Below are 56460 nucleotides of genomic sequence, written 5' to 3' on the forward strand. Positions count from 1 at the left end.
CGGCGAGCCGATGAAGCCGGCGACGAAGCGGGTAGCGGGGCGCTTGAACACCTCGTCCGGTGTGCCGACCTGCTCGATATAGCCGTCGCGCATGATGACGATGCGATCGGCAAGCGTCATTGCTTCCACCTGATCATGGGTGACGTAGATCACCGTCGACTGCACCTTGGCATGCAGTTTCTTGATCTCGGTACGCATCTGCGTACGGAGCTTGGCGTCGAGATTCGACAGCGGCTCGTCGAAGAGAAAGACCTCCGGCTGGCGGACGATGGCGCGGCCCATGGCGACACGCTGGCGCTGGCCGCCGGAAAGCTGCGCCGGGCGGCGATCCATCAGCGCATCGAGGCCGAGGATGGCGGCCGCTTCATTGACGCGCTGATCGATCTCGGTCTGCGGCTGCTTGGCGATCTTCAGCGAGAACCCCATGTTCTCGCGCACGGTCATATGCGGATAGAGCGCATAGGACTGGAACACCATGGAAATATTGCGGTCGCGCGGCGGCAGGTCGTTGACGACGGTATCGCCGATCTCGATCGTGCCGTCGGAGATATTCTCGAGGCCGGCGATCATCCGCAGCGTCGTCGACTTGCCGCAGCCGGACGGTCCGACGAGAGCGATGAATTCCTTGTCCTTGATATCGAGATCGATCCCGTGGACGATTTCCAGGGCACCGTAGCGCTTGACGAGTTTTTTGAGCGAGACCTGAGCCATGGGATCAACCTTTGACCGCACCGAATGTCAGACCTGACACAAGATGCTTCTGAATGATGAATGTGAGTGCGAGCGCCGGAACGATCATCACCACGGCGAGCGCGCACATGCCGCGCCAGTCGATGGTGAATTCGGCCGTGTAGTCGAGCAAGCCGACCGGCAGCGTCTTGGAATTGACCGAGCGCGTCAGCTGCGAGGCCAGCGCATATTCGTTCCAGCAGGTGAGGAAGGCGAAGATGCCGGCGGACGCGATGCCGGGGCCGGCAAGCGGAAACTCCACCTGCCAGAAGGCCTGCCAGCGCGTGCAGCCGTCGATCTGCGCGGCCTCGGCCAGATCCTTCGGCACCTGCCGGAAGAAGCCATCGATCAGCCAGATGGTGAAGGGCACGTTCAGCGCGACATAGGTAAGGATCAGGCCGAAATGCGTGTCGATGATCCCGAGCCGCGCATAGACCATGAACAGCGGCAACGACAGGGCGACACCCGGCACGGAGCGCGTCAGCATCAGGCCGAGGAACACCGTCGATTTGCCGGTGAAGCGGAAGCGCGCGAAGGCATAGCCACCGGACATACCGATGACGAGCGCGATGGCGGTGGAGGTGATGGAGATCACCAGCGAATTGCGGAAATAATCCCAGACGGGAATGCCGCCCTGCCCCGCACCGCTGAACATGGCGCGATAGGCTTCCAGCGAAAGCTCGTGGGGGATCCAGACCGGCGGCTTCGCCATGATCTCGACCGTTGGGCGCAGCGAGCTCAGGATGATCCAGAAGCCCGGCAGGCAGATGATAAGCATCGCGATGAAAAGGCCGCTGAGATAGGCGACTTTTCCGATGCGGCGGCGCAGGCGTTGTTCGGCGTTGCGATCCATGATTACCACTCCGCTCCGATCTGGGTGCGGGCAAGCGCCAGCTTACGGAAGAAATACACTGTGAAGGCGATCGACAGGATGATCGAGACATAGGCCATGGCGTTGGCGAGACCCATTTGCGCGTCGGCATAGGCGGTGCGCCCGACCAGCGTCCAGATCAGCTCCGTGCGTCGCGCCGGGCCGCCATCGGTCATGATCTTGACGATGTCATAGGCGCGGGCGACGTCGAGCGAGCGGATCGTCATGGCGATGAAGGCGAACGGCATCAGGAACGGCCAGGTGACGTAGCGGAAGGTCTGCCAGCCCGTACAGCCATCGACTTTCGCCGCCTCCACAGGCTCCTGCGGCATGGCGAAGAGGCCAGCGAGGATGAGGATGGCGAAGACGGAGGTCGACGACCAGACTTCCGCAACGATGATCGAAAACAGCGCCAGATTGCCGTCGATCAGCCACGGAATGGCATCATTGGTGATACCTAGGGATTGCAGCGCATTGTTGATGATACCGACATTGTCGTTGAACATGAACTTGAACTGGAAGCCGACGAGCACCGGCGAAAACATCATCGGGAACATCATCAACGTGCGCAGGATACGCTTGCCATGGGTCGCCTTGTTGACCAGAAGCGCCAGGCCGAGGCCAAGCAGCATTTCCAGATTGAGCGCGATCGTCAGCAGCACGACGGTACGCACGAACGCCGCCAGGAACACCGGATCGGTCAGAATGCGGGTGTAATTGCGCAAGCCGATGAAGGTGAAGAGCGTCGATGGCCGTGTCAGGCGAAACGGCGTGAAGCTGGAATAGAAGGACAGAAGCAGCGGAAACAGAACCACCGCCACAAGCACGATGATCGCTGGAAGCAGCAGCAGGACCGGTGGGGATATTTTCTTGAACATGGTTGCACCTGTCGGCATTCCTCAGCAGCGTGGCCCGGACTGCGTGGAATGCGATTGCATGGGGCCGAGAGGCCGGAGGCACACCGGCCGGACAGACCGGCCCCTAAAGGCACTGGTCATAGGTATTTTCAAAGACGTCCCGCACCCGTTTCCGGGCGCGGGACCTGATTGCATCGATCAGAGCGAACCGGCATCCTTCAGGACGTCGGTGGCCTTCTGTGCGGCCGTGTCGAGCGCTTCCTTGGAAGTCTTGTCGCCGAGGATGGCGGCCTGAAGCTCAGGATAGACGACGTTGGAAATCTCGATCCATTGCGGCGTGCGCGGAACCGGGAAGGCGTATTTCATCGATTCCTGGAAAGTGCTCAGCACTTCCTTCTTGTAGGGATCGGAGGCAGCCTGCTGGATATCCCACTCCCAGACCGCCTTGCGGGTCGGCAGCGTGCCATTGGCGGCCTCGAGCTTCTGCGAATCGTCATTGGTTAGGAACCAGACGAGCGAGGCGGCGGCATCCTTGTTCTTGCAGGCTTCCGTGACCGAGAAGCCGTGATGGCCAGACCAGCCGGTATGCTTGCCGGAGGAACCGACGGGCTGCACGACGACGCCGACATTGCCGGCAACCTTCGAGGACTTCGGATCGTTGAAATAGGTCGCCCAGCCCGGCCAGTCGAGGTCGAGCGCGACGGTGCCGGACGCAAAGCCGGCGCCGAGATCATCCCAGAGATAGTTGGTCGTGCCGGCCGGAACCGCCTTCGCCTTGTACATGTTCACGAACCAGTCGAGCGCGCGCACGCCAGCTTCGGAATTGAAGGCCGGCTTGCCGTCCTTGTCGAGATATTCGCCGCCTTCCGCGACCAGCATTTCAAAGAAGCGGCCGTTGATCGCCTCTTCCTTGCCGGGGAACTGCGTGCCGAAGAAATTCGGCGGATTGGCGAAGAACACCGCCTGATCCGACACTTCCTTCCAGGTCTTCGGCGGAGCCAGGTCATAGCCGTACTTGGCCTTGAACGCGGTCTTCTTGGCCTCATCGTTGTAGAGGCTCTTCTGGTAGTAGAGCGCCGAGACGTCGAACTGCGCGCGCGGCAGCATGATCAGCCTCCCGTCGATGGTGGATGCCCCGATCGTCGAATCGACGAACTGGGCGATCTCTTCCTTCGGCAGCAGCTTGCCGAGATCGGTGTAAAGGTCGGGATATTGCGGCGCGAAGGACGAGTGGTTCGAGCCGACGCACCAGGAGATATCGCCCGACGCCATGTCCGACTTGATTTCCTTGTCGAGCTCGAAATGGTTCTTCTTGGAGAGGATGTTGACCTTGGCGCCGGTCTCCTTCTCCCACTCGGAAATGCGCGCATAAAGCGGCTCATATTGCTGGCCGCCGATCAGCTTGGCATCGATCGTCACGCCCGGAAACTTGCCGGGCAGGTCGGCGGCAAAAGCCGCGGAGCTCGCGAGCAATGCCATCACGCCGGCGGCAAAGCCGGCCTTCAAATTCCTCATTGTCATTCCTCCCTAAAGAACCGGACTCCCCGTCCGATCGCCCTTGCGACCCAAATATGGATCATTGATTTATAAGTAAACATCTTATTCATTGGCCGTCAAGCCAGGATCAGCGGTGCTTGCAAATGGCGCTCATTCACATATGAATGATGAATCATGTTTCATTGATGAGAGACCAGCCGTGACCATTGAAGACGACAGCGATCGATATCGCGCCCCGGCGCTGGACAAGGGCCTCGATATCCTGGAGCTGCTGGCGCGCATCGATGGCGGGCTGACGCAGGCGGAAATCGCCAAGGCTCTCGGCAAGAGCCCGAACGAATTCTACCGCATGCTCGACCGGCTGGTGCGGCGCGGCTATGTGCAGCGGCAGGATGGCGACCGCTTCTATCTGACGCTGAAGCTCTTCGGCCTGGCACATTACCACGCACCCGTGCGCCGGCTCGTTTCCTTCGCCACGCCGCTGATGCGTGAATTCTCCAACCGCGCCGAGCAGGCCTGCCATCTGGCGATCTTCGATCGTGGCTCGGTCGTGGTCATCGCCCAGCAGGATTCGCCGACCTATTGGGGCATCTCGATCCGGGTGGGCGCGCAGATCAACCTCTTCAACACCGGCTCAGGCCATATCCTCCTCGCCTTTCGCGACGAGAAGCAGCGCCAGATGATGATCAACGAGCAGCGCCGCCAACAAGACCAGGAGGACGACCGACCGCCGGCCGATCTCGACGAAAGACTACGGGCGATCCGCGACAAGGGTTTTGAGACCATGGACAGCCTGCAGACCAACGGCGTACGCAATATCTCCGCGCCGATCCTGGCCATGGACGGCAATGCGCTGGCGGCACTCACCTGCCCCTATATCCAGCCGGTCAATCCCAACGCGCCGACCTATGATCAGGTCATCGACCATGTGCGGGACGCGGCGAAGCAGATCTCCGAAACCGTGGTTGGGACGGTGGATAGCGCCGAGCTATAATTTCTATTTGAATAAACTATTCTTCTGTGAGTATATGTTGATCAGCATGATGGGAGGATCGCCATGCTTTTCGATAGCCACCTGCACATCGTCGATCGCGAGAAACTTGCATATCCCTGGCTGGAAGGGGCCGGCGCGCTCAACCGCGACAGCCTCTACGAGGACTATGCCCGCGAGGCGCATCGCTGCGGGATTACCGACACACTGCATATGGAAGTCGATGTCGCCGAGAGCGATATCGAGCCGGAAACGGACTATGTCAAAGGCTTGAGCAGAAAGCCCGGCAGCCTGATCCGCGGCGCCATCGCCGCCTGCCGTCCAGAAGATGCCGGCTTTCCCGCCTATCTGGAACGGGTGCTTGCCGACCCCTTCGTCAAGGGGTTTCGTCGCGTGCTGCATGTCGTGCCGGATGATGTCTCCGAAGGCGCCCTCTTCCGCGAAAACCTGAAGCGGATTGCCGGCACCCGCCTTACCTTCGATCTCTGCGTGCTGCCGCATCAGATTTCCAAGGCAATCGCGCTCGTCGATCTCAATCCCGATGTCCAGTTCATTCTCGACCATTGCGGCGTACCCGCCATCAAGAAGCAGCTCGGCCAGGTCTGGTCCTCGGGAATAACCGAGATTGCCAGGCGTCCGAATGTCGTTGTCAAGATTTCCGGTATCGTCGCCTATGCCGATCCCGATAGCTGGACCGTCGACAGGCTACAGCCCTTCGTCGAGCATTCGATCGCAAGCTTCGGCTGGGATCGCGTCATCTGGGGCAGCGACTGGCCGGTCTGCACGCTGGGCGGCGGTCTCTCCACCTGGGTCGCCGCCACGCATGCGCTGATGCAAGAAACAAGCGCCGACGAACGCGCCCGGCTCTATCAGCTGAACGCCAAGCGCCTCTGGTCCCTCTGAGCGCCCGACATCATCATTGAAAGCCCACGCCATGATTGCCACCGTCGGCATTTCCAGCACTCATCCGAAGACCATGCCGGCCGACCACGGCGATATCCCGGTCTGGAACTCGGAAAACTGGTTCTACGAAGACTTCGAGATCGGCCACAAGATCCGATCGCTGCGGCGCACGATCTCCGAGGGTGAATCCCAGCAGTTCAACGCGCTGGTGCTCGACATGCATCCCTATGTCAGCGATCAGATCTTTGCGGAGACCGAGGGCCTGTTCGGCAAGCGGCTGGTGGCCGGCGCCTTCGTCTTTTCCGCCGGGCTCGGGCTGGTCGCCACCAATTGCATCAACGCCTTTTCCTATGGCTACGACAGGCTGCGTTTCATCAAGCCGACCTTCATCGGCGACACGATCTACACCATCCGCACCAACCTCGATAAGCAGCCAAAATATAAAGACCTAGGGCTGATCCGCTCGTCTTACGAAGTCTTCAAGGGCGAAGGCGAGCTGGTGCTTTATTGCGAGCATATCCAGACCGTGCGCTACAAGGACGGCCGCCCCGCCGACGCTCCGGAGCTGAAGGGCTGAGATGACCGAGGAAAACAATGAGGGCCTGCTTGCCGGCATAGTGGTGCTCGATATGAGCCAGTTCCTGGCCGGCCCGATGGCAGCACTACGGCTCGGCGATCTCGGCGCGCGGGTGATCAAGATCGAGCGGCCCGATGGCGGCGATCTCTGTCGCAGGCTCTATCTCAGCGACACCGAGATCGGCGGCGACTCGACACTGTTCCACGCCATCAATCGCGGCAAGGAAAGCTTCGCCATCAACATGAAGGACGAAGGCGATCTGCGAGACCTCAGGGCGCTGATCGAGAAAGCCGATGTCATCATCCAGAATTTTCGTCCCGGGGTCATCGAGCGCCTTGGCCTCGACTATGCCTCGGTCGCAGCGATCAATCCACGCATCGTCTATGGCAGCATCACCGGATACGGCCCGGACAATGAATGGCGGCATTTTCCGGGACAGGATCTGCTCGCCCAGGCCCGCTCCGGCGCCATGTGGCTGAACGGCGGGGCCGATGACGGTCCGGTGCCCTTCGGCCTTGCGGTCGCCGACATGCTGGCCGGCAATCTCATCGTCCAGGGCATTCTTGCCGGCCTCGTCAGGCGCGGCATCGCCGGCCGTGGCGTCCATGTCGAAACCAGCCTGCTCGAAGCGATGATCGACTTCCAATTCGAGGTGCTGACCACACATCTCAACGATGGCGGCCGCCTGCCGCAAAAATCCTCGGTGCGCAATGCCCACGCCTATCTCTCGGCCCCCTACGGCGTCTATCACTGCGCCGACGGCTGGCTGGCGCTCGCCATGACGCCGCTGCCGAAGCTGGCACCGCTGCTCGACCTGCCCGCACTTGCCGATTACACGCCGGACGAAGCCTTTTCCCTGCGCGACGAGATCAAGAGCCTGATCGCCAGCCGCCTGCATCAGAAGACGGTGGCGGAATGGCTCGCCATCCTCGAGCCCGCCGATATCTGGGCGACAGAAGTGCTGGATTGGCCGCAGCTGCTCGAAACCGCCGCCTTCCGCCAGCTCGACATGCTGCAAACCGTGACCCGCGGCGACGGCATTTCCGTCCGCACGACGGCAAGCCCGATCCGCGTCAATGGCCAGCGCCATAAAAACGATCTCGCCGCCCCGACGATCGGCAGCGGCTCGGAGAATATCCGGGCAGAATTCGCAATCAGTGCCGATTAGACGCAGCCAAAGAAAAAGCGCAGCCACCCTTCGGTAGCCGCGCCTTGTTCATCTCAGTCCAACTGCTTAAGCAGCAGCGAGCTGCAGTTCCTTGCTGACCATGGCGCGAAGCGTGCCGAGATCCTTGGCGAATGCACGGATGCCTTCGGCGAGCTTTTCGGTCGCCATCGCATCTTCGTTCATCTGCCAGCGGTAGGTTTTTTCATCGACGATGATCTTGGCGACGGAGGTCTTGTTTTCCGGCGAGAGCTTGCGCTCCAGCTTGCCTTCGTCCTTGGCGAGCTCGTCGAGCAGGTTCGGGCTGATCGTCAGGCGATCGCAACCAGCCAGAGCTTCGACTTCGGCGGCGCTGCGGAAGGAGGCGCCCATGACGATCGTCTTGACGTCGTTGGCCTTGTAGTAGTTGTAGATTTCGCGGACGGACAGGACGCCCGGATCTTCTTCCGGGGTGTAGTCCTTGCCGGTCGACTTCTTGTACCAGTCAAGGATACGGCCGACGAAGGGCGAGATCAGGAAGACCTTGGCGTCAGCGCAAGCGACGGCCTGGGCCTTGCTGAAGAGCAGCGTCAGGTTGCAGTCGATGCCTTCCTTCTGCAGCACTTCGGCGGCGCGGATGCCTTCCCAGGTGGAAGCGAGCTTGATCAGGATACGGTCGCGCTCGATGCCACGCTCTTTGTAGGCGGCGATGATGGCGCGGGCCTTGGCGAGCGATGCCTCAGTATCGAAGGACAGGTCAGCATCGACTTCCGTCGAAACACGGCCGGGAACGAGGCCGGACAGCGCAGCACCGACGGAGATCGCCAGGCGGTCGGCAACGGCGGCGGCTACAGCATCCGGCGTACCGCCCTGCTTCTTGCCCCAGGCGACGGCTTCCTTGATCGCGTCGGCGAACATCGGCGTGCCGAGCGCCTTCAAGACGATGGTCGGGTTGGTCGTGCAATCGACCGGCTTCAGACGGGCAACCGCCTCGATGTCACCGGTATCGGCCACGACCGTCGTCATGGCGCGAAGTTGGTCAAGCTTGGATGTCATGATACCTATCCTTGTTGAAATAAGCCCATTGGGTTGGGAAATGTTGACCGGCGATTCCGTCCGGTTCGATGGACGACACGAAGACTGCGAGCGGATCGCGCCGCACTGTCTCCCATGCCTCGGTAACGGCAAAAACAGTGCGATGGTTCCATTTCCGGCAAACGGTCAGAGCCGCGAAGAAACAACTTTCCGGGGACTGGCTTTTCGCCGGGTGAGAGCGCCCTATATGGCTCCCTGCCCAGCCAAGCATGTCCACGGCGCAGCACTCGCACATTGCCCTCCTCGACTGGACAAAGACCGTATTCCTCAGGGCGACTATCATCAATCTCGCCGGGAAAAGTCAAGCGACATTTGTGCATTTCAATTGACATAAGTTTCAACCCATAGAATATCTCTAAGCGAAGAGCCGATCTCGCCGCCCCTGCCCTGCGCCGCCGCGGCAACCTTGGTTGCTTGCGATCACTATAGCAGAATGGGCGGGGCGAAAATCTTGCTGGAGGACCTGTGGCCAAACTCAGACGCGGGACACATACTGCCTATTCCGAGACGGCCTCTCTGCGGCTGCGCGCCGCCTGGCTCTATTACAATCAGGGCCTGACGCAGAAGGATGTCGCCGAACAGCTCGGCATCAGCCGCACCACGGTCATCCGCCTGCTGGACGAGGCGATGCGCCGCAGCGAGGTGCAGATCTGGATCAATGAGGGCATCGACGACTGCGTCGAACTGGCGATCAAGCTAGAGCGCATTTACGGACTGGACGAGGCGATCGTCGTCCCGGCACCGGCCGGCGGCGACGTCAATGCCCAGGCGAAAAGCGTCGGCCTGGCGCTCGGTCAGTTTCTGACGGAAGCGATCCCCGACAATTACACGATCGGCGTCGGCTGGGGCCGGACGATGACGGCTTCGCTTGCGAGCTTTCGCCCGCCCCGTCGCGACAATTGTAAGGTGGTCTCGCTGCTCGGCGGCATCGTCGCCGTCCACCAGACCAACCCGATCGACTATACCTGGCGCCTGGCAAGCCAGCTCGGCGCGGAATGCTATATGTTCCTGGCGCCGCTTCTGGTCGATTCCATCGAGACCAAGCGCAATCTGATCGAAAAATGCGGGCTGGAAGCGATCTACCGGCTAGCCGAAAATCTCGACCTCGCCATCGTCAGCTGCGGCGATATCGGCCCGAAATCGACTTCGCTATCCGAAGGCTTCATCTCGAAACGGGAGCTGGATCAGCTGATCGAAGCCGGCTGCGTCTGCGACACCATGTTCAATTTTCTCGATGCCGAGGGCAATTCCGTCGACCACCCGATCAACAAGCGCGTGATGTCCGTCGATCTCGATACGCTGAAGAAGGCCAAGCACATCGTCATCTCCTCCGGCGGCGCGCACCGCGCCATGGCGATCAGCGCCACCATCAAGCGCATCGGCTGCAATACGCTGATCACGGATGAAAGCGCCGCCAAGGCATTGTTACAGATGGCAGTGGCCAAGGCGGCGTGAGGGCTGCTCCGAATTTGCGGGGACCACATAATCCCCTCACATAGAAATGGCGCTCTGACACTCAAACCGGAATGGATTGCTTGCCGCCCTGCTGCCGCCGCGCCGGCTCACCCTGGTGAAGATAGACGGCAAAGGTGTCCCAAGGCGGCGTGACGGAAAGTTGCCAGAGTATCCGGCCGACCTCGCCCCGATGATAGCCTCCATGCAGGGCAACATGGGTCAGCATTTCCTCTCTGGTCATATAGCCCTTGTCACCATCGGTGAAGGTAAACGGGATGGCCTCCGCCAGCTTCTCGGGCGAGACGCCGCGAAGGTAATCGAGATACCATTGATCGGAAGAGGTTACGGCAACGCGCAGTTCGTCCAGGGCTGGCGTCTCGTCCGTGTTGTCCGAAGCATAGCCATGTTGCGCGCCAGTCAGATGCGCGGCGAAGATTCGAGCAACGACATAGGAATGATTGATCAGCCGCACGGCGGTGTGCAGCTCGACCTTATGCTGCTCCTGGTCCAAAGTCCCCAATTTGCCGAACAGGTCACTATTGGCCCAAGCGTGATAGCCATAAAGTTTTTGCAGCAATATGCTCATGAAGTCGGCCCTTCCAAGTTTTCGGAATGTGAGTAAATTACTCACATTCTGTACAAGGAGGGTCCTTTGTCTACTCGCATTGCAAAGCAGCAGCCGGTGATACGCAAGAGGCCGCGACAGGCCCGTTCCCGTGCCACGGTCGAAACGATCCTTCAAGCTGGTGCTCGCGTTTTGAGCGATGAAGGATGGGCCGGATTCACGACCAACAGGATCGCAGATTTAGCCGGTGTGAGCATCGGTTCGCTGTACCAGTATTTTCCTGACAAGCTTTCTCTGGTCGATGCCATCCGCCGGCGGCATCTCGACGACTGTATTGCCGTCATGCGGACATCCAAAGCAGAAGGATTGTCACCGGTGCAGTTCGTGTCGAACCTGGTTCGCGCCATGATCGCCGCCCATAGCACCTATCCCGGCCTTCATAGGGCATTGCTTGATGAAGCCCCAAGCTCTGACGACTATCGCAACCCCAACAGTGAATTTGAGATCGAATATCTCGGCTACTATACAGACGCTGTAGCGACTTGCCGGAACCGCCGGCCTGGCAGGACTGATCAGACCGCTGCGCTGATCATTTCCGATGCAATTGACGGGGTGATACACAATGCCGCGCGCCGTGGCATGTTGGGGGACCCCATAGTGCAGAGCGAACTTATCAGGCTGGTCAGCCCATATCTGGAAGACGCTGGCGACAGTGCTACAGTTCAAGCCGAATAAATGGTTCGATTTCGCAAAACTCCTGCGTAAAGTCAGAATTCAGAAGCGCGGCAAACTCAAGCCTGCCCCGCCTCCCACCCCAGCATCGCCCGCTTGCGCGTCAGGCCCCAGTGATAGCCGGTGAGATCGCCGTTCTTGCCGAGCGCCCGATGGCAGGGGACGACGAAGGAGAGAGGGTTGCGGCCGACAGCGGCGCCGACAGCGCGCATGGCCGTGGGCTGGCCGATATCCCTGGCGATATCGGAATAGGTAACAGCCCGACCCATCGGGATCTTCAACAGGCTTTCCCAGACCCGCACCTGGAAATCCGTGCCGATCAGTACGACGCGCAACGGCTGGTCGCTCGTCCATTTCGATGGCTCGAAAATCCGCGCCGCATAGGGCATGGTCGCCTGCAGGTCCTCGACATATTGCGCATTCGGCCAGCGGCAGGTCATATCCTCCAGGCAGGCCTTCTCGTCGCCGGTGTCGCTGAAGGCAAGGCCGGCAAGACCACGGTCGGTGACCATGATCAGGGCAAGCCCGAACGGCGAGATGTGGAACCCGTAGCGGATGGTCAACCCGCCACCCTTCGCCTTCCATTCGCCGGGCGACATCGCCTCATGCGTGACGAAGAGATCGTGCAGCCGGCTCGGACCGGAAAGCCCCACCTCGAACGAGGTTTCGAGCAACGGCAAATCTTCCTGGCGCAGCAGTCGCTTGGCATGATCCAGCGTCACGGCTTGCAGGAAGGCCTTCGGCGACAGGCCGGCCCAGCGGGTAAAGGTCTTCTGCAGCTGGGTCGGCGATTGCCCGAGCCTGTCGGCGATCGCTTCCAGCGACGGCTGGTCGCGATAGTCCTCGGTGATGAGTTCGATCACCCTGCGGACGGTATCGTAATCCGGGCCTTCCGGCGTGATGTCTTTCTTCAACTGTGCAATGGCATTCATGAACTTTCTCCTTGGAAAGGAGAACACCACGAAGAGAAGGTCAAAACCACCCGTTTCTTGCGCAAAGGCCTGATCCCCAAAAATGTGAAGCGGTCTTCGGACAAGACCACGCCACCAAGCGCACTATATGCGTTGCGTGACGGTCGCCAAAGCGCGCTTGAAAGCCTTCGCAAAGCTCTCGCGGTCTTCGGGATTGAGGAAGGAGCCGACATCGGTGTCGTGGCTTCTGTCACGCACATGCATCGACACCACACCGATCTCGCTGTGGCGACGGACGAGGAAGCGCGTCCAGAACGGATTGAACCGATGCTCGACCATGCGGCCCGACGGCGAGAATTTGCGGATGGAGACATCGGTGCGCGACACCGTCACCTCTTCCCGCACCCGGCCCGAACGGTAGTTCAGCCAGAAGGCGCCGTAGAGCAGGAAGAAGTCCGCGCCGAAGAAGATGCCGATCGGCCATGCGCCGCGAATGACGAACAGGATGCCATAGACCAGGCAGAACGTGCCCATCAGCGCCAGCATCACCCTGAACCCCTTGCGTCCGAGGGAGCGATGAGGAAACAATTCGGCGGCAAAAACCGGCCTGTTGTTGTCGGCGCCGGGATCGGCGTTGCGTTCCATCATGGGTCTTGAGTATAGGTCGTTCATGGCAAACCCCAAGATCAAATCCAGCGCCCAAAACATGAAAAAGTCAAATGCGACCGCAAGCCGCAAGCCGGTTTTCAAGTGTCCCTACTCCAAGGCGGAGCTGGAGGAGATCTTCCGCCGCTTCTCCATCCAGAGGCCCGAGCCGAAGGGGGAGTTGGAGCACGTCAACCCCTTTACCCTCGTGGTTGCCGTGGCTCTGTCTGCGCAGGCGACCGACGTCGGCGTTAACAAGGCGACCCGTGCCCTCTTCGCCGTCGCCGATACGCCGCAGAAGATGCTCGATCTCGGCGAAGACCGCATCCGTGACTACATCAAGACCATCGGCCTTTACCGCAACAAGGCGAAGAATGTCGTGGCGCTGTCGGAGAAGCTGCTTCGGGATTTCGATGGCGAAGTGCCGCAGACGCGCGAAGAGCTGATGACCCTGCCGGGCGTCGGCCGCAAGACCGCCAATGTGGTGATGTCGATGGCCTTCGGCCATGCGACACTTGCCGTCGACACGCATGTTTTCCGGATCGCCAACCGCCTGCTGCTAGCTCCCGGCAAGACGCCGGACGAAGTCGAGCAGCGGCTGTTGAAGGTGATCCCGGATCAATATCTCTACCACGCGCATCACTGGCTGATCCTGCACGGGCGCTATGTCTGCAAGGCGCGCAAGCCGGAATGCGAGCGCTGCGTCATTGCCGATCTCTGTCGCTCGCCGGAAAAGATTTGCGATGTGCCGGCACCGCTGGTCGAGCTACCGCAGCAGATGGTCGCCGCCGAGACCGCCGATTAAAGAAGCGATCGCCTGCTCGTAATCCCGACGGTTTCCGCCCGCCTCGATCGCCAGCGCCGCACGATCGAAAGCCGCCGACAACAATGTTGTCAGCGGGGACAGCAACACATCCGGCCCATCCGTTTCCGCCAGGAATTCGGCCAGACCTTCCCGCAAGCTCGCTTCCGCATGCTCGCCATCGACGGCCTGGACCTCGAGCACGGCCGGTCCATCCAGCAAAAGAAGTCGGGTGCGACCCGCAACCACCATGGCGTCGAAATAGGCGAAAGCGCCAGCGAGCAGCCGGTCATAGGCCGAACCGGCACCCAGGGATCTCTCTTCGATCGCCGTGGCGACAGCGTCCGCTTCCTGCTCGACCACCGCCCGGAACAAGGCCTTCTTGTCCTCGAAATGATGATAGAGCGCGCCCCGCGTCACCCCCGCCGTCTCGACGATGTCGGGCGTTGCCGTCTCGGCATAGCCGTTCTCCACGAAGAGGATGCGCGCGGCATCGATCAGGGCCTGTCTAGTGGCTTCGGTTCGTTCTCGATTGCTACGGCGCATATCACCTCTTTACATGCATACAGTATGCATGTTAATTAAACACATACAGATTGTATGTGAAAGCCGAATGGAGGAAAAGATGAAATCGACGAGCTATTATCCTGTCATCATGACCGACGACGTTGCCGATACCGCAGCGTTCTATTGCACCCATTTTCGCTTCGCCGCCCTCTTCACCAGCGACTGGTATGTTCATCTGCAATCGACCGAGGATGAGAAGGTAACGCTGGCGATCCTCGACGGTAGTCACGAGACGATCCCCATCGCTGGCCGCGGCAAGGTCTCGGGTCTGATCCTCAATTTCGAGGTCGAAGATCCTGACGCAGTGCACGACGCCTGCCGCATCGCGGGTCTTCCGATCCTCAAATCCCTTTGCGACGAGGATTTCGGTCAGCGGCATTTCATCACCGCGGACCCGAACGGCGTATTGATCGATGTCATCAAACCCATCCCGCCGAGCGCCGACTATGCCGCAATGTACGACGACGCAGCTCTGCCCGCCTGAAGGATGATCAAAGCTTAAGGACGCAGAGCCGCTTCCTTCCGCGAAATCAGCTTGTGCAGATGCACCATCATCCCCGCGGCAAACAGCGGTGTCAGAAGATTGACAATCGGAATGGCAAGGAAGGCGGCGATCACCAGCCCAGCAAGGAAGACGGTAAATGCACGCTTGATGCGGAACTGCCGCGCCTCTTCCGGCGTGCGAAAGCGCATGGCGGCGAATTCGAAGAATTCACGGCCGAGCAGATAACCGTTGACCAGGAAGAATGCGACAAGATTGACGCCGGGAATGAAGAGCAGAAAGAGCGCGATGAGGTTGCCGACGATCACGACGCCGAGGAATTTCAGCGAACTTTTCATTGCCGCCCCGAAGGGCAGAGCCTTTCCGGGCGGATCGGCCGGATAGTCCCGCTTCTCCACGACATCAGCGACATCGTCGAGAAACAAGCCTGCGATCAATGCCGTCACCGGCGCGATCAGCAGCGCCAATGCCAGCGCCAGACCGAGGCCAGCCAGAAGTCCGAGAAGCAAGGTGAGCCAGCTCGTCCAATCCGGCGCTGATGGCAGGAAGCTCTGCAGCCAGGGCAACACAAGGGCCACGAAGGTGCTGTTCAGCCCAAACCAAAGAACGGCGAGCGCCAGCAACGTCAGGCCGAGCACCTTCCAGAAAACCTTGCGCGTCTCGGCGGCAAAGAGATTGGCGAGGGAAAGACGCGCGGCATCAATGATCATTCTTTCGACATCTCCTGGGTAGTCATCCGAGAGGTAGGTACCGATTGCAAATATATCAATATCTTCCCGCCATACGGGCGCGGATTGCGGGAAATTGAATTATTGTAATAAAGTATCTACTAATATATTGTGGACGTCATACTAAAAACAACAACCTAGGCATGATCGATGACTTCGGTAACCTGCACGCTACCCGATTGCCCCCACAATCGGTGCGATAGCAGATCGGATGAACCGTTAGCGAGGCGCAACATTTGGAAGACCTTGGTCACAAGCTTAGACAATATATGAAGAGCGGTACTCCCGCAGAGCGCCGAATAGCCAAGTATTTTTCCGAACACTTGAACGAGTTACCTTTCGAAACCGCCTCTTCCGTGGCCGACAGGCTCGAGTTGAGCCCGATGACCGTCGGGCGCTTCCTGCGGTCGCTCGGCTACCAGGGCCTGGACGGGATCAAGGTCCATCTGAAGGAAAACGTAGCTCCGGTAACACTACAGTTGTCGAGCCTTCTGGAGCAGCTGCAGAAGGATGCCCTTGAGGGCCGCCCGATCGCCGGCCAGATCGTCGAACAGGTCGAGATGCTACAGCACCTCTACAATCTCACCGGCCAGCCGCAATGGCATGAGGCCGTGGCGGCGAGCCTGTCCTCCAGCGAGGTTTTCGTCGCCACCCATCTTAGCCTTGCGGGCCTTGGCCGCCATTTTTGCGATCGTCTCGAATTCGCTCGTGATCATGTGCAATTCCTCGACGGCGCGAACGGCAGTTATATCGAGCTGCTCGGCCGCCCGGCGAACGATGCGCTGGTGGTGATCATCGACTCGCCCCGTTTCATGACATCGCGATTGCTTGCACGTTCCGCGCGCCGCGCCGGTTACAAGGTGCTGCTGATCACCGGCCAATACACCGAATGGGCACATGAATTCGCCAACAACACCTTGTCATTGCCACCCCTGCGCATCAGCGGCCGCGACAATCTGTCGGCAATGACGGCGCTGCTGGAATGCCTGGCTTCCGCCGTCATTCAGGCGGCGGGCGAGGAAGCGGGAAAGCGCATGCGAAAGATCGAAGAGCTGGAAGGCATCTTCACCTACACGCCGCTTCGATAAGGATCCGAAGCGACGATCAACCGCCGGCCTATTCCATCGCGTCCAGTTCGGCGCGGTGACGGTACATGGCAAGAAAACGCCGGTAGTCGCGATCATAGAGCGCTTTCCTCTGCCGGTTCGGCAGGCGTTCGTGACCGCCGGGATACATGGCGGCACCAGCCGTCGCGAGGCTCTCGTAAAGCCCGCAGGAGACAGCGGCGGCCATCGCCGTCCCTAAAAGCACGGCCTCATTCATCTTCGGCACCACCACCTTGCAGCCGGTGACATCGGAATAAAGCTCCATGAGCACGGCATTCTTCACATGGCCGCCGGCGACATGCAGCGTGTCGGGCACGTAGCCATAATCATGCATCCTCTCGAGGATATGGCGGATGCCGAGCGCGATGCCGACGCTCGTGCGCCAGTAGAGGCGGCAGAGGCCATCGAAGGAGGTGTCGAGCGTCAGGCCGCTGATAACGCCGACCGCATGCGGATCGGCAAGCGGCGATCGGTTGCCATGAAAATCCGGCAGCACATGAAGACGCTCGGCAAACGCGTCGCCCTCGGCAGCGCGCAGCTCCGCAATGCGCCGGACGATGCGATCATGCAGCGCCGCCGTCGGTTCGCCACCAGCCGCATGCATGTTGACGATATGATCGAGCAGCGCGCCGGTCGCCGACTGCCCGGCCTCGGCCAGCCATGTGTCGGCAAATACGACTTCGTAATAGGGCCCCCATAGCCCGGTGCTACGCTTGCGTTCGCGCGAGAAGGCGACGATGCAGCTCGACGTGCCGGCGATCAGCGCTAGTTGACGCTCCAGCGCACCGCGGTCCCCGGCATGGCCGCCGAGTGCACCGAGCGCACCGGCATAGGCGTCGACCATTCCCGCACCGACATGGCATTCGCGGTCGAGCCCCAGGGCTTCAGCCGCTTCCGCCGTCAGCAGCCCGACACTTTGCCCGACGGGCGCGGTCTCTTCCGGCAGGTTGCCGCGTTCCCGCAGATCGCCAAGGCCGATCACATCGAGGAAATCCGTCTGCCAGCCCGGCCTGCGATGGGCTAGATAATTCCATTTCGCCGTCAGCGTACAGCGCGAACGTGCCAGCGAACCGGTCGCCTTCCAGGTCATGAAATCGGCGAGATCGAAGAAGTAACCGGACCTGGCCCAGCTCCGCGGCAGGTTTTTCTTCAGCCACATCAGCTTGGGCATCTCCATCTCCGGCGACATGAAGTGGCCGGAATGCTCCAGAACCTGATGCCCGGTCGCCGTGCAGAAATCCGCCTCGGCAAGCGCCCGGTGATCGAGCCAGACGATGGTATCGAACCGGTCCTCGCCACCGGTCGACACCGTAAGCGGCATGCCCTCTATGTCGCGCACGACCAGGGAACAAGTGGCATCGAAGCCGATCGCACCGATGACGGAGGAGCTGACACCAGAGGCTGCAACAGCGTTGCGCACGGCTGTACAAACCGCAGCCCAGATATTTTCGGAACTGTGCTCGGCGTGGTTCTCACGCGGGCGGTTCATGAGGATCGGATGTTCGCCCTTTGCGAGCAGGGCACCGCTCGACGTGAACACGCCAGCGCGCGCGCTGCCAGTGCCGATGTCGACCGCAACCACATGATCACGCATCAAGAAGGAGCCCCGTCCGCTTATGTCTTGTTACGGACAAGGTGTATCAAATCCGGCATCGCGTCAAACACGACTTCGGGCGAAAGCCGTTCCAATTCCGCCCGGTAACTCGGCGAATGGGCATGCGATCCACCGGTAAAGGCAAAAACCGTCATGCCCGCCGCCCGCGCCGCCATGATCCCCGCTGGGCTGTCCTCGATGACGATGCAGTCCTTCGGCTCGACCCCCATTTGCTTTGCGGCATAGAGGAAGAGATCGGGCGCCGGCTTGCCGCGCTTGACCATGCTGGCGCTGAAAATATTCGGCTCCAGCCGCTCGAGCAGGCCAGTGACGCCAAGTGAAAGCCGGATGCGTTCCAGTTGGCTGGAGGAGGCGACGCAGCGCGGCACGGCAAGCACGTCCAGCGTCTCGGCAATACCCTCGATCGGCCTCAGCTCATGGCGGAAGCGCTCATAAAGATCGTTACGGATGCGATCGAGAAAGGCCTGGTCGATAAAGACGTCGAACTCGGTCTCCAGCGTGTCGACAAGCGTGGCGAGGCTCTTGCCGAGGAAACGGCTGTAGACATCCTCCTCGCTCATATCCACGCCGACATCGCGCATGGCGTCGATGAGCACGCTGACGGACAGCGGCTCGCTGTCGACAAGTACGCCGTCGCAATCGAAGATTACGAGTCCTTTATCCGCATTCGTCATCGCAGATCCAACCCGAACCCTGTTTCCGCCGCATCTCTTTCGAGCATCGGCCTGGCCATAAAAATTCGGCCGGGACTTGGGCGCCCCGGCCGACAAACGATTAATCCGCGAGTTTGTTGTCGAGGTATAGCTGCAGGGTGGCGCGGGTGCCCTTTTCCCACAGCGTTTTTAGCGCATGCGCAAAGCGCTTGCGGAAAAGATCCGATTTGGCGACGTCGCCGAAAATATCGTCGAAGACGAGGAAGGCGCCGGGATCATCCTTGGCCTTCAGCGCCGCCGCATGCAGACGGTCGGCGCTGGCGTCGTTGAAGACGATATCCTGGCCGCTATCGGTCTTGCCGGCGAAGTAGCGGCACCAGAGCGCCGAGACCAAAGCGAGACCGACGACATCTTCTTTGCGGGCGAGACGATCGGCGGTCGACGGCAGGATGAACTTCGGCTGGCGGTTCGAGCCGTCCTGCGCCAGGCGCGGAATGGTGTCGGCGATCTTCGGATTGGAGAAGCGGTGCTCGATCAGCTTGAAATAATCGGCTAGAACCGTGTTCGGTACCGGTGGAATGACCGGAATGATCTCGTCATTCTCAAGCTTGGCGAGATAGGCGCGGATCAACGGCTCCTCCATGGCCTCATGCACGAAATGCACGTCCATCAACGCCGCCGGATAGGCGATGGCCGCATGGCCGCCATTGAGGATACGGATCTTCATGTGCTCATAGGGCGTCACATCCGGAACGAAGGTGACGCCGACCTTTTCCAGCGCCGGCCGGCCGGCCGGAAAATTGTCTTCCAGCACCCACTGCTTGAACTCTTCGCAATAAACCGGCCAGTTGTCCTCGATATCAAAGACGCTTTTCAGGAGATCGATTTCGCGTGCGCCGGTGGCCGGCGTGATACGGTCGACCATGCCGTTCGGGAAGGCGACATTGGCGGCGATCCAGTCGGCGAAGGCCGGATCCGAAAGCTTTGCCGTACCGACGACAGCGGCTTTGGTGACACCGCCATTGTGGGGAATGTTATCGCAGGACATGACGGTGAACGGCTGCAGGCCGGCGGCACGACGAGCCTTGAGGCCGGCGACAACAAGGCCGAACACCGTCTTCGGCGCATCCGGGTTCTGGCCGTCGGCAACGATGGCGGGGTGAGTCGGATTGAACTTGCCGGAAGCGTCGATGAAGTAGCCGCCCTCGGTGATCGTCATCGAGACGATGCGGATCGAGGGATCCGCAAGCTTGGCGATGATCGCCTTGGCGTCGCCAACCGGCAGGATGTCGACCATCGGCGCGGTGACGCGGGCAGCCGTCTTGTTGTTGTCCTGCTCGACCACCGTCGTCAGGAAATTCTGGGCGGCGAGCTTTTCGCGCATGGCGGCGTCCGAGGGCAGCACGCCGGCGCCGATGATCGCCCAGTCGTGGTCCTGGCCGATATTGAAAAGGTCGTCGAGGTATATCGCCTGATGGGCGCGATGGAAGTTGCCGACGCCGAAATGAACGATACCCGCCGATAGCGACTTCGGATCATAGGCCGGAATGGCAGCGGTTGCGGCCGCGTCCTGAAGCGTTGCGAGCGATAATTTGCACGTCATGTCTCAAGTCCTTCTGAAAGGTCTTTTTGCTCCGGATGGCTTGGGAGAGCCGCTCCGGTTGGGATGTTCCCGGCCCGCCTGCATCGACAGATGCGGGCCGAGTGAAATGGCATTCGCCCAACTTAGATCGCCAGTCCGTTTCCGTCGAAGCGGTGGATTCGGCTTTTGTCAGGCGTGAGATAGACGGTATCTCCGGCACGAGCCGGGAAGTCTCCGGTTCCGCGCGCGGTGACGGCGCCGATGCCGTCGGCCTCTATGTGGAGGAAGGTGTCGGAGCCGAGATGCTCGGCATGGTTCACCCTGCCCTTCCAGTCCCCGCTTTCCGTCGACAGCAGCACATGTTCCGGACGAACGCCGATCGTGTCGGCGCCGAGCGCTTGCGCATAGGCACCCTTGACGAAGTTCATCTTCGGCGAGCCGATAAAGCCGGCGACAAAGAGATTGCGCGGGCTCTTGTAGAGCTCCAGCGGCGAGCCGACCTGCTCGATGTTGCCGCGGTTCAGCACGACGATCTTGTCGGCCATGGTCATCGCCTCGACCTGGTCATGCGTCACATAGACCATCGTCGTCTTCAGCTGATGGTGCAGATCGCTGATCTCGAGACGCATGTTGACGCGCAGCGCCGCGTCGAGGTTCGACAGGGGTTCGTCGAACAGGAAGGCCTTGGGCTGGCGCACGATGGCACGGCCGATGGCGACACGCTGGCGCTGGCCGCCGGAAAGCTGGCGCGGCTTGCGCTCCAGATAATCGGTGAGATTGAGGACACGCGCGGCATCGGCGACCTTCTTGTCGATCTCGGCCTGCGGCATGTTCGCCATCTTCAGCGGAAAGGCGATGTTCTTGCGAACGCTCATATGCGGATAGAGCGCATAGGACTGGAACACCATGGCAAGACCGCGCTGGGCCGGCGCCAGATTGGTGCCGTCCTTGCCATCGATCAGGATCTGGCCGCCCGATACATCTTCCAGGCCGGCGATCAGCCGCAGCAGCGTGGACTTGCCGCAACCGGACGGGCCGACGAAGACGACGAACTCGCCTTCGTTGATCTCGAGGTCGATGGAAGGAATGACCTTGGCTTCGCCAAAGACCTTGGAAACCTTCTTCAGGACAATGCTACCCATGTTTGTCTTCCTTACTTAACCGCGCCGAAGGTGAGGCCGCGGACGAGTTGTTTCTGGCTGAACCAGCCAAGGATCAGGATCGGGGCGATCGCCATCGTCGATGCCGCCGAAAGCTTGGCGTAGAACAGGCCTTCCGGGCTGGAATAGGAGGCGATGAAGGTGCTGAGCGGCGCCGCATCGACGGACGAGAGATTGAGTGTCCAGAAGGCCTCGTTCCAGGCGAGAATGATGTTGAGCAGCATCGTCGAGGCAAGGCCGGGGATCGCCATCGGCGTCAGCACGTAGATGATTTCCTTTGCCAGCGACGCCCCGTCCATACGGGCCGCCTCCAGGATCTCGCCGGGGATTTCCTTGAAGTAGGTGTAGAGCATCCAGACGATGATCGGCAGGTTGATCAGCATCAGCACGACGACCATGCCAAGACGGCTGGCGAACTGATTGTTGAGCAGACCAAAACCCTGGAACAGCAGATAGATCGGGATGAAGGCACCGACCGGCGGCATCATCTTGGTGGACAGCATCCACATCAGGATGTCCTTGGTCCGCTTGGTCGGCGAGAAGGCCATCGCCCAGGCGGCGGGAACGGCAACGATCAGGCCGAGGATCGTCGAGCCGAAGGCGATGATCACCGAGTTGGCGAAGTGGAGGAAATAGTTCGAGCGCGACTGCACCTCGAAGTAATTCTCCAGCGTCCAGTGGAAGAACAGGAACTGCGGCGGCGAAGCAATCGCATCGCCTTCCGTCTTGAAGCTCGTCAGGATCGTCCACAGGATCGGGAAGAAGATGAGGAGCGCGACGGCCCAGGCCGCCACCGATACGACCACCTTGCGCCGTGTAGAGACATTGCGTGCCATCTCAGGCCTCCAGGTTCTTGCCAACCGCACGCATCACGAAGATGGCGACGATATTGGCGAGGATGACGGCGATGATGCCGCCCGCCGATGCGCCGCCGACATCCTGCGACAGAACGATCTGCGAATAGACGAGATAGGTGAGGTTGGTCGTCGCCGTGCCGGGTCCGCCATTGGTGGTGACCAGGATCTCGGCGAAGGCGGAGAGCAGGAAGATCGTCTCGATGAGGATGACGACCGTGATCGCGCGCGCCAGATGCGGCAGGGTGATGTAGATGAACTTCGAAACCGCGCCGGCGCCGTCCATTTCGGCGGCTTCCTTCTGCTCTTCATCCAACGACTGCAATGCCGTCAGAAGGATGAGGGTTGCGAAGGGCAACCACTGCCAGGCGACGATGATGACGATCGAAAACAGCGGCACGGTCTCGAGCCAGGTCAGCGGATCGAGCCCGAAGAACTTGAACAGATGCGCCAGGAGCCCGTTCACCGGGTTCATGAACATATGTTTCCAGATGAGGGCGGCGACCGTCGGCATGACGAAGAAGGGTGCAAGCACCAGCATGCGGACAATGCCCTGGCCGAAGATCGGCTGATCGAGAAGGAGCGCGAGAGCGATGCCGCCGACCACGGTGATGATCAGCGCGCCGCCGACCAGCAGCAGCGTCACGATCAGGGAGTTCAGGAAGGCGGGGTCGGTGACGAAGTATTCGTAATTGAGCAGCCCGATGAAGTCATGCGCGCCGGGAGACAGGAGATTGTAGTTCAGCGTCGAGAAGTAGATCGTCATCACCAGCGGGACGATCATCCACGCGAAGAGCAGCAAAACCGACGGCGTCATCATGACGCGAGCAGCAGAACGGGTGTGTAACGTTGCCATGGCAAGTACCGACCTATCTTTTGAGCGGGAAAGGTGGCCGTAGACCGGCTGGATAAAGGGGCCGCCGAAGAGCAGTTCAGGCATTCGGCGGCCAAGGGAAGGAAGCACCCGAGGGCACTTCCCGCCATCCCTGAGAAGGTCGATTATTTCGGATAACCAGCCTTGGTCATTTCGCGTGTGGTCAGCTGTTGCGCAGCCTTGAGGGCGGCGTCGACGGTGATCTGGCCGGCAAGGGCAGCAGAGAACTGCTGGCCGACGGCGGTGCCGATACCCTGGAACTCAGGAATGGCAACGAACTGGACGCCGACATACGGGACCGGCTTGACGGTCGGGTGGGTCGGATCGGCCGAGTTGATCGAGTCGAGCGTCATCTTGGCGAAGGGAGCAGCCTTCTGGTAATCCGCATTCGCATAGAGCGAGGAACGGGTGCCGGGAGGTGCATTCAGCCAGCCTTCCTTCTGGGCGACAAGGTTGGTGTAGTCCTTGCCGGTTGCCCAGGCGATGAACTTCTCGGCAGCTTCCGTCTTCTTCGAGGAAGCCGGGATGGCGAGGTTCCATGCCCAGAGCCAGTTGCCGCGCTTGCCGAGGCCGTTGTCCGGCGCCAGGGCGAAGCCGACCTTGTCGGCAACCTTCGATTCCTTCGGGTCGGACACGAACGAGGCAGCAACCGTCGCGTCGATCCACATGCCGCACTTGCCGGTCTGGAACAGCGAGAGGTTCTCGTTGAAGCCGTTGGACGAAGCGCCCGGAGGGCCAGCATCCTTCATCAGCTTGACGTAGAAGTCGAGCGTGCTCTTCCATTCCGGCTGATCGAACTGCGGCTTCCACTTCTCATCGAACCAGCGGGCGCCGAAGGAGTTCGCCGTTGCCGTCAGGAACGCCATGTTCTCGCCCCAGCCGGCCTTGCCGCGAAGGCAGATGCCGTAGACTTCGTGGCTCTTGTCGGTGATCTTGCGGGCAGCGTCGGCAATGAAGGTCCAGGTCGGCGCGTCCGGCATCTTCAGGCCGGCCTTGTCGAACAGGTCCTTGCGGTACATCACCATCGAGCTTTCGCCATAGAACGGCGCTGCATAGAGCTTGCCGTCCGTGGTCAAGCCGCTGCGGATGGCCGGGAGAAGATCATCAACATCGTAGGTCTTGTCGGCGCTGAGCTTGTCGAGCGGCGCCAGCCAGCCGAGCTTGCTCCAGATCGGCACTTCATAGGTGCCGATGGTCAACACGTCATATTGACCGCCCTTGGTGGCAATGTCGGTCGTGACCTTCTGGCGCAGGACGTTTTCCTCGAGCGTGACCCATTGCAGGTCGATGCCGGGGTTCTTCGCTTTGAAGTCGTCCGTAAGCTTCTGCATACGGATCATGTCACCGTTGTTAACGGTCGCAATCGTCAGCGTCTCGGCAGACGCCATTCCGGCAAACATCAGGGCCGAGCAGGCGCTCAGCAGAAAGGTTTTCAATTTCATATCTTCCTCCCCAGAAGATCAAACTTGAGCATTCGCTTCGCTCATGGGCAATTACTCATCCCTTGCGACAAAATGTCAATGCGGATTCGTTGCTGCGATGCCGAACATGCAACTCATCTATTTGTTTTTATGCTGTTATTTTTTGCTCAGTTCTTGAGCAGAAATTCGGCAGTAGCCTCGTCGGTGATCAAACCATTGATCTGATGGCCGGTTACGGCTGCCCTGATCGCCTCGAACTTGCGTTTGCCCTTGGCTATTCCGATGACGGAAGACGTATCGCGCGGCGGAATGGAGGCGCTGGCAACGCGATCGTTGACGGCATCCGACATCAGCTTTCCGTCACCGTCGAAAACCCAGCCGCAGATCTCGCCCGCCGCGCCCCGCTTCATCAGCGCCATCATCTCGTCTTTCTCGAGAAAGCCGTCGAGGCAAAGCGGCGCCTCGATGCCCAACTCGCCGACGCCGACGAAGGTGACGTCGGCCTGCGCGCTGATATCGAGCGTCGAGCGCACCAGCGCCTGCGCATGCAGCAGCTCGCGCTCCTCGGCCGAGGAGACGAGCACCGGCAGCGGCATGGGATAGTGCCGCGCCTTGATCGCGTCGGCCATGCTGAAGATGACGTTGTAATAGGCAGCCGAACCATCCGGGCCGATATTGCCGGTCAACGACACGATACGGTGCTGCGGACATTCGATCGCCGGCAGCTGATCGACCGCGGCCTTCAGCGTGCGCCCTGTACCGATCGCAAGCACGATCGGATCGCTGCGCTTCAGCCAGCGCTCGATTTCGGCAGCCCCCGCCTCGGCAATGCCCACTGTGGACGATGTCCCGTCGGGATCGCTCGGCACCACCTCGATATGCTTGAGTTTGAATTTCTCGCGCAGCGCGGCGCCATATTCGAGGCATGCGGCGATCGGGTGATCCAGCCGCACCTTGATCAGCCGCTCGGCAACGGCCAGCGACACCAGCCGCTGCGCCGACTGCCTGGAGATTCCCATGGCGATGGCGATCTCGTCCTGCGTCCGCCCGGCCACATAATACAGCCAGCCGGCCCGCGCCGCATCGTCAAGCCGCCCCTGGGAATCCAACTTCCTGGCCATCACAGTCCTTTTCGAAAACAGCGCCTCTTGCCCAGGCCAAACGACCTGGCGCGATCGCTCATTCAGTTTCCGGCGGGATGACGCCCTTGGTCAAGGTGAAACAACCATAGAAGCGGCGTTCGCCGGTCTGGATCACGCAATAGGCTTCTTTCGCCCGCTCATAAAAGGCGTAGCGCTCGACGGGCACGAGTGGCCAGTGCTTGCCCTCGGCACGATCGATCACCGCCTGCACTTCATGCTGAACCTTCGGCATCTCCTCCGGCGCGCCCACCACTTCCATGCGTGTCGCGGCATCGTCGATGAAGGTATCGAGCGGCATCAGCGACAGCAGCGCCTCGACGGCCTCGGCCGCCGACACGTTGTCGATCCTCAGAAGATGGCCGAGCATCGTCTGCTGCGCGACCGACTCGGCGGGGAAATTGGTGTCGACGACGACGAGCATGTCGCCATGCCCCATCGATGCCAGCGCGTGCAGCACGTCCGCGTTCAACCGCGGCGAAATTCCCTTCAGCATGAAAGCCTCCTCCAGTGCGTAACCGGCGACGGCCCTGCCCTCGCCCTCTTCTCTTTGGGAGCAAACAAGTAATCGTGGTCACCATCTCTGTCCATAGCCGCCGTGAACCTTATCGGCCGGAGAATCCCGGGATCAGAAAAGCGCTTCTCATCCTGGCTTATTTCAGCCTTTATTGACCAGATAGGTTCGGCGGCGTTAACTGAAGCACAGGCATTGGTTGCGAGGGCAAGTGAGAATTCTTCTGGTTGAGGACGATGAAACGATCGGCAGCGCGGTTCGCGACCATATCGCGGCAACCACCCACGCCGTCGACTGGGTGAAGAACCTCGCGGACGCGGCGGAGGTCACCAGCGCCGTGAAGTACGGCCTGATCCTGCTCGACCTGCAACTGCCTGATGGCGTCGGCATCGATTTCCTGAAGAAATTGCGACGCAAACCGGATGAGACGCCGGTGATCATCCTCACTGCCCGCGACCAGATTTCCGACCGCATCGAGGGATTGAACAGCGGCGCCGACGACTACCTCGTCAAACCGTTTAACCTGGGCGAACTCTCCGCCCGCATCCTGGCGGTGGCCCGGCGCTACAGCGGCAGCCCGCAGCCGACCATCCGCTTTGCCGATCTGGAGATCGATCAGCCGCAACGGCGGGTCCGGCTGGATGGCAAGGATGTCGTGCTCACCGGCCGCGAATGGGCCGTGCTCGATCTCCTGGTGACGCGGCCGGGCGCCATCATCTCGAAAGATCAGATCGAGGAGGCGCTCTATGCCTTCGGCTCCGAAATCGAGAGCAACACCGTGGAGGTCTATGTCAGCCGCCTGCGCAAGAAGATCGGCAAAGATCGCATCCGCACGGCCCGCGGCGTCGGCTATTGCCTGGGTGAAAGATGACCCTGCGTCCCACCAGCATCACCCGCCGCCTGATCGCGGCACTCACGGGCACGGTCGTCGTGTTCTGGCTGATCGCCGTCGGGATCGGCGTCTATGTCGTCAACCATGAGCTTTCCGAAACCTTCGACGGCGCGCTGCAGGAAACCGCCGAACGGCTGATGCCGCTGGTGGTCGACGATCTCGCCAATCGCGATCCTTCCAGCGATCCGCAAAGCCTCGAGGAGCTAAACAAGGGGCTGAACCGAGAATACCTGACCTATCAGGTGCTCGACGCCTCCGGCAAGGTCATCCTGCATTCGCACGACGCACCGCCGATAGCCTATGAGGTGCCCCTGAAGATCGGTTTCCATAACACGCCGAAGTACCGAATCTACACCGAATCCTCGATGAACGGCACGATCTTCCTGCATGTGGCCGACGCCTTCAAGAACCGGCGGGAAGCATCGCGCGAGAGCGGCGTTGCCCTGCTCTGGCCGCTGCTCGCCCTCATCCCGGCCAGTATTCTCGCCATATGGTTCGCCGTCGGCCGATCGCTGCGGCCAATCGACCGGTTGCGCTCGGACATCGCCACCAAGGACGGCGGCAACATGGTCCCGTTGGAAAGCGACACACTGCCGCGCGAACTCCAGCCAATCGCCCGCTCGGTCAACCTGCTGCTCGAACGCCTGCGCTCCGCGCTTGAAGCCGAGCGCGAATTCACCGCCAACAGCGCCCATGAGCTGCGCACCCCGATCGCCGGCGCACTCGCCCAGACACAGCGCCTGATCGCAGAGCTGCCGGCAGGGCCGCTTGTCGAACGTGCCGGCCGGATCGAAACCTCGCTCTCCAATCTTGGACGACTGGCGGAGAAATTGTTGCAGCTCTCCCGCGCCCAGGCCGGGATTGGCACCGGCGACAAGCCCGTAGACCTGATGGCCGTCATCGAAACCATCATCGGCGACTACGACCGGGACACCGGCACTGCCGGCCGCATCCTCCTGGAGACCAGTCGGAACGAGAAACTGATCCGCAACGTCGATATCGACGCCTTCGCCATCGTCATGCGCAACCTGATTGAGAATGCGCTGATCCACGGCCCAACCGACGACGAAGTGACCGTCAAGGTTGATGGCGACGTCATCCGCATCCTGAACGGCGGCCATGCGCTTTCCCAGGAGGAACTCGCCGGCCTGAAGAAACGCTTCTGGCGCGGCAAGACAAAAGCCTCCGGCTCGGGCCTCGGCCTTGCCATCGCCGAGCGCATCGTCGGTCAGATCGGCGGACGCCTCGATCTCCTGTCGCCTGCCGCCGGCCGGATGGATGGTTTCGAAGCCCGGATCACCTTGCCTTCGGCCTGATCGTGCCTCAACGAAAGCAGCGCTTATTGGCCTTGCAAAGAACGGCAAAGGGTGCGAGCAAGTGCCGCATGTTTCCTGCGGGTCAAGTTTTATGATCGTTTCCTTCGACATTGGCGGCACCGCCATCAAGGGCGGTATCGCCCGCTCCGTGACGGATATCACCCCGCTCGCCCGGCGCCCGACGCCGAAGGATGATTTCGGCGAATTCGTCGCGACCCTGCGAGCCGTCATCGCCGAGGCCGGTGAGAAGCCGGACTGCCTCTCCTTTTCCATCGCCGGCGTCGTCGATCCCGACACCCAGGCGCTGACCTGCGCCAATATTCCCTGCATCCATGGCCGGCGTCTTGCCGCCGAGCTGGAAGCGGAACTCGGCTATCCCGTCCTGATCGCCAACGATGCCGATTGCTTCGCCATGGCCGAGGCCATGTCCGGCGCGGGCCGGGGCCACCGCATCGTCCTCGGCGCCATTCTCGGCACTGGCGTCGGCGGTGGTCTGGTGGCCGATGGCCGCCTCGTCAACGCCGCCGGCGGCTTTGCCGGCGAGTGGGGACACGGCCCGATCATCGCCTCCTTCGCCGGCAATCCGCCGGTCGCCATCCCGGCCTATCCTTGCGGCTGCGGCCAGAAGGGCTGTGTCGACACCGTCGGTGGCGCCCGTGGCGTCGAGCGCCTGCACAAGACCCTGCACGGCCTGGAATTTTCCAGCGAGGAAATCATCGGCCAATGGCTGGAAGGCGACGCCAATGCGGCGCGAACGATCGAGGTCCTGGTCGATCTCGTCGCCTCGCCGCTGGCTCTGACCGTCAATATCACCGGCGCCACCATCGTTCCCGTCGGCGGCGGCCTTTCCAATGTCGAACCGCTGCTGGAGCGGCTGGACGCGGCAGTGCGAACCCGCATCCTGCGCAAATTCGACCGCCCGCTCGTTGTGCCGAGCGAATGCAAGCTGGAGCCCGGCCTGATCGGCGCGGCCCTGCTGGGGCTGAAATTCGTCGAGGAGCGGAACCATGCTGCTTGAGGTCTGCGTTGAGGATATCGCCGGCCTTGCCGCCGCCATCGCCGGCGGCGCCGATCGCATCGAGCTCTGCAGCGCCCTTGCCGTCGGCGGTCTGACACCGAGCGCCGGGCTGATGGCAGCGGCGGCAAAGGCACCCATTCCCGCCTACGCCATGATCCGCCCGCGCGCCGGCAGTTTTGTCTACTCCACCGATGAGCTTGCCGTCATGAAGGGCGATATCGATGCCATCAGGCGTGCGGGCCTGCCCGGCGTCGTACTTGGTGCCTCACTGCCGGATGGCCGCCTCGATCGCGAAATGCTCACCGCGCTCGTCACCCATGCTGGAGGTCTCGGCAAGACATTGCACCGCGCCTTCGATCTCGTTCCCGATATCGAGGAAGCGGTGGAACTGGCCATCTCGCTCGGCTTCGAACGCATCCTGACCTCAGGCTGCGCGAAGACAGCCGTGGACGGCATCGCCGTCCTCGAGCAGACGATCGCCATCGCCGCCGGCCGCATCTCGATCATGCCCGGTTCGGGCGTCAATATCGGGACCATCGGCGCGCTATGGCCGCGACTGACGATCAGCGAAGTGCATGCCTCCTGCTCTGTCGCCGAAACCGAAACGGATGAGCGTCTGCTCGCCTTCGGCTTTTCCGTACCCACGACGCGTCGCACGGACGCCGCAACCGTCAGGGCGCTCAAGGCGCATTTCGCCTGAACGGCAACTGCGAATTGACAAAGAAACGGCAGAATGATCAATCGTTCATAAACGTATATTCTGTAGCTATAGCGTAGCTGCGGAATGCCAAGCCATTGCAGTTAAGCAGATTTCTCCGGAGTAGCTGTAGATCTAAACCATGTCGGTGGCGCCACCTCGCAAGAAAAGCAGGGCTGTCTTTTGGATTGCGGCGATCGTCATCGGCTCGATCATTTTGGCGACGGCGCTGCTTGCCAATGACATGCGCAATCTCCGGGCGCTCGACACCCGCTACCAGCTGAACCTGTTCAGCCAGCCGGCGCATCCGCCGCCAGGCCCTGCGGTAGCCGTAGCCGCCCCGCAAGCCGCCAACACCACCCATCCCGCGCCGACCCCGGCCGCCACATCAGCGCCCGCACCCGCCAAGCCCGTCAAAGCGGTGCAGGCTGCACAGACAACGAAACCGGTGCATGCCCGGTCCTCGTCCCACATACTCGACCCGCCCGTCGACGCCCTGCGCGGCGCGTTCGTGCGAAGCTGGCGCATATCCGGGCAGACGCTCTGCGCCGACCTGACAAAATCCGGCCTGCCGGTCGGGGAATGGAAGCAGAGCGTGCTGGGCGTCGGCACATTCGAATGCAGCCACCAGATCCAGAAGGGCGACTTCGGAAACCCGAACGCCGCGTCATTCTTCATTATCGCCCGCGGCACGCCAACCGGTGATCTCGACAATATCCGCATCAAGGTGATCATGCCCGACAATGCCGACGGCCGCGCCGTCGGCGAGACCTTCATCGACGCCATGGTCATGCTGCTGACAGAAACCCACTGGCTTGATTTCCAGGCCGCACTCGACGCGATCGGCAAGCTGCAGGACGTGACGCAAGAGCATTTCGGCGCCAAGCTCAGCTTCTTCCGCGAATTCCAGAACGACAGGAACTTTAACCTTCAACTCGAGCTGCGCAGGACGACGCCGGAACAGATCCGCACGGCAATCGTCTTCGACAAGGCACGATGGACGCTCCGGTCGGTCCCGCCCGGCAATTAGCGAAACTGGCGACAGAAATTCCCCGCCGCACTTGCGACCAAGCGTCTCCATGAGCCTGCTTTTTGTTGCAGTGCGCCTTCGATGGTGATCATATGGGCTTGAATTCGATGGCCGGTGCAAAGCCGGCCGACCACAGCATGATTCCCAGAAATGCGAAGCGGTTCTTGGGTCGGATCATGCACCAGCATTGACGCGTCGGACCTCCCATCCGGCCGTGGAAAGTCATAGCATTCCCATGGACTCGCCAGATACCGCCCCGCAAGGCCAGACCTTCGCGATCGATCGTGACCCTCGTCTGCGCTATATCATCCCCGCCGTGGTCGCCGTCGCGTTCCTGATGGAACAGCTTGATTCGACGATCCTCATCACCGCCGTTCCCGACATCGCCAGAAGCCTCGGCACCACGCCCGTCCGCATGAACCTCGCGGTCACGACCTATATCCTGACGCTCGCCATGTTCATCCCGGTGAGCGGCTGGTTCGCCGACCGTTTCGGCGCGCGGCGCATCTTCGCCCTGTCGCTCTTCATCTTCACGATCGGCTCGATCCTCTGCGGCCTGGCGACGAGCCTGCCGATGCTGATCGCCACCCGCGCCCTGCAGGGTCTCGGCGGCGCGATGATGACCCCCGTCGGCCGCCTCATCCTCATCCGCAGCTTCCCGCGCAGCCAGCTCGTCACGGCAATGACCTACATGACATTGCCGGCCATCATCGGTCCGGTGATCGGCCCGCTTCTGGGTGGCTTTCTGACGACCTACCTCTCCTGGCGCTGGATCTTCTGGGTCAACCTGCCCTTCGGCATCATCGGCATGGTGATGGCGCTGAAATATATCGAGGACACCGTCCGCGACACCTCGCTCAAATTCGACTTTCCAGGCTTCATCATGGTCGGCGTCGGCTGCCTGCTGCTGCAGTATGGCATCGAGAATATCGGCCGCCCAGCGATCCCCATCTGGGCCATCATCGCGGTGCTCGCCGCCGCCGGCCTGCTTCTCGTCGGCTTCGTCCGCTATGCCAGGACGGCGGAATCGCCGGCGGTCGATCTGACCCTGTTCAAGCTGCGCACGTTCCGCGTCGGCACGCTTGCCGGCGGCATTTGTCGCGTCGGTCTCAACGGCGTGCCCTTCCTGCTGCCCCTCATGCTGCAGGTCGGCTTCGGCCTCAGTCCGATCGTCTCGGGCACACTGACATTCGTCAGCGCCCTGAGTTCGCTTGCCGTGCGTCCAGTCTCGTCGAAAATGCTGCGGCTGTTTGGTTTCGATCGCGTGCTGACCGCGAGCGCCATTTTCGGCGCCGCCATCGTCGCCGGCTTCGCCCTGATCGGGCCGGATACGCCGCACTGGGTCATCATCGTCTATGTCTTCATCTTCGGCCTGGCGCGTGCCTCGCAGTTCATGACCTCCAACACGCTATCCTATTCCGATACTCCGGCCGCCCAGCTCAGCCGCGCGACCAGCCTCGGCGGCGTACTGCAGCAGTTAAGCGTCAGCTTCGGCGTCTCCATCGCCGCCATGCTGCTCGGTCTGGTCACGCTGGACGGCTCCGCGCTGACGCCGGAAAAATTCCATATGGCTTTTCTGCTGATGGCGGTGATCCCGCTACTGGGCCTGCCGGGTTTCCTGAAGCTGCGGCCCGAAGACGGCCGGCAGGTCAGCGGCCATTATCGCCGGTCGAAGGAAGCGGCGTAAGGTCTCACGCCCTCAAGCTGCGGCGGAAGACAGGCGCGGATGGGCCAGATGCTCGCGCAACACCAGACCGGTGCTGTCGACTTCCTGCATCAGCACATCGTAGCTCCAGAGATCGGCAAGGTGTTGCAACACGCGCTTGGCGTCAGCATCCTCCAGAAAGCCGCCGTTCAGCACGGTATGCTTGACCAATAGCCTGCGGTCGCCGGCGAGATCGACATCGACGATCTCGATATGCGGATCGATCCAGCCGACGTCATATTGCCGTGCCAGCTCTCGCCGGATGCGGCGATAACCGCGCTCGTCGTGGATTGCCGCCACCCGAAGCCCCTCCTCCTCTTCCGGATCGTCGGTGAGGTGGAACATACGCATCTTGCGCATCAGGTGCGGGCTGAGGAACTGCGACACGAAGCTTTCGTCGCGATAATTGGCCCAGAGATCGCGCAGCACCGCCATGGCATCGCCGGTGCCGGCAATATCAGGGAACCAAAGCCGGTCCTCTTCTTTCGGCTTAGTCACGATCCGCTCGATGTCCTGCATCATCGCAAAGCCGAGCGCGTAGGGGTTGAGGCCGGAATAGCGCTGATCGTTGAAGGACGGTTGGAAGACCACATTGGTGTGGGATTTCAGGAATTCGAGAAAATCGCCGTCGCCAATGCCGCCGAGCTCATGCAGTCGCGTCATGATGCGGTAATGCACATAGGTCGCCGTGCCCTCGTTCATCACCTTGGTCTGGCTTTGCGGATAGAAATACTGGGCGACATGACGGACGATGCGCAGGATCTCCCGCTGCCAGGGCTTCAGGCGCGGGGCCATCTTTTCGAGGAAATAAAGGACGTTCTCCTGCGGCAGACCGGCCAGCGAACGCCGGCGTTCGAAGTCCAGGTCGGGCATGACCTTACCCTTTCCAACCGGAACCGTGCGCCAGAGATCGTTGAAGATCCGCTCGTCATATTCGCGGCGCTCGCGCTCGCGCGTTTCCTCTTCGCGCAGACTCGGCGTTTTCCTGCCGGCATAGCGATGGACACCGTGCGACATCAGCGCATGCGCGGCATCCAGCGTCCGCTCGACAGCGGCATGGCCGTAGCGCTCCTCGCATCGGGTAATATAGCCCTTGGCGAAGTTCAGATATTCGAGAATGCCCTCGGCATCCGTCCAGAGCTTGAAGAGGTAGTTGTTCTTGAAGAAGTGATTATGACCGAAGGCGGCGTGTGCGATCACCAGCGCCTGCATCGTCGCCGTATTCTCCTCCATCAGATAGGAGATGCAGGGCGAGCTGTTGATGACGATCTCATAGGCGAGCCCGCGCAGGCCCTTGCGGTAGAAAGCCTCGTGGTGGGCAAAGTGCTTGCCGAAGGACCAGTGCTTGTAGAACAGTGGCATGCCGATCGAGGAATAGACGTCGAGCATCTGCTCGGCGGTAATGATCTCGATCTGGTTGGGATAGACATCGAGGCCGAGCTCGTCGATGGCGATCCGCTCGCAGGCATCGTGGATCCTCTGGATGGTGGAAAAATCCCAGTCCGCACCGTCGAAAAGCCGTTCCATCGATGCTTTCGCCATTATCAGCCCCTTGTTTCCGCCGCCCGCCGCTGAAAGAGATCATGGAAGACCGGGTAGATCTGGCTGCGATCGCTGACGCGCCGCATCGACAGCACCGGCCAGCCCGCCTGGATGCGCTCGTAAAGCGACCAGAGCGCCGAGCCGGAGGAGATCGCAACGCTCCGCGCCTCACCCACTTCCAGATAGGCGAAATACTGGCTGACCGGCAGGATGGCGTCGGTGAGCAGCGCCGCCGCCGTCGCATTGTCGGAATAGGCATTGTCACCGTCCGACGCCTGCGCGGCGTAGATGTTCCAGTCCGACGGCGGGAAGCGATCCTGGACGATCCGCCGCATCGCCTCGAGCGCGCTCGACACCTGTGTGCCGCCGGTCGCCGGGCTGCGGAAGAACGTCTCCTCGTCCACCTCCTCGGCCACATCCGTATGGCGGATGAAGACGATCTCGACGCGGCGGTACTGCCGGGTCAGGAAGATGTAGAGCAGCATGTAGAAGCGCTTGGCGAGATCCTTCATGTGTTCCGACATCGAACCGGAAACGTCCATCAGGCAGAACATCACCGCCTGCGCCACCGGCTTCGGCTCGTTCTCGAAACGACGATAGCGAATATCGATCGGGTCGATATAGGGGATGCGCCGGACTTTCGATTCCAGCACCTTGATCTCGGCCTCGAGTGCCGCGCGCCGCTCGTCGTCCTTGCACTCGGCCGCTTCCGCGGCGAGCTTGGCGACCGTCTCCGGCTTCGGACGATGCAGCGCCACGCGCCGCATCATTGCCAGCCGCATGGTGCGGTTGATGGCGAGATTGGCAGGTGATCCCGTCACCGAATAGCCCGACCGCACCGGATTGATCTGATCGGCCGACACCAGCCGTTTCTTGGCGAGATCGGGAAGTTCGAGATCGTCGAGGAAAAGATCGAGGAATTCATCGCGGGTCAAGATGAAGCGGAAAGCGTCTTCGCCGCTGCCCTCGCCGCCGGCCTTCGGCTTGCCGCCGCCGCTCTCCGGCCGTGGAAGGATGTCGCCCTCCAGGAATTCCTTGTTGCCGGGGAAAATATGCTCCCGCAGCCCCTCCGGGCCGCGATGGAACCGAGGCTCCTCGGTTCCATCTAGGGGGATGCTGATCTCGCCACCCTTCAGGATGTCCTGGATGTCGCGATTTTGAGAGGATTCATAGACCGCTCTCTGCACCAGCGCTTTTGCTCTTCGCAAAAATCGTTGACGATTTTCTAGACTTTTTCCGCCTGGGTTCAGGCGTCGGTCAACAATGTGCATTCCTTCTTCCTTGGTGGCTCATCCCGCCTGTTTCACACGCATGTACCATTCCACAAGCCGTCGAACCTGACGCTCGGTATAGCCGCGCGCCATCATGCGTTCGACGAATTCGCCATGTTTCTTTTCCGAGTCGCCGTCCTTTTTGGACCCGAACGAGATGACTGGCAGGAGATCCTCGACCTGGGAGAACATCCGCTTTTCGATGACTTCGCGGATTTTCTCATAACTCGTCCAGGACGGATTCTTGCCGCCATGGCTCGCCCGCGCCCGCAAGCAGAACTTGACGATCTCGTTGCGGAAATCCTTCGGATTGGCGATGCCCGCCGGCTTCTCGATCTTGGTCAGTTCCTGGTTGAGAAGCTCTCGGTCCAGAAGCTGGCCGGTGTCGGGATCCTTGAAATCGACATCCTCGATCCAGGCGTCGGCGTAGTCGACATAACGGTCAAAGAGATTCTGGCCGTAGTCTGCATAGGATTCCAGATAAGCCTTCTGGATCTCATGTCCGATGAATTCCGCATAACGCGGCCCGAGCTCGCTCTTGATGAACTCGATATAGAGCTTCTCGGTTTCAAGTGGCAGTTGTTCGCGACGGATCGACTGCTCCAGCATATACATCAGATGTACCGGATCGGCGCCGATCTCCGTCGTATCGTAGTTGAAGGTCGCCGCCAGCACCTTGAAGGCGAAACGGGTAGACGCCCCGTCCATGCCTTCATCCACACCGGCCGAATCGCGATACTCCTGCACACTGCGCGCCCTCGGATCGGTCTCCTTCAGGCTTTCGCCGTCATAGACCCGAAGCTTGGAGAAGGCCGTCGAGTTCTCGTGCTTGGCAAGCCTCGTCAGCACCGTGAAGCGGGCGAGCGTTTCTAGCGTCGACGGTGCGCAGGGCGCATCGCTAAGCTCGGATTCCTCGATCAGCTTCTCGTAGATCTTCTGCTCTTCGGTCACCCGCAGGCAGTAAGGGACCTTGACGACGCAGATACGGTCGATGAAGGCCTCATTGTTCTTGTTGGCCTTGAACGTCTGCCATTCCGACTCGTTCGAATGCGCCAGAATGATGCCGGAGAAGGGAATGGCGCCGATATTCTCGGTGCCGATATAATTGCTCTCCTGCGTCGCCGTCAGCAGCGGATGCAGCATCTTGATCGGCGCCTTGAACATCTCGACGAATTCGAGAATGCCCTGGTTGGCGCGGTTCAGAGCGCCAGAGTAGCTGTAGGCGTCGGGATCGTTCTGCGCCAGGCTTTCGAGCTTGCGGATATCCACCTTGCCGACCAGCGAGGAGATGTCCTGATTGTTCTCGTCGCCCGGCTCGGTCTTGGCAATGGCAATCTGCCGCAACCTGGACGGCTGAATGCGGACGACACGGAAGCGGGAAATATCCCCCTCGAACTCTTCGAGCCGCTTCAGGCACCATGGGCTCATCAGCCCGGTGAGGCGCCGGCGTGGAATGCCGTAGCGCTCCTCGATCATCGGCCCCATGGTGACGGGATCGAAAAGGCTGAGCGGGCTTTCGAACACCGGACTGAGCTCATTGCCGGCCTTCAGCACATAGATGGGATGAACCTCCATCAATGACTTCAGCCGCTCGGCAAGCGAGGACTTACCTCCGCCGACGGGGCCGAGCAGATAGATGATCTGCTTGCGCTCTTCCAGCCCCTGCGCCGCATGGCGGAAGAAGGCGACGATACGTTCGATCGTCTCCTCCATACCGAAGAAGCCGGCAAAGGCGGGATAGGTCCGGATCGTCCGGTTCATGAAGATACGCCCAAGGCGAGTATCCTTGGCCGTATCGATCAGCAACGGTTCTCCCATCGCGGCCAGCAGGCGCTCCGACGCATTCGCGTACATGAGCGGATCGTCCCGGCACGCTTCCAGGTATTCAGAGAATGACATCTCGACTTCGCGCCGTGCTTCGAAAGAACGGGCGAACGTGTTGAATAGGACATCGTTGTTTGACATGGCGCCTCGTTAACTTGCTATTGCAATAAACGTGGACTTAGCGAGACACTTTCCCGCTAGTATCTAAGGTGCGGTAATAGTCGCTTCGAATCAATAGGTGACCCTTCAATAATTCGTACGCTTGATTCTAAACGTCATCAATATCTTGAAAGGTTCTTTCACCGGAATTAATTTTAATTTCACCCAAAGTTGAATGAATTTTATAAATTCCACCAAAAAGGGCAGTCAGCAGATCGCGAAAAACGCGAATCCGGATTCGTCCATCCGGCCCGATCCGGGTCGCGGCATCCCGATCGAAACAATGAGAAATTCGGGACGAGCAATACCAGCTGGCACCGAAATCTCCGCTTCCATACTCGACCGTCATGCACACCTATTGCGATCCTGCCCGGCACTCCATGGCCGCCGCAGCCGTCAAACAAGATGTAGTGCGTCGCTGATGCTCAAATAATCCAGGCCGAACAGGTGGGAAAACCACAGCGAAGGCTTTGTGAGCTAACCCCCGTTTCGGTTCATGGGAGCCCCCTCAAAGAGAAGAGAGCAAATCTGGCGAAAGGCGAGGAGATTGAAGGTTACTTAGCTTTCGATCTCGTGTCTCACACTGAAACCAGGAGGATGATAAATAGCACGATCAATGCGATGGCTAAGAAAAGGGTTCGTAAGAGACCCCGGAAGAGTATCGCGAGAAGAACCAGAACGAGCAGTGCAACGATCATTTGCTAATACACCATCCGGAATCGCGCAAAAATCGAATAGATACAAAAGCATTGGAAATACGGAGGAATGAATTGCAACACAACGCGGCGCGAAAGATACGAACTGGATAAAACGCTGATTTTCCTGTGGATTTAAGTGGTGCCCAGAGCCGGAATCGAACCAGCGACACGCGGATTTTCAATCCGCTGCTCTACCAACTGAGCTATCTGGGCATCCGTGCCTCGCGCAAATCAGAAGGCCTTGGAAGGCCCTGGGTGCTTGGTTCACCCCGGAAGCGAGCGGGGTTATAGCATCTTGTTCGTCCATGTCCAGCCGCAAATGACTCTTTTTTGACAGGAAATGGATTTTTGGCAATTTACGAACAAAATGAATGGCTTCGCCGGACCGAGCATCGAAATGGCGACGGGACTATTCCTCTTCGGGATAGTCCGCCTTGGTCTGATCCTCGGCAACGGGAATGGCATAGGAGCCGTTGAGCCAACGGGACAGATCGGCCGAGCGGCAGCGATCCGAGCAGAAAGGGTAATGCTCGCGCATCGAAGGCCGGCCGCATTCCACGCAAGGCCGTGTCTTGCGCAGCGGCTCGATCTTTGCGCCAACCTTGATCTTGTCGTCATCCGCCATGACAATCACCCTTCCTGCCAGGTGGCATGAACGTCGAAACCCTCTCCCGCCAGAAGCAGCATGGTTTCATAAAGTGGCAATCCGACGACATTGGTGTAGGAGCCGATCAGCTTCTGCACGAAGGAGCCCGCGAGCCCCTGGATGCCATAGGCACCCGCCTTGCCACGCCATTGGCCGGAGGCGAGGTACGTGTCTATGTCCCTGGCCGACAGCCGCTTGAAGCGAACCTTGGTCTCGACGACCTTCTGGCGCAGCTTGCGGTCGGGCGTGATCAGGCAGACGCCGGTATAGACCACATGGCTGCGGCCGGAGAGCAGGTGCAGCGCCGAAGACGCCTCGTCGACGAACTCCGCCTTCGGGAGAATCCGTCGGCCGACGGCAACGACGGTGTCGGCGGCAAGGATATAGCTTCCCTGCCAGGCGACATCGCCCTTCACCGCGGCAAAGGCCGCCTCGCCCTTTTCCGCCGAAAGCCTGCGCGCCAGCGATCGCGGATGCTCCGACTTCTTCGGAGCCTCATCGATATCCATGGGCATCAGGCGCGCCGCTTCGATCCCTGCCTGATGCAGGAGGTCGACGCGGCGCGGCGATCCGGAGGCCAGTATCAGCTTGTGTTTCAGCGCCATAAAACCTCGACCTATCAGGCGGGAGACGGACAGCCGGCTCGAAAACGAGCAGCGACTACTTGAAACGGTAGGTGATGCGGCCCTTAGTCAGGTCGTAAGGGGTCATTTCCACCAGCACCTTGTCGCCGGCGAGAACGCGGATGCGGTTCTTACGCATGCGGCCGGCGGTGTGGGCGATGATCTCGTGCTCGTTTTCCAACTTCACGCGGAAGGTCGCGTTCGGCAGCAATTCGGTGACGACACCCGGAAATTCTAGGACTTCTTCTTTCGGCATTAAAGCTTCTTTTCCTGTAGGGTTGTGGCCGGCGCCCGTGGCAAAATGCGGGGTCGCCGGAAATTTGCGCGGAAACTACACAATCGACGCGGTTTTGTGAACCACGTTGATAAGGCTTTCTGCATTTGTTTCACGCGGCACCTTAAAGGGAGCCGCGACGTTCCACCAGCCTGCTCTCGATCAGGCCCTGAAGATAATCCCGCACATCGCGGTAGGCATCGAGTATCTGCTCGCGCGTGTCGCCGATCGCCGAGGGATCCATGGTCGGCCAATAGATGACCTCGATGGCATTGGCCCGCGTCAGCTCCAGCGCCGCATGATGCGCCTCGGGAGAGAGCGTGATGATGAGATCGAAGAAATCATCCTCCAGTTCCTCCAGCGTCTGCGGCTGCCGGCGTCCGAGCGAGAGGCCGATCTCGTCGAGAACGACATCGACGAAAGGATTGCGTTCGCCGGCCCGCACGCCCGCTGAAGCGATATAGGTGCCCTGCGGCAGCATCCCGCGCGCAATCACTTCCGCCATCGGCGAACGGATGGCATTCAGCCCACACATGAAGAGGATGGCGCCCGGCGCCTTTACGCTATGGTCGATGGCCTTCGGTTGCTCCATCGCCGTCACCCACGCCAATAGAGCACGCAGACGAGGGTAAAGAGCCGCCGCGCCGTGTCGAAATCCACGGTGATCTTGCCCTGCAGCCGCTCCATCAGCGTCCGCGATCCCTCATTGTGGATGCCGCGGCGACCCATGTCGATCGCCTCGATGCGGCTGGGGGTGGCCGAGCGGATCGCCTCGTAATAGCTCTCGCAGATCATGAAGTAATCCTTCACGATCCGGCGAAACGGCGTCAGAGACAGGATATGGGCGGCAACGACCGTCCCCTCCTCCGTCCGGATGTCGAAAACCAGCTTCTGGTCGACCAGCGACAGGTTCAGGAGATAAGGCCCGCCCGCATGGCCGATAGGCTGGAAGCTGTTTTCCTCGATCAGGTCGAAGATGGCGACGGCGCGCTCATGCTCGACGTCGGGCGTCGAACGGCCGATCGTGTCGTCCAGGACCACATCGCTCAGCCGGAAGACGCCTTCTGCCATGCCTTACCTCTCGAGATTGAGACGGATTGCAACCGATCGCGCATGGGCGTCGAGCCCTTCCGCTTCGGCAAGCGCGATCGCCGCCGGGCCAAGTGCGCGCAGCTGCTCCGGACCGAGCCGCAGGATCGAGGTGCGCTTGACGAAATCAAGCACCGACAGGCCGGACGAAAAACGGGCGGAGCGGGCCGTCGGCAGCACATGATTGGAACCGCCAACATAATCGCCGATCACTTCCGGCGTATGACGGCCGACGAAGATGGCGCCGGCATTGCGGATGCCTGCAAGCAGCGCATCGGGATGGTCGACCGCAAGCTCGACATGCTCGGCGGCGATGCGGTTGGCAAGCGGAACGGCCTGCTTCAGGTCGGATACCAGGATGATGGCGCCGAAATCCCGCCAGCTCGCCGCCGCCGTCTTCGACCGGCTGAGCCGCTTCAGCTGCCGTTCGACGGCGCCGTCGACAGCCTTGCCGAACTCTGCGTCATCGGTGATCAGGATCGACTGCGCGCCTTCGTCATGCTCGGCCTGCGCCAGCAAATCGGCGGCCAGCCAGTCCGGATCATTGTGCTTGTCGGCGATAACAAGCACTTCGGACGGGCCGGCGATCATGTCGATACCGACAGTGCCGAAGACATGGCGCTTGGCGGCGGCGACATAGGCATTGCCGGGGCCGGTGATCTTGTAGACCGGGGCGATCGTCTCCGTGCCATAGGCCAGCGCTGCAATCGCCTGCGCGCCGCCAATGCGGTAGATCTCCTCGACGCCGGCCATTCGGGCAGCGGCCAGCACCGCCGGATTGATCGAGCCGCCCATGGTCGGCACCGTGATGACGACACGCTCGACACCGGCGACCTTGGCCGGCACCGCATTCATCAGCACCGAGCTTGGATAGCTTGCCGTGCCGCCCGGCACGTAGAGACCGACGGCCTCGATCGCCGTCCAGCGCGAGCCGAGACCGACGCCGAGATCGTCCTCGTAGATATCGTCCTTCGGCAATTGCCGGCGATGGTGCGATTCGATGCGGGTGGCCGCGACCTCGAGCGCGCCCAGCACTTCGGCGGGAACGGCGGCAACCGCCGCGTCGATCTCCGCTTCCGTGACGCGCATCGGCGTCGTGGCGAAATCGATACCCTCGAATTTCTTGGAGTAATCGGCCAGAGCCGCGTCGCCCCGCGCCCTGACATCGTCGATGATGGCGCGCACGACGGCATTCACGTCCTCGGACACTTCCCGCTTGGTCGTGAGAAAAGCGGCGAACTGCTCCTCGAACCCTTCCGACGCCTGATCCAGCCAGATAGCCACGCTGATAATCCTTTTACATCGAGGCCGCCGCCGGCGACCGAAACTCGTTTTCCGTCCGGCCTGGAGCGCTTCAGTGCTTCACGGAATCACTGAAGCGCTCCAGCTTATTGTTTCTACGCAATTCCGGACGGAAAACCGCTACGCACTTTTCCTGGAACTGCTCTAGCCGGCTTCGTCCGGATGACTGGGCTTATTAGCCGTTTCCCACGCGCCGCCAATATCCGCAAGCTGAACTTCGATACATTCGACATCGAGCGCGATGGTCGCATTGCCGGCAAGCGTCAGCTCGATGGTGCCGTCAGGCCCGTCGCCCTTCTGGTCGAAGCGGATGGCGAGCAGCGACAGCACCTCGTCGCGCCGGCGCCGGTCGATGCCGCTGGAGCGCACCGCCAGCACCCGCTTGAACACCAGCACTGCCCGATGCCGCTCGAACGTCTTGCTCTTCGGATCCGACACTTCCCAGACGAAACGGTTGGCGGCAAACGAAAATTGCTTAAGCTTCGGCGCATAGGACATGTCGCCGACCTTGAAGACGCTATCCTGCATCTGCGCGGAAATAACGCTTAAGTCCTCGGTGTCGAGTGCCAGTAGCTTGAGATTGGTCATTCGCCTGATATCCCTGATCGCCCACGGACATGCCGATAGCGGCATGTCCTCGTGATGGAAATAGGATGCGGGCGGCAAAGACGCAACCGGAGAAAACGGGCTTCTCCGGTCTGTTCACGGCAATAGCGGGAATTAGTCGCTGATGCGCTCGACGATCGCGCCGCAACGCGTCAGCTTGTCTTCCAGCCGCTCGAAGCCGCGATCGAGATGATAGATGCGCGACACCAGCGTTTCGCCCTCGGCGGCAAGGCCGGCGATGACCAGCGATACCGAGGCGCGAAGGTCCGTCGCCATGACCGGGGCGCCCTTCAGCCGCTCGACACCTTCGATCTTGGCTGTCTGGCCGGAGAGCGAGATCTTGGCGCCGAGACGGGCAAGCTCCTGCACATGCATGAAGCGGTTTTCGAAGATGGTCTCGGTAATATGCGAGGTGCCGGTCGAGCGCGTCATCAGCGCCATGAACTGCGCCTGCAGGTCGGTCGGGAAGCCCGGGAAGGGATCGGTGACGACATCGACCGGCTGGATGCCGCCGCCATTGCGCTTGACGCGGATGCCGTTATTGGTCGCCGAGATATCGGCACCGGCCCGGCGCAGGCTGTCCAGTGCCGTGTCGAGCAGCGCCATGTCGGTATTTTCTAGGGTGACGTCGCCGCCGGCCATGGCAACGGCCATGGCATAGGTACCGGTCTCGATGCGGTCCGGCAGGACGCGGTGACGCGCGCCGGAGAGCGAGGTGACGCCCTCGATGGTGATCGTGCTGGTGCCGGCGCCGGTGATCTTGGCGCCCATGGCGATCAGGCAGTTGGCGAGATCGACGACCTCAGGCTCGCGCGCCGCATTGCCGATGACCGTCGTGCCGCGGGCAAGGGTCGCCGCCATCATCATCACATGCGTCGCGCCGACCGAAACCTTCGGGAAGTCATAGCGCGCGCCGATCAGGCCGCCCTTGGGCGCGGTGGCATTGATATAGCCGCCGTCGATTTCCATGTTGGCGCCGAGCGCCGTCAGGCCTTCGATGAACAGATCGACCGGACGCGTACCGATGGCGCAGCCGCCGGGCAGCGACACGCGCGCCTGGCCTTCGCGGGCAAGCAGCGGCCCGATGACCCAGAAGCTGGCGCGCATCTTGGCAACCAGCTCGTAAGGCGCGGTGGTGTCGACGATGGTGCGGCAGGTGAAATGGATGGTGCGGGAATAGGCATCTTCCTGGCGCTCGCGCCGGCCGTTGACGGCGACATCGACGCCGTGATTGCCGAGAATGCGCTGCAGCAGCTCGACATCGGCCAGATGCGGCACGTTTTCGAGCGTCAGCGTATCGCTGGTCAGCAGCGAGGCGATCATCAGAGGCAGAGCCGCGTTCTTGGCGCCGGAGATCGGAATGATACCGTTAAGCTCGTTGCCGCCGACAATCCTGATACGATCCATATATGACTACGGGCCGAGCCCGCCTTTCCTGAAGTTCCATGCCACCTGGGAAAAGGCGCTCTTTAGACGAAATAGATTAAAGCTTCAATTCGTTTGATGGCTGTTTGATGATGGGCGACATGAATCATTACGATTCGTCCATTTTTGCGGCGGCGGCTTTCTCCGGCGCGGTATTTGCGGCCGGCAGCCCATCCGTCTCGTCGGCCTGGCCCGCGCGCCGCGCCCTCACCTGCTGCTTGCGGCGGCCAAGATTTTCACGCAGCTTCTGCGCCGCCCGCTCCCGCCGCCTGTCCGCTTCGGTGACGGGCTTGGCAACCACGCCCTCCTCCACCTCGCCGGCCGTCAAACCGCCTTGCGAGATCGCCTCATCACCACTTTTCGTCTTATCCACACCCATGCGCTTCCCATAGCCGAAATCCCCCGACTTCAAAAGGCCGACGCATTTTTTCCCGCGATCTTTTCATCGAAGTTGAATTTTGCGGCTTGCACTCGGCCCCGACCTATGGCAATAGCCGCCTCGCCCAATACGGCGCGCCCGACGCGCCACGGTTTGCTGCTATAGCTCAGGGGTAGAGCACTCCCTTGGTAAGGGAGAGGCCGAGAGTTCAAATCTCTCTAGCAGCACCAGTTTTCCTGTTTGATTTTCAAATAGTTGGCTGTTATCAGAGCTTTGAAAGCGCCTCGGTGGTACACAGAGGTGGCCACATGGTCCTGCAAATGCCCCGTCCCTTCAAGCATCCTAAGACTGGCGTCTACTACTATCGAGCGCGTGTGCCGGCAGATTTGGTCAGCACTGTCGGTAAGACCGAGGTCAAGATTTCCCTTCAGACAAAGGACCCTGTCCTCGCGAAGGAGCTATTCTCTTCGCAAGAGCAGAAAATTACTGCGCGTTGGAAGATGATGCGTGCCCAGCCGGAGCCTCTCACCCAGAAGCAGATCGTTGCGCTCAGCGGTAAGGTCTATCGAAAGATCGTTGAAGGGTTTCATGACGAGCCCGGTCCAGCAGAGGTCTGGAAAGGCATCCGTGAGCTGGCTGAGCGTGTCGCAGCCAAGGGCCTGTGGGAACAGTGGTATGGTCAGTCGATTGATGAACTCCTTATAAGCGAGGGCATCGCCACCGATGGGCCGAGCCGGGATCGTCTTATCCAGCAGGTTCATCAAACACTCCTTCTCGCCGCTGATCAGCAACTTAAGAAAGCTGAGGGTGACTATAGCCCCGATCCAAACGTTGTTCGTTTTCCACCGATTGCGGATAAGGAATCGAAGGTCGGTAAGATCACTTTGACGAAACTGTTCGAACGCTGGGAGCGCGATCACCTCGCAAATGGCGGGGCACCTAAGACGCCCGCAGATTTCCTCCAGAAGATTGAAGACTTCAAGGCCTATCTAAAGCACGATGACGCGACCCGAGTGACCGGCTTGAATGTTGCCGATTACTGCGAGTTTCTTCGGCATGAACGGCGTATTGCCGCAAAGACGGTCAGCACCAAGTACCTTACCGCGATCCGTGTCATCTATCGAGTCGGCTTAGCCAAGTCCTTGTTGACGTCTGATCCTACCGCCAACATCAAGGTTTCGGTACCGAAGCCTGTCAAGGAGCGTTCCAAGGGCTTCACCGACGAAGAAGCAGTGGCTATTCTCACGTGCGCTCTAAGCGATCCAGAGAGGCTTGGCAGAATGACCGAACTGAATAAGCTGGCCTGCCGGTGGGTGCCTTGGATATGCGCGTATACAGGCGCACGGGCGGGTGAGATTACGCAGCTCCGCCGTCAAGATGTGTCGCAACAATATGGCCATCCGTTCCTCATGGTCACGCCTGAGGCCGGAAGTGTGAAGACGGGCGAATACCGGATGGTGCCTATCCATCCTCACCTAGTTGAACTTGGGCTCCTTGAATGGGTGGCGAGCAGACCGCACGGTCCTCTCTTCTATCCTGAGCTACTCTCAGGCACGAAGGCCCAGTCGGCTACGATTATCTCTAGGGAAAGCCTCTACAAGATTGCCATGCACTCCGACAGACCCGAGGCCAAGCATCTATGGAACTGGGTCGCCCGAGTTGTGCTGCCCGCAATCCGACGGGACGACCTACCGACCGTGGGTGCGGGGCATGTTGTCTCTGGGGAGACTTCTGAGGACGAGGTTATCTTCAAGGCCATAGAAGTGATGAAGCGCAGGATGGACCGCCTAGCTGCCGAACAGGAGAAGGCCAAAGCTATTATCGATGGCCTCCTGAGTTGCACGACGGTCAGCGAGTATCGTTAGCATCACCACCGATGGTCATCACTAGGCACCATAGGCCACATAGGTGGTACACAGGCGCTTGACGAGACTCGCGAAAAAGCCCAGAAATGCGGTATTTTTAGCGCCAATCCATCGAGTTCAAATCTCTCTAGCAGCACCAGCTCCACCCCCCGGAAAACACTCATTTTTTAGCTTTTTGGCCTTTTGCACCGTTCTGATCTTGGCATTCCTTACATGGACAGAATGCCTTGTCCTGACCCGAAAACCGTTAGCATCGCCTCCCGACAAAATCTCTTAGTTGAATTTGTTTATATTTTATTTGCACAATAAGTTGTAAAATCCGGCAATTGATACTGCCATGATCGCTACAAGTGCATGAAAACGAAGCTAGGGGGAAAAGGGTTGTCAGTCGTTGTAACAATCATGAACATGAAGGGAGGGGTCGGAAAGACGACTACGACAGTCAATCTGGCCGGCGTTCTCTCATCGTTTAACATATTCGGAAAACCAGCCCTCAAGGTATTGGCAATCGACTACGACCCTCAGTTCAACCTTTCACAAGCATATCTCCCGGCAAAGGAGTATTTTGCGGCCGAAGCGGCGCGAAAGACAACCTTAGCTATTTTAATGGACAGTGGTGTTGCACTTAATCCATATCAGTTGCAGGTTCCTGGGAACCACAGCCCGCCTAGTGTGAAGAGCCTTGCCACAAGTATATTTAAATTCCAAACCAGCTGCCTTGACCTGATTCCGTCTACCCTTGACCTTATGTATGTTGCACTCGGTCAAGCTACAACAAACACGAAACCAATAGAAGAAAGATTTGAGAAATTTATAGATGAATGTCGAACAATTTATGATTTAATACTTATAGACTGCCATCCAGCCGGTTCACTATTCACCAAAACCTCACTGCTAAATTCAGACTTTGTTTTAATACCAGTCGTGCCGCAAAAATACGCGGTCCGAGGCATTGGCCTCATGATGGAATTCATAAAGGCCAAAAAGGCGGGCTCCAAGAGTCCAGAGCCACTCATTCTATTTAACTCTACCGCCCGCGCAGGGGTTTCCGCGGAGGAGTCGTCCATACGCGCAGATGCCAAATATGCGCCCTTTTGTTTAGCTTCTACCTTGAAATGGTATAAAGCCTTCGGAGAGCCAGAAGGCGGGAATGGTTTTGTGTGGCGCAGCACCAAACCATATAGTACCTCAGCATTCCAAAACCTTTTAACCGTTGCTCGCGAATTCAGAACGAAGGTTGGTAAATGATTCAGTCGTCGCGATATAGATCGTTCCTGAGAACCCTTTACACAGCTATTTTGCAGTCGAACCTAAGTGCCAGCGATCTCCGTCAGCTGGGGGAAGAACTTCGACGCGGGCGTCTCCCAGATGAGTTGGCATATATGCTCGATAAAGCGAGCGATCACTTCCAGGCCGCAAATAGACGAGACGACCGAGACGACCTCGCTCACGAAGCTGAACGGATGATCAAGGACAGGAAAATTCCAAGGTCGGCTCTTCTAAACGTAATTAGAAGTTTCGATGATCCGTCATTATCAGCGGGGAGCAGTGCATCGTCCGTTCGTACTATCCTGGATCGATTTTTCGATAACGCTACAGACAGCCAAGCAAAAAAACTTTTGGACACATTGTCATCCCTAAGCGCTCCTGATCCCTATCTCAAAGGCATATCGGAATCGCGCGAGTGATGTCGACGCTTCCCCAGATACTAAAGTCCGTCGATTGGCATGCCAATATTGACTCTGCCTTTGCAGATGCCCAAAGCCTTCAACAGTTGGAAAACGCGCTCTACAGAATTGCCATTTGGTCGCATCAGCTGGAAATCGCCGATCAGGCCAACCCCGCACTTTGCTTCGTGCGAGAAATGCAGGTGGCCGCGCAGCAGGGGGCGGCACTTATTGGGCTGTGCCTGTATAAATCCGCAGCAGCAGCTGCACGGACGATCGTTGAAACCTGCCTATATTATACTTTCTTTCGCACTCACCTGGAAGAACTATCAACCTTAGTTCGCGTTGAGAAGTACTATACATCGAAGTCTGAAATATTAGATTATCACAAAATTCATACTGAGAGCTTTGTTTCATATCAGGAAGCTTTCGGATTGATAGGCAACTTAGAACAGTGGTATTCGAGAGTATCTGCCGTGGTTCACGGTCAAATTCCTGGAGCGTGGAACAACCATGCAGCTTTGGATCAAATCTCGTATGATAGTACTACCCACGCCCTCGCGGTCGAGACCATTACAACCGCTGAGCGATTAGTTCATGAGTTACTTTTATGCACAACCGGCCAACGTTTGTGGTCGAGTTTTGCACCGGACGCTAAAAAACAAATTCTAAAGGGCTTGGCGGGTGACAAGCGTAGCCTTCTTGGCCTAGATTTTAAGTGAGTTTGTAAAAATTGCTTGTCCTTGTTGCGTTCTCGGTACTGTTCGGGGATTCAATTCTCTGCAGCCATTCGACTATGCGGTGCTGGTTGGTCCATTCGACGCCATTCCAGCAGCAGCTTTCCAGAAGCTCGCCGGATTTCGCAAAGAACAAGCGTATAACTGGCAGATCCTCGTTGGACTATATAGCACAACCCTTTTTTCCACCCACCCCCCAATCAAACCTTCTCCGTCTTCTTAACCTTCACCTTCGGCTCCACAGGCGCATCCGGCGTCGGGGCCAGCAGTTTGCGCAGGGTCGCGATCTTGTCCTTGACCAGCGGTCGGAAGCGGGTAGCGCGGTAGGGCATGTCGGCGGCGCCGTAGCCTTCGGGGCCGTCGTCGTTGCCGCGGTGGATCTCTTCGAGCTTCACGCCGATGAAGTTGCCGTCGACATAGTGCGAGTATTCGCCGACCCAGCGGATCGTGTAGATCGTCCCCTTGCGGATCAGCTGGTCGATGCTGACATGCTTGAACTTGTCATCGATACAGACGACCTTCTGGCCCACATGGAAATCGTAGCTCACTCTCATCTCCTTGAAGCGACGCTCCTGCATCGCCTGTCGTCTGGCGCCAAGCATATTCGCATATGCACCGGCTCGTAAATGCAAAGCGCATGATGGCGGTCGATTTATGATCATGCCGGGAGAGATCGCGCGCGACAGCCGGGTTTGACGGCATGACGTTGGCGGCATTGAGTTGACGGCTGGGCAGTCTCAAAAAATTTCCACTCCCCTGTCGGCTTTGCCTCTCGCCATCCGTCCTTGGAGCATTCCAATCTGCGAAAGGAGCACCCCATGTCCAAAATCGCCCCATGCCTGTGGTTCGCAAACGAGGCCGAGGAAGCGGCCAATTTCTATGTGTCGCTGTTTCCGGGCTCGCGCATCGACCATGTGCAGAAGAATGTCGTCGAAACACCCGGCGGCCCGGAAGGCAGCGTGCTGGTCGTCAGCTTCACGCTCGCCGGCCAGCGCTTCATGGCGCTGAATGGCGGCAGGCGCTTCGACTATACCCATGCGATCTCGCTGGAGGTGGATTGCGACGACCAGGCCGAGGTGGACCGGCTCTGGGACGGGCTTTCCGCCGGCGGCGCCATCGAGCAATGCGGCTGGCTGAAGGACCGCTACGGCGTCTCCTGGCAGATCGTCCCGAAAGTGGTGGCGCAGATGCTGGCCGACCCCGACCCAGCCAAGGCCGCCCGCGTGCTGCAGGCGGTCATGGAGATGATCAAGCTCGATATTGCCGGCCTGCAGGCGGCCTATCACGGATAGTTCGCAACGATCAGGACCTATCCGTCTCAGACCCGCTCTCTGCGCAGCCGCGCGATCGCCTCGAGCTGCAGGGCCTTTTCGCCGAGCTGCATCAGCTCGATGCGGTTACCTTCGGGATCGGCGATCCAGGCCTGGTAGTTGTGATCGACGCCGAGCTGCTTTTCGGAGGTGAGCGCGACGCCCTTGGCCATCAGCTCCGCAATCGCGCCGTCGATATCGTCGACTTCAAGGCAGAGATGATTGAAGCCGACATTGGCGAAGGGCGGCGTGCTGTCGCCGACGGCATCGGGAAACAGCTCGAGATATTGCGTATCGGTGATGCGCAGATAGACGATCCAGAGGCGGCCGTCCTGCTCCAGCCGGAACATCTCCTCGAAGCCGAGCTTGTTGACGTAGAAATCGAGCGACCGCTCGATATCCCTGACGCTGACGGCGACGTGGCCGATCGATTTCACATGCTTCACGCGCAATTCCTCCTCTTATGTCTGTCTCCCTGACCGGAGCCATCGGGCTCCGGCAATCTCGTCTCGACCATGGGGAACAGAAGGCTGCGGGATCGTCAAGGCCGTTCAGCCGCCGCGCACCACCGGCGGGAAGCACACCCGTCCCGAAACGCTCCAATGCAACCGCCACTCACCGCCGTGCGGGTCAGATTGACGCATAGCGTCATTTATAGTTTCCCGTTTCTTAACCGCGCAGAGGCCTCGCCCATTGATGCATCTTGCGCGGAATCATCGGCAGGCCTACCGTCGCGTCTTAACGTAAGTAGGTGTAATTGTTGGTGTATTTCAATAAAGGGTTGCGTCGCCGTGCCGGCGCTTGCGGATGTCGATGATGGGATTAATTTATCGGCTATTCAGCAGCAGGACGGCGAAATCCATGGAACAATCCCGGCGTGCCCGCATCGATCTTCCGGCTCAGAATTACACAGCCATCTATGCGCTCAGCGACATCCACGGCTGCCATGACGAGCTGATCGAGGCCGAGAGGCGCATCGTCGCGGATGCCGCCAAAATTCCCGGCCGCAAGCTCCTGATGTTCCTCGGCGACTACGTCGATCGCGGCCCAAGATCGAGCCACGTGCTGCAACATTTGTGCGAGCCGCCGCCCGCGGGCTTCGACCGCTATAGCCTGCTGGGCAATCACGACGACGTCTTCCTGAAATTCCTCGACGATCCGCGCGCCAACAGGGATTGGCTGGAATATGGCTCAGGCCCGACGCTCGCCTCCTATGGCATCGACGTGAACTATCTGCTGGGGCAAGAAGGCAGAAGCCTCGAGGAACTCGGCGAGGCCGCCCGGCGCGCCATTCCGCCGGCGCATGTCAAATTGCTGCGCTCGCTGCCGGTCGCCGTCACTGTCGGTTCCATCATCTTCGTTCATGCCGGCATCCAGCCGAACATATCGCTGGCGGGGCAGACCGATGACGACCTGATCTGGATCCGCGAGCCGTTCCTCTCGCAAGGCCCGCAATTGCCGGTGCTGGTGGTGCATGGCCACACGCCAAGCACGCGTCCGGTCTTCGGCAACGGCCACATCGGCATCGACACCGCCGTTTCGATGGGCGGAACCCTGACGATCCTCAAGATTGCCGACGGCCAGCCGACGATCCTCTAGGCGAGCATTCGGCACGAATAGAAAAGGGGCCTCGGCATAGACCGAGGCCCCTTTTTTTCATTTCGTCGGCGCCTGTTATTCCGCGGCCATGGCCGGCGGCAGATGGTCCACGGCGTCGTTGCTTTCCTGCGGCTTGTCCACCAGCGGCTCGGCCGATTTCTTCTTTGGCTCGCGGCCGAAGAACAGGGCATAGCCCGCCGGCAGCACGAAGATGGTCAGCACTGTGGCCACCAGGATGCCGCCCATCATGGAGTAGGCGAGCGGCCCCCAGAAGACGCCGCGCGAGATCGGGATCAGCGCCAGAACCGCCGTCAGCGCCGTCAGCACGATCGGCCGGAAGCGTCGCACGGCCGCGCCGATGATCGCTTCCTTCCGGTCCATGCCCACCGCGATATCCTGGTCGATCTGGTCGACGAGGATGATCGAGTTTCGGATGATGATGCCGAGCAGCGCGATGACACCGAGGATCGCCACGAAGCCGAACGGCGCGCCGCTGATCAAAAGAGCACCTGCCGCACCGATGATGCCGAGCGGGCCGGTGGCCAGCACCAGCATCGCCTTGCCGAAGTGCTGCAGCTGCGCCATCAGGAGCACGACGATGATGATCAGCATGATCGGTGCCTTGGCGGCGATCGAGGCCTGGCTTTCGGCGCTGTCTTCGGCACCGCCCTGGATCTCGATCTTGTAGCCGGCCGGCAGGCTGTTCCGAAGGTCGGCCATGTCGTTGTAGAGCTTGGCCGTGACATCGGTCGACTGCACGTTGTCGGGCAGCGTCGCCCGCACCGTGATGGTCGGCAGGCGGTCACGGCGCCATTCGATGCTCTGCTCCATGACGGGCTCGATCTTGGCGACCTGCGACAGCGGCACGAAACCACCGCTATCGGTCGGGATATAGATCGAGTTGACCGAGGTCAGCAGATGACGGCTGGCGGCCGGCTCCCTGACGACGATGCCGACTGTCTCCTCGCCCTCGCGGTAATTGTCGAGAGTGGCACCGGACATGGTGGCCTGCAGCATCTGGCGGATGCGCTGCGAGGTGACGCCGAGAGCGCGGGCGCGGTCCTGGTCGATCACCAGCTTCATCGCCGGCACCGGCTCGAGCCAGTCGTCATGGATGGCGCCAAGCAGCGGGTTCTGGGCGAAGCGCTGCCTCACCTCGTCGGCGATGTGGCGAACCTCCTGCCGGTCCGGACCCATGACGCGGAGCTGCACCGGCCAGCCGGTCGGCGGACCAAGGAACAGGCGGTCGACCTTGCCGCGGACCGTGGGGAAGTCGGCGGCAAGAATGCCGCGCAGCTTGGTAATCAGCCGTTCGCGCGCGGGCTCGTCCTTCGCCATGACCAGCATCTGGGCATAGTTCGGATTGGTGAGCTGCTGGTCGAGCGGCAGGAAGAAGCGCGGCGCGCCCTGGCCGACATAGGTGGCGACGAAGCGCTTGTCCGGATCATCGGCCACGCGCGCCTGCAGCGCCTGCGCCTGCCGTTCGACCTCCTTGATGCTGGTGCCTTCCGGCAGCCAGAGATCGACGAGGATTTCCGGGCGAGACGACTGCGGGAAGAAGTTCTGCGGGATGAACTGGAAAGACCACAGGCTGCCGACGAAGGCGGCGATCGTCAGAAGCAGCACGATGACGCGATGACGCACGGCCCAGGCCACCGACGAGCGCAGGCGGCGATAGAAGCGCGTGTCGAAGACATCGTGATGCTCGCCGACATGGTGGCGCTGCTTCAGGATCATGTAGCCGAGCCAGGGTGTGAAATAGACCGCGACGAACCACGAGATCACCAGCGCAATGCCGACGACGTAGAAGAGCGTGCGGACATATTCACCCGCCGTCGAGGCGGCGAAACCGACCGGAATGAAGCCGGCGGTGGTGATCAGCGTGCCGGTCAGCATCGGGAAGGCGGTCGAGGAATAGGCAAAGCTTGCCGCATCGAGCTTGGCAAGCCCCTCCTCCAACTTGCGCTCCATCAGTTCGACGACGATCATGGCGTCGTCGACCAGAAGACCGAGCGCGATGATGAGAGCGCCGAGCGAGATGCGCTGCAGATCGATGCCGAGCTCGTACATGATGGCGAAGGTCGCCGCGAGCACGAGCGGAATGGCGATGGCGATCACCAGGCCGGAGCGCCAGCCGATCGACAGGAAAGAGACGATCAGCACGATCACCAGCGCCTCGCCGAGCGCATGCATGAACTCGCTGATGGCGTCGGTCACGACCTCAGGCTGATTGGAAACCTGATCGACCTGCACGCCGACCGGCAACGAGGCAGTAAAGCGCTTATAAGTCTCTTCTACCGCCGCGCCAACGTCCGTCACCTTGTTGCCATTGGCCATGACAACGCCGAGCTGGACACTCTCATGACCGTTATAGAGGAACTTGGCCGTATAGGGATCCTGCAGACCGGCGCTTACCGTGGCGATGTCGCCGAGACGCGTCACCTGGCCGCCGGCGGTGAGCCGGAGGTTCTTAATATCCTCGATCTTGTTGACGTCACCCTCGACCGAGATACGCACGGAGCGCGTGCTGGTGTCGACGGTGCCGGCCGGATCGACATTGTTCTGGCCGACAATGGCGTTCTGCAGCGCGGTCAGCGTCAGACCACGCTCTGCCAGCACCTTGGAGGAGACATCGATATAGATCTGCTCGGGCTGATCGCCAATGATCACGGCCTTCTCGACGCCTGGCGTTGCGAGCAGCATGTCTCGCGCCTGGATCGCGAATTTCTTCAGCTCGGGATAGCTGTAGCCGTCGCCGCTGATCGAATGCAGGGTGATATAGGTATCGCCGAATTCATCGTTGAAATAGGGGCCTTGCAGGCCGGACGGCAGCGTATTGGCGATGTCGCCGACCTTCTTGCGCACCTGATAAAAGGCATCCTTCACCTGTGCGGTGTTGGTGTCGCCCTTGATCTGCACGGTGGTGATGGCAAAGCCGGCGCGGGTATAGGATTTGACCCAATCGAGATGCGGCGTTTCCTGCAGCTTGCGCTCGATCTTGTTGACCACCTGGTCTTCCATATCCTGCAGCGAGGCGCCGGGCCAGATGGTCTGCACGACCATGACGCGGAAGGTGAAGTCCGGATCCTCCTTCTGGCCCATATGGGTCAGGCCGAAGGCACCGGCGATGATGATCAGCGCGAACAGGAAGCGCGCGATGCTCGGATGGGCGATCGCCCAACGCGACAGGTTGAAAGGCTTCTTCTCTTCCGAGGTGCTGTTGATAGTCATGGTCTCGCCCCTCGATCCGCTTAGCGCACGATATCGGCAGCGGCCGTCACGGCGCCGCCATTGGTCGCGGCCGATACCTGCTGGGCATCCGGCACCTTGACCTTCATATTCTCGGTCATGAATTGCGTACCGGCGGCAACCACGACATCGCCGGCCTTCAGGCCGTCGGCGATACGTACGCCGTCATCGGCAAAATCGGCGACCTTGACGTTGCGGGAATGCACGGCGCCGGCGCTGCGGTCAACCAGCCAGACGATCTGCTGGCCGTCCTTCTGGGCAAGCGCGCTCAGCGGAACGGAGACGTAAGGTTGGGTATTACCGGCCTCAGCCTCGATCGTTGCGGTCATGCCAAGCAGCACGCGTTGATCGCTCGGCAGGCTGACACGCACTGCAAAGGTCCGTGACTGCGCATCGGCGCTGCCCGCGACTTCACGCACCTTGCCGTCGAGCACCAGCGCATCGTCGGACCAGAAGCGCACTTTGACGTCCTTGCCGACCTTGAATTGCGCGATATCCATTTCCGGCACAGCGATCAGCACTTCCTTCTCGCCGTCGACAGCGACGGTGATAACGGGCGTGCCGGAGCTGACGACCTGACCGACATCGGCATTGACGGTTGTCACGATGCCGTTCATGTCCGAGGTCAGATCGCTATAGGCAACCTGGTTTTTCGCCTCAGTCAGCGCCGACACGGCGGAATCCCGCGTCGAAACGGCCTGATCATAGGAAAGCTCGGCCTGTTCAAGCTGCGACTTCGACCCGACGCTCTTGTCGAAGAGCTGCTGGGCACGGTTGCGGGCAAGCGCCGTCGTCTGCACTTGCTTTTCAGCCGAATCGAGATCCGCCTGCGAGCGGCGCACCGCAAGGGCGTAATCGGTAGAGTCGATGCGGGCGAGTACATCGCCGGGCTTCACCTTCTGGCCGATGTCCACCTTGCGCTCGACGATCTTGCCGCTGACGCGGAAGCCGAGGTTCATATCCGTCCGTGCCTTGACCGAGCCGGAATAGTCGAGCTTGCGCGTCGTATCCGCCTGCGCGATCTCGACCACCTTGACCGGCCGGATCA

55 protein-coding genes and 2 tRNA genes (1 of these 57 only partly in view) are annotated in these 56460 nt (G+C 60.3%); 21 read left to right on the forward strand and 36 right to left on the reverse strand.

Going from position 1 to position 56460, the window contains the following annotated elements; all coding sequences use genetic code 11:
* The 4 genes from PMI03_RS23220 to PMI03_RS23235 all read right to left on the reverse strand — a co-directional run.
* A partial coding sequence (locus PMI03_RS23220; protein ID WP_007699007.1) for an ABC transporter ATP-binding protein occupies positions 1 to 711 on the reverse strand: 711 nt, incomplete at its 3' end.
* A 4-nt stretch (positions 712 to 715) separates the two neighbouring features.
* Entirely contained in the window at positions 716 to 1582 is an 867-nt protein-coding gene (locus tag PMI03_RS23225; protein WP_007699010.1) for a carbohydrate ABC transporter permease, read from the reverse strand.
* Positions 1583 to 1584: 2 nt separating this feature from the next.
* Positions 1585 to 2478, reverse strand: a complete 894-nt coding sequence (locus tag PMI03_RS23230) for a carbohydrate ABC transporter permease (protein ID WP_007699013.1) — start codon at positions 2476 to 2478, stop codon at positions 1585 to 1587.
* A gap of 177 nt (positions 2479 to 2655) precedes the next feature.
* The gene (locus PMI03_RS23235) at positions 2656 to 3972 is read right to left on the reverse strand and encodes a sugar ABC transporter substrate-binding protein (protein ID WP_007699017.1); all 1317 of its coding nucleotides are present in this window, start codon (positions 3970 to 3972) and stop codon (positions 2656 to 2658) included.
* Positions 3973 to 4114: 142 nt separating this feature from the next.
* Between PMI03_RS23235 and PMI03_RS23240 the strand changes: the two genes are divergently transcribed.
* From PMI03_RS23240 to PMI03_RS23255, 4 genes are all read left to right on the forward strand, one after another.
* Positions 4115 to 4948 carry an IclR family transcriptional regulator gene (locus PMI03_RS23240; RefSeq protein ID WP_052034304.1) on the forward strand — a complete coding sequence of 278 codons (834 nt, stop codon included), beginning with the start codon at positions 4115 to 4117 and terminating at the stop codon, positions 4946 to 4948.
* Between the two features lie 63 nt (positions 4949 to 5011).
* Positions 5012 to 5848: an amidohydrolase gene (locus tag PMI03_RS23245; protein WP_007699028.1), complete on the forward strand. Its 837-nt coding sequence runs from the start codon at positions 5012 to 5014 to the stop codon at positions 5846 to 5848.
* 31 nt (positions 5849 to 5879) lie between these two features.
* Positions 5880 to 6425: a MaoC family dehydratase gene (locus PMI03_RS23250; protein WP_007699030.1), complete on the forward strand. Its 546-nt coding sequence runs from the start codon at positions 5880 to 5882 to the stop codon at positions 6423 to 6425.
* A gap of 1 nt (position 6426) precedes the next feature.
* Positions 6427 to 7593, forward strand: coding sequence for a CaiB/BaiF CoA-transferase family protein (locus PMI03_RS23255; protein WP_007699035.1), 1167 nt, complete (start codon positions 6427 to 6429; stop codon positions 7591 to 7593).
* A 66-nt stretch (positions 7594 to 7659) separates the two neighbouring features.
* Here the strand turns inward: PMI03_RS23255 and tal are convergent, their stop codons facing one another.
* Positions 7660 to 8625: a transaldolase gene (tal, locus tag PMI03_RS23260; protein ID WP_007699036.1), complete on the reverse strand. Its 966-nt coding sequence runs from the start codon at positions 8623 to 8625 to the stop codon at positions 7660 to 7662.
* 504 nt (positions 8626 to 9129) lie between these two features.
* On the opposite strand from tal, the gene PMI03_RS23270 reads away from it, so the two are divergent.
* On the forward strand, positions 9130 to 10119 hold the full coding sequence (locus tag PMI03_RS23270) for a sugar-binding transcriptional regulator (RefSeq protein ID WP_007699038.1): 990 nt from the start codon (positions 9130 to 9132) through the stop codon (positions 10117 to 10119).
* A 61-nt stretch (positions 10120 to 10180) separates the two neighbouring features.
* Here the strand turns inward: PMI03_RS23270 and PMI03_RS23275 are convergent, their stop codons facing one another.
* Positions 10181 to 10705 carry a DinB family protein gene (locus PMI03_RS23275; protein ID WP_007699039.1) on the reverse strand — a complete coding sequence of 175 codons (525 nt, stop codon included), beginning with the start codon at positions 10703 to 10705 and terminating at the stop codon, positions 10181 to 10183.
* Between the two features lie 66 nt (positions 10706 to 10771).
* On the opposite strand from PMI03_RS23275, the gene PMI03_RS23280 reads away from it, so the two are divergent.
* On the forward strand, positions 10772 to 11419 hold the full coding sequence (locus tag PMI03_RS23280) for a TetR/AcrR family transcriptional regulator (protein ID WP_007699040.1): 648 nt from the start codon (positions 10772 to 10774) through the stop codon (positions 11417 to 11419).
* Positions 11420 to 11475: 56 nt separating this feature from the next.
* Here the strand turns inward: PMI03_RS23280 and PMI03_RS23285 are convergent, their stop codons facing one another.
* Positions 11476 to 12348 carry a bifunctional helix-turn-helix domain-containing protein/methylated-DNA--[protein]-cysteine S-methyltransferase gene (locus PMI03_RS23285; RefSeq protein ID WP_007699043.1) on the reverse strand — a complete coding sequence of 291 codons (873 nt, stop codon included), beginning with the start codon at positions 12346 to 12348 and terminating at the stop codon, positions 11476 to 11478.
* Positions 12349 to 12471: 123 nt separating this feature from the next.
* Positions 12472 to 12975 carry a DUF2244 domain-containing protein gene (locus PMI03_RS23290; protein WP_007699046.1) on the reverse strand — a complete coding sequence of 168 codons (504 nt, stop codon included), beginning with the start codon at positions 12973 to 12975 and terminating at the stop codon, positions 12472 to 12474.
* A 22-nt stretch (positions 12976 to 12997) separates the two neighbouring features.
* On the opposite strand from PMI03_RS23290, the gene nth reads away from it, so the two are divergent.
* The gene (gene nth / locus PMI03_RS23295; protein WP_007699050.1) at positions 12998 to 13777 is read left to right on the forward strand and encodes an endonuclease III; all 780 of its coding nucleotides are present in this window, start codon (positions 12998 to 13000) and stop codon (positions 13775 to 13777) included.
* On the opposite strand, the gene PMI03_RS23300 is transcribed toward nth, so the two are convergent.
* Positions 13739 to 14320: a TetR/AcrR family transcriptional regulator gene (locus tag PMI03_RS23300; RefSeq protein ID WP_007699055.1), complete on the reverse strand. Its 582-nt coding sequence runs from the start codon at positions 14318 to 14320 to the stop codon at positions 13739 to 13741. The two genes, nth and PMI03_RS23300, sit on opposite strands and share 39 nt — an antisense overlap.
* Before the next feature lie 79 nt (positions 14321 to 14399).
* On the opposite strand from PMI03_RS23300, the gene PMI03_RS23305 reads away from it, so the two are divergent.
* A complete protein-coding gene (locus tag PMI03_RS23305; protein ID WP_007699058.1) occupies positions 14400 to 14825 on the forward strand; it encodes a VOC family protein in 426 nt (141 codons plus the stop codon).
* 14 nt (positions 14826 to 14839) lie between these two features.
* On the opposite strand, the gene PMI03_RS23310 is transcribed toward PMI03_RS23305, so the two are convergent.
* Complete coding sequence (locus PMI03_RS23310; RefSeq protein ID WP_007699061.1) at positions 14840 to 15553, reverse strand: sulfate transporter family protein; 714 nt, start codon at positions 15551 to 15553, stop codon at positions 14840 to 14842.
* 254 nt (positions 15554 to 15807) lie between these two features.
* Between PMI03_RS23310 and PMI03_RS23315 the strand changes: the two genes are divergently transcribed.
* Complete coding sequence (locus PMI03_RS23315; RefSeq protein ID WP_007699064.1) at positions 15808 to 16659, forward strand: MurR/RpiR family transcriptional regulator; 852 nt, start codon at positions 15808 to 15810, stop codon at positions 16657 to 16659.
* Positions 16660 to 16687: 28 nt separating this feature from the next.
* Here the strand turns inward: PMI03_RS23315 and PMI03_RS23320 are convergent, their stop codons facing one another.
* From PMI03_RS23320 to PMI03_RS23360, 9 genes are all read right to left on the reverse strand, one after another.
* Positions 16688 to 18271, reverse strand: a complete 1584-nt coding sequence (locus PMI03_RS23320; RefSeq protein ID WP_007699067.1) for an FGGY-family carbohydrate kinase — start codon at positions 18269 to 18271, stop codon at positions 16688 to 16690.
* 20 nt (positions 18272 to 18291) lie between these two features.
* Positions 18292 to 18966 (reverse strand): HAD family hydrolase, encoded by a 675-nt coding sequence (locus PMI03_RS23325; RefSeq protein ID WP_007699070.1) that lies wholly within the window; start codon positions 18964 to 18966, stop codon positions 18292 to 18294.
* Between the two features lie 100 nt (positions 18967 to 19066).
* Complete coding sequence (locus PMI03_RS23330) at positions 19067 to 20548, reverse strand: mannitol dehydrogenase family protein (protein WP_007699073.1); 1482 nt, start codon at positions 20546 to 20548, stop codon at positions 19067 to 19069.
* 122 nt (positions 20549 to 20670) lie between these two features.
* Positions 20671 to 21669 carry an ABC transporter ATP-binding protein gene (locus PMI03_RS23335; protein ID WP_007699076.1) on the reverse strand — a complete coding sequence of 333 codons (999 nt, stop codon included), beginning with the start codon at positions 21667 to 21669 and terminating at the stop codon, positions 20671 to 20673.
* Between the two features lie 11 nt (positions 21670 to 21680).
* The gene (locus tag PMI03_RS23340) at positions 21681 to 22523 is read right to left on the reverse strand and encodes a carbohydrate ABC transporter permease (RefSeq protein WP_007699085.1); all 843 of its coding nucleotides are present in this window, start codon (positions 22521 to 22523) and stop codon (positions 21681 to 21683) included.
* A 1-nt stretch (position 22524) separates the two neighbouring features.
* Positions 22525 to 23397, reverse strand: a complete 873-nt coding sequence (locus PMI03_RS23345; protein ID WP_007699090.1) for a carbohydrate ABC transporter permease — start codon at positions 23395 to 23397, stop codon at positions 22525 to 22527.
* 143 nt (positions 23398 to 23540) lie between these two features.
* Positions 23541 to 24857 (reverse strand): sugar ABC transporter substrate-binding protein, encoded by a 1317-nt coding sequence (locus tag PMI03_RS23350; protein ID WP_007699092.1) that lies wholly within the window; start codon positions 24855 to 24857, stop codon positions 23541 to 23543.
* 146 nt (positions 24858 to 25003) lie between these two features.
* Positions 25004 to 25957 (reverse strand): sugar-binding transcriptional regulator, encoded by a 954-nt coding sequence (locus PMI03_RS23355; RefSeq protein ID WP_007699096.1) that lies wholly within the window; start codon positions 25955 to 25957, stop codon positions 25004 to 25006.
* Positions 25958 to 26015: 58 nt separating this feature from the next.
* Positions 26016 to 26471 carry an RbsD/FucU family protein gene (locus PMI03_RS23360; protein WP_007699099.1) on the reverse strand — a complete coding sequence of 152 codons (456 nt, stop codon included), beginning with the start codon at positions 26469 to 26471 and terminating at the stop codon, positions 26016 to 26018.
* A 229-nt stretch (positions 26472 to 26700) separates the two neighbouring features.
* Between PMI03_RS23360 and PMI03_RS23365 the strand changes: the two genes are divergently transcribed.
* The 6 genes from PMI03_RS23365 to PMI03_RS23390 all read left to right on the forward strand — a co-directional run bounded on the left by PMI03_RS23365 (position 26701) and on the right by PMI03_RS23390 (position 33129).
* On the forward strand, positions 26701 to 27360 hold the full coding sequence (locus tag PMI03_RS23365; RefSeq protein ID WP_007699102.1) for a response regulator transcription factor: 660 nt from the start codon (positions 26701 to 26703) through the stop codon (positions 27358 to 27360).
* The gene (locus PMI03_RS23370) at positions 27357 to 28697 is read left to right on the forward strand and encodes an ATP-binding protein (protein ID WP_007699105.1); all 1341 of its coding nucleotides are present in this window, start codon (positions 27357 to 27359) and stop codon (positions 28695 to 28697) included. Before PMI03_RS23365 ends, PMI03_RS23370 begins: the two co-directional genes overlap by 4 nt.
* A gap of 91 nt (positions 28698 to 28788) precedes the next feature.
* Positions 28789 to 29715 (forward strand): ROK family protein, encoded by a 927-nt coding sequence (locus PMI03_RS23375; protein WP_007699108.1) that lies wholly within the window; start codon positions 28789 to 28791, stop codon positions 29713 to 29715.
* Positions 29705 to 30415, forward strand: a complete 711-nt coding sequence (locus PMI03_RS23380; RefSeq protein WP_007699111.1) for a copper homeostasis protein CutC — start codon at positions 29705 to 29707, stop codon at positions 30413 to 30415. The genes PMI03_RS23375 and PMI03_RS23380 overlap by 11 nt, the downstream gene beginning before the upstream one ends.
* Positions 30416 to 30554: 139 nt before the next feature.
* Positions 30555 to 31442: a DUF6030 family protein gene (locus PMI03_RS23385; protein WP_007699115.1), complete on the forward strand. Its 888-nt coding sequence runs from the start codon at positions 30555 to 30557 to the stop codon at positions 31440 to 31442.
* A gap of 235 nt (positions 31443 to 31677) precedes the next feature.
* Entirely contained in the window at positions 31678 to 33129 is a 1452-nt protein-coding gene (locus tag PMI03_RS23390; RefSeq protein ID WP_007699118.1) for a DHA2 family efflux MFS transporter permease subunit, read from the forward strand.
* A 12-nt stretch (positions 33130 to 33141) separates the two neighbouring features.
* Here PMI03_RS23390 and PMI03_RS23395 read toward each other — a convergent pair whose 3' ends face one another.
* From PMI03_RS23395 to PMI03_RS23455, 13 genes are all read right to left on the reverse strand, one after another.
* Complete coding sequence (locus tag PMI03_RS23395) at positions 33142 to 34689, reverse strand: SpoVR family protein (RefSeq protein WP_007699121.1); 1548 nt, start codon at positions 34687 to 34689, stop codon at positions 33142 to 33144.
* 2 nt (positions 34690 to 34691) lie between these two features.
* Positions 34692 to 35960: a YeaH/YhbH family protein gene (locus PMI03_RS23400; protein ID WP_007699125.1), complete on the reverse strand. Its 1269-nt coding sequence runs from the start codon at positions 35958 to 35960 to the stop codon at positions 34692 to 34694.
* Between the two features lie 18 nt (positions 35961 to 35978).
* A complete protein-coding gene (locus PMI03_RS23405; protein ID WP_007699128.1) occupies positions 35979 to 37925 on the reverse strand; it encodes a PrkA family serine protein kinase in 1947 nt (648 codons plus the stop codon).
* A gap of 853 nt (positions 37926 to 38778) precedes the next feature.
* Positions 38779 to 38854, reverse strand: a tRNA-Phe gene (locus tag PMI03_RS23410).
* A 196-nt stretch (positions 38855 to 39050) separates the two neighbouring features.
* A complete protein-coding gene (yacG, locus tag PMI03_RS23415; protein ID WP_007699131.1) occupies positions 39051 to 39266 on the reverse strand; it encodes a DNA gyrase inhibitor YacG in 216 nt (71 codons plus the stop codon).
* Between the two features lie 5 nt (positions 39267 to 39271).
* Positions 39272 to 39892 carry a Maf-like protein gene (locus PMI03_RS23420; RefSeq protein WP_007699134.1) on the reverse strand — a complete coding sequence of 207 codons (621 nt, stop codon included), beginning with the start codon at positions 39890 to 39892 and terminating at the stop codon, positions 39272 to 39274.
* Positions 39893 to 39947: 55 nt separating this feature from the next.
* A complete protein-coding gene (infA, locus tag PMI03_RS23425; RefSeq protein WP_004117876.1) occupies positions 39948 to 40166 on the reverse strand; it encodes a translation initiation factor IF-1 in 219 nt (72 codons plus the stop codon).
* A 142-nt stretch (positions 40167 to 40308) separates the two neighbouring features.
* The gene (locus PMI03_RS23430; RefSeq protein ID WP_007699140.1) at positions 40309 to 40776 is read right to left on the reverse strand and encodes a low molecular weight phosphatase family protein; all 468 of its coding nucleotides are present in this window, start codon (positions 40774 to 40776) and stop codon (positions 40309 to 40311) included.
* A gap of 5 nt (positions 40777 to 40781) precedes the next feature.
* Entirely contained in the window at positions 40782 to 41255 is a 474-nt protein-coding gene (locus PMI03_RS23435; protein ID WP_007699142.1) for a UPF0262 family protein, read from the reverse strand.
* A 3-nt stretch (positions 41256 to 41258) separates the two neighbouring features.
* A complete protein-coding gene (hisD, locus tag PMI03_RS23440; protein ID WP_007699144.1) occupies positions 41259 to 42557 on the reverse strand; it encodes a histidinol dehydrogenase in 1299 nt (432 codons plus the stop codon).
* 162 nt (positions 42558 to 42719) lie between these two features.
* Positions 42720 to 43163 carry a DUF2948 family protein gene (locus PMI03_RS23445; protein ID WP_007699146.1) on the reverse strand — a complete coding sequence of 148 codons (444 nt, stop codon included), beginning with the start codon at positions 43161 to 43163 and terminating at the stop codon, positions 42720 to 42722.
* A gap of 132 nt (positions 43164 to 43295) precedes the next feature.
* On the reverse strand, positions 43296 to 44588 hold the full coding sequence (murA, locus tag PMI03_RS23450; RefSeq protein WP_007699148.1) for a UDP-N-acetylglucosamine 1-carboxyvinyltransferase: 1293 nt from the start codon (positions 44586 to 44588) through the stop codon (positions 43296 to 43298).
* Between the two features lie 127 nt (positions 44589 to 44715).
* Positions 44716 to 44985, reverse strand: coding sequence for a hypothetical protein (locus PMI03_RS23455; protein WP_007699151.1), 270 nt, complete (start codon positions 44983 to 44985; stop codon positions 44716 to 44718).
* Positions 44986 to 45140: 155 nt separating this feature from the next.
* Here PMI03_RS23455 and PMI03_RS23460 point away from each other — a divergent pair.
* From PMI03_RS23460 to PMI03_RS23475, 4 genes are all read left to right on the forward strand, one after another.
* Positions 45141 to 45215, forward strand: a tRNA-Thr gene (locus tag PMI03_RS23460).
* A gap of 78 nt (positions 45216 to 45293) precedes the next feature.
* Positions 45294 to 46850 (forward strand): DUF6538 domain-containing protein, encoded by a 1557-nt coding sequence (locus PMI03_RS23465; protein ID WP_007699154.1) that lies wholly within the window; start codon positions 45294 to 45296, stop codon positions 46848 to 46850.
* Between the two features lie 354 nt (positions 46851 to 47204).
* Complete coding sequence (locus PMI03_RS23470) at positions 47205 to 48098, forward strand: ParA family protein (RefSeq protein WP_007699157.1); 894 nt, start codon at positions 47205 to 47207, stop codon at positions 48096 to 48098.
* 439 nt (positions 48099 to 48537) lie between these two features.
* Positions 48538 to 49239: a hypothetical protein gene (locus PMI03_RS23475; protein WP_007699160.1), complete on the forward strand. Its 702-nt coding sequence runs from the start codon at positions 48538 to 48540 to the stop codon at positions 49237 to 49239.
* Positions 49240 to 49454: 215 nt separating this feature from the next.
* On the opposite strand, the gene PMI03_RS23480 is transcribed toward PMI03_RS23475, so the two are convergent.
* A complete protein-coding gene (locus PMI03_RS23480) occupies positions 49455 to 49802 on the reverse strand; it encodes a hypothetical protein (protein WP_007699162.1) in 348 nt (115 codons plus the stop codon).
* Between the two features lie 270 nt (positions 49803 to 50072).
* Here PMI03_RS23480 and PMI03_RS23485 point away from each other — a divergent pair, with 270 nt between their 5' ends.
* Complete coding sequence (locus PMI03_RS23485; RefSeq protein ID WP_007699165.1) at positions 50073 to 50546, forward strand: VOC family protein; 474 nt, start codon at positions 50073 to 50075, stop codon at positions 50544 to 50546.
* 26 nt (positions 50547 to 50572) lie between these two features.
* Here PMI03_RS23485 and PMI03_RS23490 read toward each other — a convergent pair whose 3' ends face one another.
* On the reverse strand, positions 50573 to 51010 hold the full coding sequence (locus tag PMI03_RS23490) for a VOC family protein (RefSeq protein WP_007699169.1): 438 nt from the start codon (positions 51008 to 51010) through the stop codon (positions 50573 to 50575).
* Between the two features lie 415 nt (positions 51011 to 51425).
* On the opposite strand from PMI03_RS23490, the gene PMI03_RS23495 reads away from it, so the two are divergent.
* On the forward strand, positions 51426 to 52163 hold the full coding sequence (locus tag PMI03_RS23495) for a metallophosphoesterase family protein (RefSeq protein ID WP_007699172.1): 738 nt from the start codon (positions 51426 to 51428) through the stop codon (positions 52161 to 52163).
* Positions 52164 to 52238: 75 nt separating this feature from the next.
* On the opposite strand, the gene PMI03_RS23500 is transcribed toward PMI03_RS23495, so the two are convergent.
* Together PMI03_RS23500 and PMI03_RS23505 are read right to left on the reverse strand one after the other, a co-directional pair.
* Complete coding sequence (locus PMI03_RS23500; protein WP_007699175.1) at positions 52239 to 55394, reverse strand: efflux RND transporter permease subunit; 3156 nt, start codon at positions 55392 to 55394, stop codon at positions 52239 to 52241.
* Positions 55395 to 55414: 20 nt separating this feature from the next.
* Positions 55415 to 56460, reverse strand: partial view of an efflux RND transporter periplasmic adaptor subunit gene (locus PMI03_RS23505; RefSeq protein ID WP_007699178.1) — the 3' portion only. It continues 112 nt past the right edge of the window; only the last 1046 of its 1158 coding nucleotides appear in the window; its start codon lies beyond the right edge, outside the window — the gene reads right to left on this strand; its stop codon occupies positions 55415 to 55417.

It is taken from the genome of Rhizobium sp. AP16 (assembly GCF_000281735.1).
GTDB classification, from domain to species: domain Bacteria; phylum Pseudomonadota; class Alphaproteobacteria; order Rhizobiales; family Rhizobiaceae; genus Rhizobium; species Rhizobium rhizogenes.

Coding starts and splice junctions, on each gene's coding strand:
- PMI03_RS23375 (WP_007699108.1), top strand. CDS start 28,789: ATGATCGTTTCCTTCGACATTGGCGGCACCGCCATCAAGGGCGGTATC.
- PMI03_RS23390 (WP_007699118.1), top strand. CDS start 31,678: ATGGACTCGCCAGATACCGCCCCGCAAGGCCAGACCTTCGCGATCGAT.
- PMI03_RS23330 (WP_007699073.1), bottom strand. CDS start 20,548: ATGACGTGCAAATTATCGCTCGCAACGCTTCAGGACGCGGCCGCAACC.
- infA (WP_004117876.1), bottom strand. CDS start 40,166: ATGCCGAAAGAAGAAGTCCTAGAATTTCCGGGTGTCGTCACCGAATTG.
- PMI03_RS23320 (WP_007699067.1), bottom strand. CDS start 18,271: ATGCGTGATCATGTGGTTGCGGTCGACATCGGCACTGGCAGCGCGCGC.
- PMI03_RS23235 (WP_007699017.1), bottom strand. CDS start 3,972: ATGAGGAATTTGAAGGCCGGCTTTGCCGCCGGCGTGATGGCATTGCTC.
- PMI03_RS23445 (WP_007699146.1), bottom strand. CDS start 43,163: ATGACCAATCTCAAGCTACTGGCACTCGACACCGAGGACTTAAGCGTT.
- murA (WP_007699148.1), bottom strand. CDS start 44,588: ATGGATCGTATCAGGATTGTCGGCGGCAACGAGCTTAACGGTATCATT.
- PMI03_RS23435 (WP_007699142.1), bottom strand. CDS start 41,255: ATGGCAGAAGGCGTCTTCCGGCTGAGCGATGTGGTCCTGGACGACACG.
- PMI03_RS23275 (WP_007699039.1), bottom strand. CDS start 10,705: ATGAGCATATTGCTGCAAAAACTTTATGGCTATCACGCTTGGGCCAAT.
- PMI03_RS23495 (WP_007699172.1), top strand. CDS start 51,426: ATGGAACAATCCCGGCGTGCCCGCATCGATCTTCCGGCTCAGAATTAC.
- yacG (WP_007699131.1), bottom strand. CDS start 39,266: ATGGCGGATGACGACAAGATCAAGGTTGGCGCAAAGATCGAGCCGCTG.
- PMI03_RS23305 (WP_007699058.1), top strand. CDS start 14,400: ATGAAATCGACGAGCTATTATCCTGTCATCATGACCGACGACGTTGCC.
- PMI03_RS23430 (WP_007699140.1), bottom strand. CDS start 40,776: ATGGAGCAACCGAAGGCCATCGACCATAGCGTAAAGGCGCCGGGCGCC.
- PMI03_RS23385 (WP_007699115.1), top strand. CDS start 30,555: ATGTCGGTGGCGCCACCTCGCAAGAAAAGCAGGGCTGTCTTTTGGATT.
- PMI03_RS23230 (WP_007699013.1), bottom strand. CDS start 2,478: ATGTTCAAGAAAATATCCCCACCGGTCCTGCTGCTGCTTCCAGCGATC.
- PMI03_RS23470 (WP_007699157.1), top strand. CDS start 47,205: ATGAAAACGAAGCTAGGGGGAAAAGGGTTGTCAGTCGTTGTAACAATC.
- PMI03_RS23360 (WP_007699099.1), bottom strand. CDS start 26,471: ATGCTGAAGGGAATTTCGCCGCGGTTGAACGCGGACGTGCTGCACGCG.
- PMI03_RS23290 (WP_007699046.1), bottom strand. CDS start 12,975: ATGATGGAACGCAACGCCGATCCCGGCGCCGACAACAACAGGCCGGTT.
- PMI03_RS23325 (WP_007699070.1), bottom strand. CDS start 18,966: ATGACGAATGCGGATAAAGGACTCGTAATCTTCGATTGCGACGGCGTA.
- PMI03_RS23370 (WP_007699105.1), top strand. CDS start 27,357: ATGACCCTGCGTCCCACCAGCATCACCCGCCGCCTGATCGCGGCACTC.
- PMI03_RS23340 (WP_007699085.1), bottom strand. CDS start 22,523: ATGGCACGCAATGTCTCTACACGGCGCAAGGTGGTCGTATCGGTGGCG.
- nth (WP_007699050.1), top strand. CDS start 12,998: ATGGCAAACCCCAAGATCAAATCCAGCGCCCAAAACATGAAAAAGTCA.
- PMI03_RS23250 (WP_007699030.1), top strand. CDS start 5,880: ATGATTGCCACCGTCGGCATTTCCAGCACTCATCCGAAGACCATGCCG.
- PMI03_RS23350 (WP_007699092.1), bottom strand. CDS start 24,857: ATGAAATTGAAAACCTTTCTGCTGAGCGCCTGCTCGGCCCTGATGTTT.
- PMI03_RS23500 (WP_007699175.1), bottom strand. CDS start 55,394: ATGACTATCAACAGCACCTCGGAAGAGAAGAAGCCTTTCAACCTGTCG.
- tal (WP_007699036.1), bottom strand. CDS start 8,625: ATGACATCCAAGCTTGACCAACTTCGCGCCATGACGACGGTCGTGGCC.
- PMI03_RS23225 (WP_007699010.1), bottom strand. CDS start 1,582: ATGGATCGCAACGCCGAACAACGCCTGCGCCGCCGCATCGGAAAAGTC.
- PMI03_RS23455 (WP_007699151.1), bottom strand. CDS start 44,985: ATGGGTGTGGATAAGACGAAAAGTGGTGATGAGGCGATCTCGCAAGGC.
- PMI03_RS23300 (WP_007699055.1), bottom strand. CDS start 14,320: ATGCGCCGTAGCAATCGAGAACGAACCGAAGCCACTAGACAGGCCCTG.
- PMI03_RS23240 (WP_052034304.1), top strand. CDS start 4,115: ATGAATGATGAATCATGTTTCATTGATGAGAGACCAGCCGTGACCATT.
- PMI03_RS23380 (WP_007699111.1), top strand. CDS start 29,705: ATGCTGCTTGAGGTCTGCGTTGAGGATATCGCCGGCCTTGCCGCCGCC.
- PMI03_RS23255 (WP_007699035.1), top strand. CDS start 6,427: ATGACCGAGGAAAACAATGAGGGCCTGCTTGCCGGCATAGTGGTGCTC.
- PMI03_RS23420 (WP_007699134.1), bottom strand. CDS start 39,892: ATGGCGCTGAAACACAAGCTGATACTGGCCTCCGGATCGCCGCGCCGC.
- PMI03_RS23335 (WP_007699076.1), bottom strand. CDS start 21,669: ATGGGTAGCATTGTCCTGAAGAAGGTTTCCAAGGTCTTTGGCGAAGCC.
- PMI03_RS23485 (WP_007699165.1), top strand. CDS start 50,073: ATGTCCAAAATCGCCCCATGCCTGTGGTTCGCAAACGAGGCCGAGGAA.
- PMI03_RS23395 (WP_007699121.1), bottom strand. CDS start 34,689: ATGGCGAAAGCATCGATGGAACGGCTTTTCGACGGTGCGGACTGGGAT.
- PMI03_RS23245 (WP_007699028.1), top strand. CDS start 5,012: ATGCTTTTCGATAGCCACCTGCACATCGTCGATCGCGAGAAACTTGCA.
- PMI03_RS23310 (WP_007699061.1), bottom strand. CDS start 15,553: ATGATCATTGATGCCGCGCGTCTTTCCCTCGCCAATCTCTTTGCCGCC.
- PMI03_RS23355 (WP_007699096.1), bottom strand. CDS start 25,957: ATGGCCAGGAAGTTGGATTCCCAGGGGCGGCTTGACGATGCGGCGCGG.
- PMI03_RS23400 (WP_007699125.1), bottom strand. CDS start 35,960: ATGCACATTGTTGACCGACGCCTGAACCCAGGCGGAAAAAGTCTAGAA.
- PMI03_RS23405 (WP_007699128.1), bottom strand. CDS start 37,925: ATGTCAAACAACGATGTCCTATTCAACACGTTCGCCCGTTCTTTCGAA.
- PMI03_RS23345 (WP_007699090.1), bottom strand. CDS start 23,397: ATGGCAACGTTACACACCCGTTCTGCTGCTCGCGTCATGATGACGCCG.
- PMI03_RS23465 (WP_007699154.1), top strand. CDS start 45,294: ATGGTCCTGCAAATGCCCCGTCCCTTCAAGCATCCTAAGACTGGCGTC.
- PMI03_RS23285 (WP_007699043.1), bottom strand. CDS start 12,348: ATGAATGCCATTGCACAGTTGAAGAAAGACATCACGCCGGAAGGCCCG.
- PMI03_RS23475 (WP_007699160.1), top strand. CDS start 48,538: ATGTCGACGCTTCCCCAGATACTAAAGTCCGTCGATTGGCATGCCAAT.